The sequence below is a fragment of the Microbacterium sp. bgisy203 genome, assembly GCF_057706945.1.
Genome location: NZ_JBYIPF010000007.1, coordinates 1 through 57,162, shown reverse-complemented (window position 1 = coordinate 57,162; position 57,162 = coordinate 1). Strand labels below are relative to the sequence as shown.

Here is a 57,162-nt window from a genome sequence, read left to right as displayed (position 1 = left end):
CGCCGACGTCGGTAGAATCGAGGGATGCCGGTGCACCCCCGGCGCCCCCGGCATCCGCCTTCTCGCGCTTTCGCGCACACGACCATTTGGAGCCACCTGTGGCCGAGCCCTCCCGCCTCGACAAAGTCATCGCCCTCGCCCGTCACCGCGGGTTCGTGTTCCAGGCCGGTGAGATCTACGGCGGCTCGCGTTCCGCCTGGGACTACGGTCCCCTCGGCACCGAGCTCAAGGAGAACATCCGTCGGCAGTGGTGGCAGACCTTCGTCCGTGGTCGCGGCGACATGGTGGGCCTCGACTCGTCGGTGATCCTCCCGAAGCGCGTGTGGGAGGCATCCGGCCATGTCGCGACCTTCACCGACCCGCTCGTGGAGTGTCTGCACTGCCACAAGCGCTTCCGCGCCGACAACCTCATCGAGGACTTCGAGGCGCGCAAGGGTCGCGCCGCCGAGAACGGCCTCGCCGACATTCCCTGCCCGAACTGCGGTACGAAGGGGCAGTACACCGAGCCGAAGGCGTTCTCGGGTCTCGTCAAGACGTATCTGGGCGTCGTCGATGACGAGTCGGGCCTGCACTTCCTGCGCCCCGAGACCGCACAGGGCATCTTCGTGAACTTCTCGAACGTCCTCACCGCGTCGCGCAAGAAGCCGCCGTTCGGCATCGGCCAGGTGGGCAAGGCGTTCCGCAACGAGATCACGCCCGGCAACTTCATCTTCCGCACGCGCGAGTTCGAGCAGATGGAGATCGAGTACTTCACGCCTCCGGAGGAGGCCCAGGAGTGGTTCGAGCACTGGGTGAAAGCCTGCTGGGACTGGTTCATCGAGCTCGGCATCGATCCCGAGAATCTGCGGCAGTTCGACGTCCCCGAGGACGAGCGGGCGCACTACTCGGCGGGCACGATCGACGTCGAGTACCGCTTCGGCTTCGCCGGCAAGGAGTGGGGCGAGCTCATGGGCGTCGCCAATCGCACCGATTACGACCTCTCGTCGCACATCGAGGCGTCGGGGCAGAAGCTGCAGTACTTCGACCAGGCATCCGGCACGACCTACGTGCCGTACGTCATCGAGCCCTCTTTCGGTCTGACGCGCGCGATGATGGCGTTCCTCGTCGACGCGTACCGCGAAGAGGAGGTGCCGAACGCGAAGGGCGGCACCGACACCCGCACCGTCCTGGCCCTTGACCCGCGCCTCGCGCCGGTCAAGGTCGCGGTGCTGCCGCTCTCGCGCAACGAGAAGCTCTCGCCGCTCGCGCGTCAGGTCGCCGATGCGCTGCGTGCGCAGGGCTGGAACGTCGACTTCGATGACGCCGGCGCGATCGGGCGCCGCTATCGCCGCCAGGACGAGATCGGCACCCCGTACTGCGTCACGGTCGATTTCGACTCGCTCGAGGACGAGGCCGTCACCGTCCGCGATCGCGACACGATGGCGCAGCAGCGCGTCGACCTGGCGGATCTCGTCAACTACCTCGCCGAGCGCCTGCGCGGCGCCTGACGCGCGCGGCGCGAGGGCGTGGGGCGGCGGGGTGGATCACCGACGCAGGAGATATCGCGCACACAGGACCGCCGCGCGGGTAAGCATCCTGTCTCGGTGAGATCTCCTGTGGCCGTGAGGAGTGTCGGCGCAAGCGGCGCGAGCCGTCGCGTCAGTCGAGCGCGGAGAGTGACGGATGCCTCGCGAGGCCGTCCGCTCCGCGGGTGGCGAAGACCGACATCACCGCTGCGAGCGGCGCGTGCGGGCCTTGAAGGAGGAGGGGTGCGACGCCGGGGAACTCGCACACCAGGGTGTTCGCGGCGACCTCGGGATACACGGCGGTCATCGCCCCGTAGTCGAAGCTGAGCCAGCCTTCAGCTGTGCGGACGGCGAGCCGGTGGTTGCTGACGAGCACGTGCGCCTGCTGCCAGTCGCGCCACTGCTCGCGGGCCTGCTGCCGCGCAGCCGATCGCGACGCTGCGTTGCCGATGCCAGTGATTGCCATGACGCCCAGTACGAAGGCGGGACTGCCGTACGCGAAGCTCGATGTCGTCGTGTAACGGGCGTCGGTGCCGTAGTAGCGGGCATAAGAGGTCGGCACGGCGGCGAAGAACAGCTCTCCGGCGTAGGGTGCGAGATCCCATTGATCGATCGAGGCCGGTACCTCGCGGCGGAGCAGCGTGGCGCGCAGCGCGCGGGCGTTGTCCCACGCGTGCTGATGGGCGGCGCGCTCTCCGGCCAGACGCAGTTCGCCCTTGCTGAAGTGCCCGCGCCGCCGTCGCGCTGCGCGGTAGGTCTTCACGCCCTGGACGATGGCGACGACGACGAGCACGAGCGGGCCGACGAACGCGACGGCGAGAAGCCCGAGTGCTCCGAGTGTCTCGTTGGGCGTCGGCGAGCGGTCGGGCCCCGCGAGAGCGGTGACACCCCACATCGCGAGGAGATAGACGGCCGCCGCGAGGAGGGCGGGGACGATCCATCGCAGATGCCGACGCATGCCCTTCACGGTAGCGGCGCTCACGGCGCGGGAGGTGGCGGGGTGTGGATAACCCGTCGATGTCCGGCGTGCGGCCTCGCGGGGGCGGGGGCGCGGGGTGGATCACCGACGCAGGAGATATCGCGCACACAGGACCGCCGCGCGGGTAGGCATCCTGTCTCGGTGAGATCTCCTGCCTTGGTGAGGTGAGGTGAGGTGAGGTGGCCGCGGGCCTCAGCCCTTGGCGGCGGCCTTCGCGGCGCGCTTGTACTCCCGCACCTTGGTCAGGCTCTCGGGCGAGGTGATGTCGGCGACGGAGCGGTACGACCCCTCGTCGCCATAGGGGGCGGATGCCTCGCGCCACCCCGACCCCGTGAAGCCGTACTGCTTGCCGAGCAGCGCGAGGAAGATCTTGGCCTTCTGCTCGCCGAAGCCGGGGAGCGCCTTCAGGCGCTTCAGGACTGTCGCCCCGTCGGGCTCACCCGACGTCCAGAGCGCGGCGGCATCCCCACCCCAATCGTCGACGAGCGCCTGGCTGAGCGCCTGCACGCGCCCGGCCATCGACCCCGGGAACCGGTGGACGGCGGGCGTCTCCTTGAAGACCTCGACGAAGGCGTCCGGGTCGTACGCCGCGAGGGATGCCGCGTCGAGCGACCCGGTGCGCTGCTCGATCTTCAACGGGCCGGTGAAGGCCGTCTCCATCGCGATCTGCTGGTCGAGGAGCATGCCGATCAGAAGCGCGAGCGGGTTCTGCGTGAGCAGCGCGTCGGCGGCGTCGTCGTCGGTGATGTGCAGGGCCATGGCATCCATCGTCCCACGCGCGGCCGCTCAGGTCCCGGCGCGTCCCCGGCCGGCGGTGGGAGGATGGATGCCATGGCCGCGCCCGACGACCCTGACCTCGACCACCCGCGTCCCGACCCGCAGGACCCGGACCTCCTGGCCCGCGCACGCCGCACGCACGTCGCCGTCGTCGGCGGGGGTGTCGCGGGACTCGTCGCGGCGCTGGAATGGGCGAAGATCGGCGCGCACGTGACCGTGCTGGAGAGCGCGGAACGTTTCGGGGGTGCTGTCGAGACGGTGGAACTCGACGGGCTGCCGGTCGATCTCGTCGCCGACGCGTTCCCCCCGGCATCCCCTGCCCTGCACGCGCTGCTCGACGAGTTGCGCCTGCTGCCCGAGGTGGAGGATGCCGCCGCGCACCCGGCTTGGATCGCGGGGCTTCCCGGTGGTGCGAAGGCCGGCGGTGCGAAGGCCGGTGGTGCGAAGGCGGGCGGTGCGAACGCGGGTGGGGCGGCGCCGCTGCCGACACGGACGGTCCTCGGCATCCCGGCGAACCCGTGGGCCGACGACGTGCGCAGGGTCATCGGATGGCGAGGCACGTGGCGCGCCTACCTCGACCGCCTGCGCCCGCCGCTGACGATCGGGCACGAGCGCAGTCTCGGCCGCCTCGTGCGTACGCGCATGGGCGACCTCGTCGCCGACCGCCTCGTCGCGCCGGTCACGCGCGGGCTGTACAGCACCGACCCGGACAACATCGACGTCGAGGTCGCGGCGCCGGGCCTCAGCACCGCGCTCACCCGCACCGGATCGCTCGCGGGGGCGGCCCTCGACCTCCTGCCCGACGACGAGCCCCGCCGCACGACGCTCCGCGGAGGTTACGGCCGGCTGCCCGACGCTCTCGTCCAGCGCCTCCGCGACCTCGGCGCGCACCTCCGCACCGGTGTCCGCCCGGTGACGCTCACGCGCGAGGATGCCTGGACGATCGCGCTCGACGACGCCTCGACCTCCGACGGCGTCGGCGTTCTCGTCGCCGATGTCGTGATCCTGGCGTCTCCGTCCGTCGCCGCATCCGCGCTGCTGGCGACGGCGGGGATTCGGACCGAGCCGATCTCCACCACCCTGCGCGATGTCGTGACCCTCGTCGTCGATGCCCCCGCGCTCGATGCCGCGCCGCGCGGCCGGGCGGTGTATCCCCTCGATCCCGGCCCGACCGACGCGGTCGCCCTCACCCTTCCGACCGTCGATTGGCCGTGGCTCGCCGCCGCGGCCGGTCCCGGGCGCCACGTCGTCCGCGTGACGCTGCCCGCCGATCCGACGCGCGACGCGGACAACGCCGCGACGGATGCCGCGCGCGCCGCGGGGGGGCTCCTCGGGGTCGCGATGGGCACCCCGCGGGCGAGCGCGCTGCGCCGGGTCGACGCGGCACCGCCGGCATCCGCCCTCGGCCATGCCGAGCGGGTCGCCGCCGTCCGTGCCGCGGTGAACGAGCACCCGGGTCTCGCGGTCGTCGGCGCGAGTCTCGCGGGGAGCGGCGTCGCGCAGGTGGTCGCCGACACGGTCGCCGAGGTCGATCGCCTGCGCACCAGCGTCCTGTGGGGAGCCGACCGCTCCGCGTGACGCGGCGATACCAGCCTGGGGCGCCTCTGGCAAGAGCGGATGCCCGCCGCGGCATACGGCGTTACCCTGGGACCTACATCACACCGTTTCGACCGTGAGGAGCACCATGAGAGGCAAGTTCGGGATCGTCGTGGGGTTCGCCGCGGGGTACGTCTTCGGCACGCGCGCCGGGCGCGAGCGGTACGAGCAGATCAAGGCGGGCGTGGGCAAGCTCTGGCACACCGAGCCCGTCCAGAAGCAGGTGCGAAAGGCGAAGGAACTCACGAAGTCCGCCGCCTTCGCCCTTCCGTCGGCCCTCTGGGACGGCGCGGTGAAGGTCACGAAGGCCGCCTCGAAGGGCACGACGCCCGGCCAGAAGCTCGACGCGGCGCTCATCGCCGCCGACGACTCGGCCGACGAGGTCGCACTCGGAGCCCGCATCTCGGCGAACGAAGCGAAGCGCTCCGCCGACAAGGCCGTCGCAGACATCAAGGACGGCATCGAGAAGAAGGCCGCGGACGACTGAGATGAGCACTCCCCGCGGATTCCGAGACCGCGCCGACGACAGCCTCTTCACCCTGATCGGGGAGGTGCCCGAGCTTTTCCGCAACCTCATCGTCGCCGAGATCGACTCGGCGAAGTCATGGGCGAAGAAGACGGGAAAGCAGGCGGGCCTCGGCGGCGTCTGGTTGGTCGTGGCCCTCTTCTTCCTGTTCTGGTCGATCCCCGCCCTCGGGGCCTTCGCGATCATCGGGCTGTCTTCGTGGATGGAGCCCTGGGTCGCGTCGCTCATCGTGCTGGTGGTCGGTCTGCTGCTGGCCGTCATCGCGGCGATCCTCGGGCTCCTGAGATTCAAGAAGCTCCGCTCGACCGAGACCCCCGCCCAGGCGATCGCCGTCGACGCCCGCATCGTGAAGGACGTGACCGATGAGTACTGAACCGACCTCCCGCAGCGGCTCGCCCGCGAAGAGCACGAAGGCCTCGGCGCCTGCGCGCACCGACTCGACCCCGGTTCCGCGGACGGCTGTCGCCCTCGGCATCACCGACCCGGTCGAGAAGGCACGCGCCGAGCTCAAGGCGACCCTCGCCGCCATCGAGGAGAAGACGAACGTCCCCAAGCGGGTTGCGCGGTCGACCGACCGCGTCGTCGCCGACGCGCGCGGATTCGCCCGCAGCAATCCGAACGGAGCGATCGCGGCGGCCGTCGGTATCGCTGCGGCGGTGGGCTTCGCGGTGTGGGGGATCGTGCGTCTGTACACGCGGTGACGATGGTGCGCTCCGACCGCGCTGGCACCCCGCACCGGGCTCAGGGGTATGCTCGTGTACCAGGCAGTGGCGACGATGCATAGGCTGCCGGCCCAGCCGACCCGAGGCACACAGCAGCTGGACGCCCGGGTCCGACGAGGTCGGATGTGCGATCACGTGTGTCCGACGGAGCATCACGAGAGTCGAGCATGAACACAGATCCGCACGCCGCGGCCGCCAAGCCCCTCAAGGGCTGGCGCGTGCTGGTGCCGCGTGGCGGTCCGTGGGGCGACTCGGTCGCGGCGACGCTTCGCAGCCAGGGCGCGGTCCCGGTGATCGCACCGCTCATCAACTTCGCGCCCTCCACCGACCAGGAGACGCTCGAGCAGGCGCTGGCCGACCTCGCCGCCGGTGCGTTCGACTGGGTGACCCTGACGAGCGCGACTACCGTCGACGTGCTCTACGCGTATCGCGCCGAGATCCCCTCCACGACCCGCGTCGCGGCCGTCGGCGAGACGACCGCGGCGGCGCTCGCGGCGGTCGGCTACAAGGTCGACCTCGTGCCCGACGAGGACAACTCCGCCGCCGGTATGGCCGCCCAGTTGCTCGAGCTCGAGCCGGAGCCGCGCCGCATCCTGACCCTGCGCAGCGAGATCGCGAAGCCGGTGCTCACCAAGCGTCTGACCGAGGCAGGGCATGACGTCCGGAGCGTCGTCGCCTATCGCACGGTGGGCGTGCCCGTGACCGAACGCATCGCGCACGACGTCGAGAGCGGGCGAATCAACGCGATCCTCGTCACGAGCGGCTCGGTCGCCGAGCAGGTGCACCTGCAGTTCCCCGACATCCCGGCATCCACCGTCATCGCCGCCATCGGTCCGCGCACGGCGAAGGATGCCCGGAAGGCCGGCCTCGGGGTGAATGTCGTCGCGCGCGAGCAGACGGTCGGCGGCCTGATCGCCGCCGTGCAGAAGTTCCCGCTGCCGCACGCGACCGACGAATTCGCCGTCTGACCCTCGCGCCGGGCTGCCCCGCGCCTCGCTCGCCTCGCGTCTCGCCCGCTCGCGTTCGCGCGCATGCGGCTCGCGAATCACCCGGCATTTCTCGAATCACCGGCGGTTTCGCGCGAGACGGCCGGTGATTCGCGAAACCGGCGGTGATTCGCGAGCCAGAGTCGGGGCGAGAGGGGCGCGCGGGAAGAGACACGATCGTTGCCCCGGTGGCGCGCCGCGCGGCGCGGACGCTGGCAGACTGAAGTCATGGTGACTCTGCTGCTCGATTCGACGCAGTTGGAAGTCGTGCTCTCGGGCACCGAACGCGCCCTCTCGCGGCGGTCGACGTCGGTGCGGATCGAGCGCGACCTCATCCAGAAGGTGCAGCTCACCGACGACCCGTGGAACTGGCTGCGCGGTGTGCCGAGCCTCGGAACGCTCGTCCGCGGCGTCGTGGCGATGGGGACGTGGGCCTCGGCCGGGGGCAGCGACTTCGTCGTCGTGCGCCGTCGCCGCGCGGGCGTCATCATCGACCTCGACGAGAGCGCAGAGTTCTCGCGCCTGCTGCTCACGACACGGCACGGCCTCGAGCTCGTTCGGGCGCTGCGACTGGAGGGCGAGGATGCCGCCGCGCCCGTGACTGAGATCGTCGCCGCGGCCGACGATCCGGAAGCCCCGGCATCCGCGCGTGCGCCACGCCCGCGGCGCACGCCGCGCCCCGCCATCGCGTGACGGATGCCGACCGGCTCCTCGCCGGCGGAGCCGGCGCGCTGACGGTCAGCTCACGTCGCGGCGCCAGCTGAAGAGCCAGCCGAGCAGCAGGAAGACCACGGCGTACCCGAGCAGCAAAAGCCCGCCGACCCACCAGTCGAGGCCGCCGCCGGAGGCATCCGTGCCGCCGAGTGAGGTGTAGATGCTCGCGCCGACGAGAGCGTCGGAGGCCGCACCGGAGAGGTACTTCGCGACGTCGGAGAGTCCCTCGATGAACGCGCTGATCGTGCGGAGAATCGGCTCGATGAACTGCGTGAACGCGAGCACGCTGACCACGGCCGCCACCTGGTTGCGGATGAGCGTGCCGGCGCCGACGCCGATGAGCGTCCACAGGACGAGCGCGATCACCATCCGACCGATCATCGCCCATGTCTCGCTCCGGTCGAGGAGCGTGTCCAGGCCCAGGGCGGCGAGGGCGGCGGCGCCGATCCCGACCGCCGCGACGATCCCGACCGCCGCGTACAGGAGCCCCATGACGATGCCCGCGCCGACCTTGCCACCGAGCGCGACGCCGCGCCGCGGGGTCGCGAGGAACGTCGGGGTGAGCGTCTGGTGTCGGAACTCGTTCGTGACCATCAGTGTGCCGATGAGCAGCGGGAAGACATACCCGACCGACGTCGCGATGCTGTAGACGACCGGCGGGACGGCATCGACGGGGAGGGCCGGGCCGTTGACCGCGTCGGGGCCGAGAGTGCCGTTCGCGACGGCGCCCAGGGTGCCGCCGAGGCCGCCGGCGGTCACGCCGACGTACAGGAACATCACGAGCGCGAGAATCCACCACATCGATGTGGTGAACTGCTTCGTCAGCTCGGAGCGGGTGGCGCGCGCGAGGCTCATCGCTCCTCCTCGGAGTCGGATGGCTCATCGGCGGATGCCTCGACGGGGGATGCCTCGGTGGATGCCTCGACGGAGGATGCCTCGGTGGGTCCCTCGACGGGGGCAATCTCGCCTGTCGGCTCCGGGTCGACGGTGGCGTCGTATCGGGCGAAGAACGCGTCGGCTTCGTCGTCGGCATCGGTGCGCGCCTGACCCTCGTCCCAGTGCGCGGGCGCATCGACCGGGACGGGCGGTTCCTCCTGATCGACGTCCGCGTGTTCGGGTTCGGGATCGACGTCCGGGTCGAGGGCCTGTTCGGGTTCGGGTTCGGGTTCGGGTTCGATGGGAGGCTCCGCATGAGGTTCCTCGGCAGCGTCCGAATCCAGCGAGGCCGCCGGATCGGCCGCCGTCGACTCTGCCACCCCCGCCGACTCGGCTGCAGGCGCCGAATCGGCCATACCAACCGGCGCCGCCGCCCCCGACTCGGCCACCACAGGCGCCGGCTCGGCCACCACAGGCGCGGCATCCGCCGCCTGCACGCGCGTCCCGTCGACGAGACCGAGGAACACTTCCTCGAGGGCCGGGCCCTTGCGCTGCAGGTTCGACAGCGCGACGCCGGCGCCGGCCGCGATCGCCCCGAGCGCGGCCGGGTCGGAGGACTGCACGGTGAACCCTGTGCGCAGCGGCTCGTAGCCGATGCCCGCGGCATCCAGCGCTGCGCCCAGAGCGGCGCGGTCGGGAGAGTCGATGACGGTCGTATAGTCCTCGGGCTGCGTGAGCCCGGCGAGATCGCCCTGGTAGACGAGGCGGCCGCGCGAGATGATCAGCAGCGCCGAGACCGTCTGCTGGACCTCGGCGAGCATGTGCGACGAGATGAGCACCGTGCGGCCCTCGTCGGCGAGTCGCCGCAAGAACCCGCGGAGCCACTTGATGCCTTCGGGGTCGAGCCCGTTCGCCGGTTCGTCGAGCACGAGCACGCCCGGGTCGCCGAGCAGCGTGTACGCGAGTCCGAGCCGCTGCCGCATGCCGAGCGAGTATCCGCCGACCTTGCGCCCTGCGGCATCCGTCAGCCCGACGAGGCCGAGCACCTCGTCCACGCGCCGATCGGGCAGCCCCGCCGCGCGCGCATAGACCTTGAGGTGGTTCGCGCCGGTGCGACCGGGGTGGAAGCTGGATGCCTCGAGCGCCGCGCCGACGGTCTGCAGGGGCCGGGGGAGGTCGGCGTAGCGGCGCCCTCCGATCGTCGCCGTGCCGGAGGTCGCGCGGACGAGTCCGAGGAGGATGCGGAGCGTCGTGGTCTTCCCCGCGCCGTTGGGCCCGAGAAAGCCCGTCACCGTGCCCGGTTCGACGCGGGCGGTGAGCCCGTCGACGGCGGAGACGCCGCCGAAGCGCTTGGTCACATCGGTGAACTCGAGCACCAGTCCTTCGGGCATCGCGGGCCTCTCGTCGGTGGGGGCGTCACGTCCATCCTGGCGGAGATGCCCACGGTGCGTGGGGTGCCGCGCCGCGGCGACCATGCACGCCGGGGCGGCCGGTGCGCCGCACGCGGGTAACGTTGGCCGGGTGAGCGAGCACTCGACCAGCCCCCGACCCGACGAGGACGCGACCGTTCTCGTTCGCTCCGACAGCGGCGTCGGACACCTGACCCTGAACCGGCCGCGCGCGATCAACGCGCTCGACATCGGCATGATCGAGCGGCTCGCCGCCGCCCTCGACGACTGGGAGGGCGACGCCGACGTCCAGCTCGTCCTGATCGAAGGGGCGGGCGAGCGCGGCCTGTGCGCCGGCGGCGATGTGCGGGGGCTCCGCCAGATGATCGTCGACGGCGAGCCCGAGCGGACCGCCGAATTCTTCGTGCCGGAGTACACCCTCAATGCGCGGATCTTCGAGTATCCCAAGCCGATCGTCGCGATCGCCGACGGCGTCACGATGGGCGGCGGCATCGGCCTCGCCGGGCACGCGTCCGTGCGGGTCGTCACCGAGCGCTCGCGCCTCGCGATGCCCGAGACGCGCATCGGGTTCACGCCCGACGTCGGCGGGTCGTGGCTTCTTGCGCAGGCCCCCGGCCGCGTCGGCGAGTACCTCGCCCTGACGGGCGCGTCGATGGATGCCGCCGACGCCATCTACGCCGGGTTCGCCGACGCGATGGTCCCGAGCGAGCGGCTGGACGACCTGCGCGACGCGCTCCTCACCCGCGCCGACCCCGGCACGCCCGCCGAGATCGTGCTGCTCTTCGACGAGACCCCCGAGCCGTCCGCGCTCGCCGCCGCGCGGGAGTGGATCGACGACGCGTTCGCCGCCGACACCGTCACCGAGATCATCGACCGCCTGCGCGCCCGGCCGGAGGCTGAGGCATCCGCCGCCGCCGACACGCTCGAGGAGCTCTCGCCGACCGCACTCGCCGTCTCGCTCGCGGCCGTCCGCTCGGCGCGCGCGCTGCCCGACCTGCGCGCCGCGCTCGCGCAGGAGTACGGCCTCGTGCTGTGGTTCGCGCACACCCAGCCCGACCTCGTCGAAGGGATCCGCGCGCAGGTCGTCGACAAGGACCGGACGCCAGCCTGGTCGCCCGCCTCCCTCGCCGACGTCGCCGACGGGCCCGACGGCATCGCCGCGGAGGCGCTCGCGTGGGCACCGCCCACGCCCCTGTGGGGCTGACGAGGCGACCGTGTTCGACTCTCCCCTGTCGGCATCCGCGTACGAGGTCCTCGCTGTCGCGTGGGATGCCTCGGACGACGACCTCCGGCGCGCCTACCGCCTGCGGCTGCGCCAGACGCACCCCGACACGGGAGGCGACGCCGCGCTGTTCGTGCAGGTGCAGCGCGCGTGGGAGCTCGTCGGCACCGCCGAGGCGCGCGCGGCGTACGACCGCGGCCACGGGTTCGGGGGCACGGAGGCGCCGCGGTTCGGGCCGGGCGGGTCCGGTCCCGGCTCCGGCTCCGCTTCTGGTGGCGGTGGCGCGGGTGGCTGGAGGCCGCCGGGGCGCGGGGCCGACACGCGACCCCGTGCGCGGTCGTTCGGCCAGCCCGGTGGGTGGCGGCGCGAGCGGTACCTGACGCTCATGCGCGAGTGGGTGGGGCGCGGGGCGGACCTCCCCGACCCGTACGACCCGGCGCTCGTCCGGTCGGCACCGCGGGAGCTCAAGCGCCTTCTCGCCGACGCGCTCGCCGAGGAGGAGACCGCGCGCATCGTCGGCGACCTCGGCATGGGGTACACCGTGTGGCACGACGTCGCCGCCGACCCGCGCGACCCCGAGCTGAAGCTCGACCACATCGTCCTCGGGCCGAGCGGGTTGTACGCGGTGCTCAGCGAGGACTTCGGCGGTCCTGTGCGCCTGCGCCGCGGGGAGCTCATCGGCGACGGGGTTGAGGGCGCGCCGATCGGCGACCTCGTCGCGGCATCCCGCGCCCTCGCGCGGAGCGCCCGCGTGAAGTTCGGCGGCGCGATCGTCGTGTTGCCCGATGACGACGTACCCACCGCGATCGAGGAGATCGGCAAGGTCCGCGGCACCCCCGTCGGCGTCGTCGCCCGCTCGGCGCTGTCGACGGTCCTCCGCCGCGGCCTTACCGGCGCGCGCGACATCGGCGGCAACGAGCTGTTCGATGTCCGCACCCGCCTGCAGGCCGCCGTGCGCTTCGTCTGACGCCGCCCGCCGTGCACGTGGCACCGCTCGCGAATCACCGGTGCTTTCGCGAATCACCGGGCGATGCGCGCAAATCCGGCGGTGACTCGCGCAACCGGCGGTGATTCGCGAGCCAGGGGGAGGGGCCAGGGGAGGGAGGAGGGGTCAGGGGGTGAGCAGGCGGTCGAGGAGCGCGAGTGCGGCCTCGTGGTCGACGTCGGCATCGAGCAGCCACTGGGTCTGCAGGCCGTCGGATGCCGCGATCACGAGCGCCGCGACGAGCGCCGGATCGACGTCGGCGCGCAGCGAGCCGGATGCCTGCAGCGCACGCACCCGGTCGGACAGCTCGGCGCGCAAGCGCGCGAAACGGGTCGTCGCGAACTCGTGCGCCGCCGGGTGCGCGCCGTCGAGCGCCGAGGCGACAAGGGTCGAGTACAGCTCGACGAGGCCCGGGATCTCGCGGTTCGCCGCCGCGGAGACCCGCATCGCCTCGGCGGGGCTCTGCAGCGGCGCCGGCGAGCGGACGGTGTCGACGCCCGCGGCGGCGTCGAGACCGTCCGCTCTGTCGGCGCCGGCGGAGGTGTCGGCGCAGGCCGGAGACATGGGCGCGTCGGCATCCCCTTCGCCGCGCTCCTCCGACTCGCGGTACACCGCCACGAGCAGCTCGTCGAGCGACCCGAAGTAGTGCGTGAGTGCCGCGTGCGTGACGCCGACCTCCTGCGCGATCGCGCGGAGGCTCGTCCGCTGCGCGCCGCGGCGGGCGAAGACCTCGATCGCCCGGTCGAGGATCTCCTGCCGCCGCGCCACCCCCTTCGCGTAGCTGCCGCGCGGGCGGGGGGTCTCGGCGGCGGTCATGCCGCGATCTTCTCACGCCCCGGCGTGCCGTATTCAGTCTCGGCGGGCGCGCGCCGCGGCTCCCGAGACGAGACGCCGCGGAATCTCGCGGGTCTTCACCGGCGCCCCGGCCGAGACTGCCCCGCCGAGACTGCATGCCACACGAGCTGCCGCGAAGCCCTCGGCCGCCGACCGCCTAGGCTCGAAGGATGGCCATCGGCGCAGTGATGCACACCTTCGACGTTCAGCTCGCGGACGTCGACCGCGGCGTGTATGAGGACCTCACGGTGCGGCTCGCGCAGCACCCGTCCGAGACCCCGGAGTACCTCCTCACGCGCCTCCTCGCCTACTGCCTCGAATACACGGAGGGCATCGCGCTCAGCGAGGGTGTCTCGGCGACGAACGAGCCCGCCGTGCTCGTGCGCGATGCGACCGGCCGCCAGACCGCGTGGATCGAGGTCGGCGCCCCCGATGCCGAACGGCTCCACCACGGCAGCAAGCTCACGGGGCGCGTCGCCGTCTACACGCACCGCGATCCGGCGCGCCTCGTGCCGACCTGGGCGGGCAAGAAGATTCACGAGCAGGACCGCATCGTCGTGACGAGCTTCGATCCCGGGTTCATCGCGCAGGCGGCGGATGCCGTGGAGCGCCGCAACACCGTGACCGTGTCGGTGACCGAGGGCCAGCTCTACCTCGACGTCAACGGCGCGAGCTTCTCGTCGGCGCTGCACCGGCAGGGCGTCGACGGCTCACCCCGGTAGTCGTCCGTCTCTGCCGGTCGCGCCCGGCGCCGCGCGGCTCGATGCGCCGTGGTTTCGATGCGCTGCCCGAACGCGACGCGGCGGGCGACCCGTGAGGGTCACCCGCCGCGTCGTCAGTGAGTCGGATCAGGCGTCCTTCTTCTCGTGCTTCGCCTTGAGCTCCGCGATGCGCTCCTCGCGCGATGCCTTGCGCTCGGCCTTCTTCTCTTCCTTCAGGGCCTTGCGGGCGGCCTTCGAGGCCTCCTCGGCGGCATCCTGCTGCGCCTCGAGCGTGTCGAGCACCTCGTCGAGCGGCCAGCGGACGATCGCGCCGCCGCGCTGCGCGACGGCACCGTCGAGGAGCGAGAAGTCCTCTTCGACCGTCTCGGCGATGATCGCGTTGGTCCCCGGCGGGACCGTCTCGGCGAACTGCGACAGCACGTCGTCCCCCTTGTCCATGCGCGAGGCGTCGACCATGGCGCCCCCGAGCGTTCCGAACGAGAGGCCCAGGAGCATGCCGACGGGGCCGCCGAACACGCCGACGAGCATGCCGATGAGCGAACCTCCGATCGTGGCGGTGCCGCCGATCTCGTCGCCGCCGTCGGTCACGGTCACAGCGCCGTTGACGTCGCGCTCGATCAGGGCTGCCGACTGCAGGCCGTAATCGCCCGACGAGTTGCGGAACGCGGTGAGCGCCTCGTAGGTGGCATCCCGGGTGGGGAAGGTGATGACAACGACGTTCTCGGAGATTTTTTCTTCGATTTCTTCGGTGGTTCATCAAGGCGGTCACGGTCAGCCCCCGCGCCGCCACCACTAGCATTTCGCCACCCGCGCACCCCCGCGCAAGCCCCTTCCCTGTGAACTTCCGATATCTGTACGCTGTGTCCACTCTCCGCCGGCAGATTCGCCCTCACGGCGGCGGTGGGGGCGCCGCGGATGCCGCTAGCCTGCACCGCAACCCGACAGCGCCCGGAGGTTTCCGACATGACCGACTTCGGCTCCACCACACCCGTACACATCGACCGCTCCGACGGAAAGGGCCTCGCCGCGGGCACCCTCGGCCTGTGGGGCTCGACCGTCATCGGCCTCGCCTCGACCGCACCCGTCTACTCGCTCGTCGCGACGCTCGGCTTCGTCGTTCTCGCCGTGGGCGCGCAGGCGCCGATCGCCTTCGTCATCGCGTTCATCCCGATGCTGTTCATCGCGTTCGCCTACCGCGAGCTCAACAACGAGATCCCCGACTGCGGAACGACGTTCACGTGGGCGACGAAGGCCTTCGGCCCGTGGGTCGGCTGGATGGGCGGCTGGGGCGTCGCGGCCGCCGGCATGATCGTCCTCGCGAACCTCGCCCAGATCGCGTCGATCTACTTTTGGAGCATCTTCGGCCTCGAGTTCGCCAACAACGACTGGCGGGTCGTCCTCGTCGCCGTCGCGTTCATCGCGACGATGACGTGGGTCAGCTGGCGAGGCGTCGAGATCGGCGAGCGCATCCAGAACGTCCTCCTCGCGGCGCAGTACATCGCGCTCGGCATCTTCGTCGTCGCCGCCCTCTGGCACTACTTCGACGGCACCGCGCCCGACCCGACCCCCTTCGACGGGAACTGGCTGAACCCCTTCGCGTTCACCGACTTCCACGGATTCGTGGAAGCTGCCCTCCTCGCGCTCTTCATCTACTGGGGCTGGGACACCTGCCTCGCCCTCACCGAGGAGACGAAGGACCCGAAGCGCACCCCCGGCCGCGCGGCGCTGCTGACCACCGTCATCCTGCTCGTCACCTACGTCTCCGTCACGATCGCCGCGATGATGTACGCCGGTCTCGGCGAGACCGGCACGGGGCTCGGCAACCCCGACAACGCCGACGACTTCTTCCTCGCCATCCGCGACGGCCTCCTCGGCCCGTGGGGCTGGCTGCTCGTGGTCGCCGTGCTCATCTCGGCCGTCTCCTCGACGCAGACGACGATCCTCCCGACCGCGCGCGGGACTCTCGCGATGGGCGTCTACCGTGCTCTTCCGGCGAAGTTCAAGATCGTGCATCCCGTCTACAAGACGCCGTCGTTCTCGACGATCGCTGGCGGCACCATCGCCGTCGCGTACTACGTCGGCATGACCCTCATCAGCGACAACATCCTGCAGGACTCGATCCTCTCGCTCGGCCTCGCGATCGCGTTCTACTACGCCATCACCGGCTACGCGTGCGCCTGGTACTACCGCGGGGTGCTCCGCCGCTCGGCGCGCGACCTGTGGTTCAAGGGGATCTTCCCGGTCCTCGGCGCCGTCATGCTGACCTACGCGTTCATCCAGTCGGCGATCGACATGTACGACGTCGACTACGGATACACCGTGCTCCTCGGCATCGGCGGCACGTTCGTCGTCGGCATCGGCGCACTCCTCGTCGGCGTCGTGCTGATGTTCGTCTGGTACCTCTTCCCGCGCTCGAAGCCGTTCTTCGACGGCCGGAGCCTCAACCGCGACACCCCCGTCATGGTGCCCGAGGAGCCCGGCGACTTCGTCCGGTCGGTCGACGGCGGGGTCTGACGGCATCCGTCGTCCGTCCCGCACCGGTGCGAGGATGGATGCCATGCCGCACCAGGTCATCACCGGATCCGGGTCGGGTATCGGCCGCCTCATCGCCGAGCGCCTGCACGAGCGCGGCGACCGGCTGGTCCTCGTCGCCCGCGACGCCGCGCGGGCAGAAGACCTCGCCGCCGCCTTCCCGGGGAGCGCGACGATCGTCGCCGATCTCGCCCGCCCCGAGACGATCGCCCGTGCCGTCGCCGCCGCAGATCTTCCGGATGCCGTGGACTCGGTCATCCACGCCGCCGGCATCGTGGCGCTCGGCGCGGTCGCCGCCCTCCCGCTCGACGCGTGGACCTCGCAGCTCGCCGTCAACCTCGTCGCCCCGGCGGAGCTCACCCGCGCGCTCCTTCCCCGCGTCCGCGCGGCGCGCGGCCAGGTGCTCTTCGTGAACTCGGGTGCGGGGCTGACCGCGCACCCCGAGTGGGCGGCATACGCGGCATCCAAGCACGGACTCAAGGCGCTCGCCGACGCCCTCCGCGGCGAGGAGGCGGAGCATGGGGTGCGGGTCACGTCCGTCTACCCGGGCCGCACCGCGACTCCCATGCAGGCCGAGGTCCACGCGCAGGAGGGCGCCGACTACGACCCGTCACGCTGGATCGACCCGGCATCCGTCGTCGCCGCGATCCTTACGGCGCTCGACCTGCCGCGCGACGCGGTGATCAGCGACGTCACCGTGCGCCCCGGGCCACGGTGACCGGACCCGCGATGGCCGGACCCGACATGAGCGGACCCGCGATGACCGACGTCGGCGCGATCCTCGATGCCGCGCGGACGCGCCTTGCGGGCTCTCCGCGCGAGCGTCTCGGCGACTGGGCGGCGTCGCGACGCCTCCTCGGGTTCGGGCGTGCGCCGCGGATCGTGCCGGTCGGCGAGGCGTGGCACGTCGGCGTGCTCCTGATCGGGGATGCCGAGGTCTGGGCGACCGGCGAGGTCCTCCGCGCCCGCACCGAGGCCCCCCGTGGGTACACCGCCCAGGCGCAGCGCGAGAGGTCCGAGCGGGCCGCCGCGGCCGCTCGAGGTGGTTTCGCCGAGGGGGAGGTGCTGCACCTCGGCGCCGCGCCGATCGACCTCGACGCCCTCGCGCGCGGCGAGGCATCCGGGCCCCTCTCCCTCGTCCTCGACGTGCCGCACATCCGCTGGAGCGCGACGGGGCAGACCCGCCCCCTCAGCGCCTACCTCGACGACCAGCTCGCCCTGCGCTGACGCGCATACCAAGCCCGGACCCCGCCGTCCAGCCCCAGCACGCGGACACCCGCCGGTAACGTCCAGAGCCTAGGCTGAGGCCACGACCACGGGAGGAAACATGCAGGCTTGGCCCGGATCCGCGTATCCGCTGGGGGCGACCTTCGACGGAGGTGGCACGAACTTCGCGCTCTTCAGCGACGCCGCGGAGAAAGTCGAACTGTGCCTCTTCGACGAGGACGGCACCGAGACACGCATCGAACTCGTCGACGTGGATGCCTTCGTGTGGCACACCTACCTGCCGACCGTGCAGCCGGGGCAGCGCTACGGCTACCGCGTGTACGGCCCGAACGACCCCGAGAACGGGCTGCGATTCAACCCCAACAAGCTCCTCCTCGACCCCTACGCGAAGGCCGTCGACGGCCAGGTCGAATGGGACCAGGCCGTGTTCGGGTACACCTTCGGCGAGCCCGACTCGCGCAACGACGACGACTCCGCCGCGTACGCGATGAAGGGCGTCGTCATCAACCCGTACTTCGACTGGGCGGGCGACCGGCTGCCGAAGACGCCGTACGCCGACTCGGTCATCTACGAGGCCCATGTGAAGGGGCTCACGGAACGGCATCCCGACATCCCCGAAGAGCTCCGCGGCACCTACAGCGCCATCGCGCACCCGGCGATCATCGATCACCTCAAGCGCATCGGCGTCACCGCCGTCGAGCTCATGCCCGTGCACCAGTTCGTCAACGATTCGACCCTGCAGGAGAAGGGGCTGTCGAACTACTGGGGGTACAACACGATCGCGTTCTTCGCGCCGCAGAACACGTACGCGTCCGCGGGCGACGGCGGGCAGCAGGTGCAGGAGTTCAAGTCGATGGTGCGCGCCCTGCACTCGGCGGGCATCGAGGTCATCCTCGACGTGGTCTACAACCACACCGCCGAAGGCAACCACCTGGGTCCGACGTTGTCGATGCGCGGCATCGACAACGAGGCGTACTACAAGCTGCAACAGGACGACAAGCGGTACTACACCGACTACACCGGCACCGGCAACAGCATGAACATGGGGCACCCGCATACGCTGCAGCTCATCATGGACTCGCTGCGCTACTGGGTGCTCGAGATGCACGTCGACGGCTTCCGCTTCGACCTCGCCGCGACCCTCGCCCGAGAGTTCTACGAAGTCGACCGACTGTCGTCCTTCTTCGAGCTCGTGCAGCAGGATCCGGTGATCTCGCAGGTCAAGCTCATCGCCGAGCCGTGGGACCTCGGGCCCGGCGGGTACCAGGTCGGCAACTTCCCCCCGCAGTGGACGGAGTGGAACGGGAAATACCGCGACACCGTGCGCGACTTCTGGCGCGGCGAACCCTCGACTCTGGGCGAGTTCGCCTCGAGACTGACCGGTTCGGCCGACCTCTACGAACACGACGGACGTCGACCCGTCGCCTCGATCAACTTCGTCACGGCGCACGACGGCTTCACCCTCCGCGACCTCGTCTCGTACAACGAGAAGCACAATGAGGCCAACGGAGAGGGCAACAACGACGGCGAATCACACAACCGCTCGTGGAACTGCGGAGTCGAAGGCCCCACCGACGACCCCGACGTGCTGCGGCTGCGCGCGCGCCAGCAGCGCAACTTCCTCGCGACCCTCATGCTCAGCCAGGGCGTGCCGATGATCGCCCACGGCGACGAGCTGGGGCGCACGCAGGGCGGCAACAACAACGGGTACGCGCAGGACAACGAGGTGACCTGGATCGACTGGGAGCACGCCGACCAGCCGCTCATCGAGTTCACCGGGGCCCTCACCCGCCTGCGCCGCGAGCATCCGACCTTCCGCCGCTCGCGCTTCTTCGACGGCCGGCCCGTCGCTCGTGAGGAGGGCGCGCCGATCCCCGACATCGCGTGGCTGCGCCCCGACGGCACCGAGATGCAGCCCGGCGACTGGGACTCGGGCTTCGGGCGTGCGATCGGTGTCTTCCTGAACGGCGACGGCATCCGCGAGCGCGATCGTCGCGGCGCCGACATCCATGACCGCCACTTCTTCGTGTTGTACAACGCCGGCGACGACGTCGTGTCCTTCACCATGCCGAAGGCCGAGTACAGCCCGCGGTGGGAGATCGTCGTCGACACGACCGGAGAGCTCACCGATTCGGGCCTCCACGACGGCGGCGCGGTCCTCGACGTCGCAGGAAAGTCGGTCGTCGTGCTCCGCGCGTTCGAGGAGGAGACCGTCGGCACCGACCACTCGGTCGCCGCGTCGCTCGCCGCGCATACGGCACCGATCGACATGGTGCGCTCCCCTGCCCCGCAGCCCGAGCTGCCGCACTGAGGCCGGGGAGCGCGGCGATGGGCGACAAGCCGGTCTCGACGTACCGCCTGCAGGTGCGGGCGGAGTTCGATCTGGATGCCGCGGCATCCGTCACCGACTACCTCCGCGACCTCGGCGTCGACTGGGCGTACCTCGCCCCGATCCTGCAGGCGTCCGAGGGATCCGCGCACGGCTACGGCGTCGTCGACCCGACGAAGGTCGACGAGGCGCGCGGCGGGGCCGCGGGCCTCGCGCGATTCTCGGCTGCGGCGCGGGACGCGGGTCTCGGCATCCTCGTCGACATCGTGCCGAACCACCAGGGCGTCGTCGCGCCCGAGCAGAATCCGTGGTGGTGGGACGTGCTCGCCCGCGGCGAGGCGTCGGTGCACGCGGCATCCTTCGACATCGACTGGGCCTACGGGGGCGGGCGTGTGCGGCTGCCCATTCTCGGGGGCGAACCCGACGACGTGATCGCCGCGGGCGAGATCAGCGTCGCCCCGCCGGCCCGCTCGAACGAAGGCGGCGGCGACGAGTTCGGCACCGCCCGGTATTACGACCTGACGCTCCCGCTCGCGCCCGGCACCGCGCCGCTGCACGAGACGACGGATGCCGCGGCCGTCCGCGACGTCCTCGCCCGTCAGCACTGGGAGCTCGGGTTCTGGCGGCGCTCACCGGAGCTGCTCAACTACCGGCGCTTCTTCACCGTCACCTCGCTCGCGGGTGTGCGCGTCGAGCTCCCCGACGTCTTCGACGCGTCGCACGTCGAGGTCATCCGCTGGTTCCGGGAGGGCCTCGTCGACGGTCTGCGCATCGACCACCCCGACGGCCTCGCCGACCCGGGAGGGTACCTCGACCGGCTGGGAGACGCGCTCGTCGCGGCGCAGGCCTCCGGAGCTGCGGGCGCGGCGGGGGCCGCGCGCCCCTACGTCGTCGTCGAGAAGATCCTCGAGCCGGGCGAACAGCTCCCCGGCTGGTGGGCGACCGAGGGGACGACCGGGTACGACGCCCTCGGCGGCATCGATCGCGTGCTCGTCGACCCGGCCGGCGAGCCTGGGCTCACCGACCTCGACACGGAGCTCCGAGGCGAACGCGCGGACTGGCACGCGATGACCGCCGGCACGAAGCGTGACATCGCCGACACGTCGCAGGCCGCGGAGGTCGGCCGCATCGTCCGGAACCTCCCGGCGTCGGCCCAGGGGGCGCTCACGGCGGATGCCGCCCGCGACGCGATCGCGGAACTGCTCGCCGCCTTCGCGGTGTACCGCGCGTATCTGCCCGCCGGGGCGGAGCACGTCACCGCCGCCGCCCAGGCCGCCCGCGCACGCCGCCCCGACCTCGCCGACGCGATCGCCGTGCTCACCCCGCTGCTCCTCGAGGGTTCCGGCTCCGACGGATCGGGCGAGTTCACCCGCCGCTTCATGCAGACGACCGGCCCCGTCATGGCCAAGGGCGTCGAGGACCGCGCGTTCTACCGGTACAGCCGGCTCACATCCCTCAACGAGGTCGGCGCCGATCCGGGCCAGTTCGCGCTGTCGGTGGCGGGCCTGCACGACGCGCTCGCGCGCCGCGCGGCATCCTGGCCCCACGCCCTCACGGCGCTCACGACGCACGACACGAAGCGCTCCGAAGACACGCGGGCGCGCCTGGCGGTGCTCGCCGAGATGCCCGCACGCTGGACGGCGGTGCTCGCCCAGCTGCGCGAGATCGCCTCGACCGGAGACGGACCGCTCGACAATCTGCTCTGGCAGGCGATCATCGGCGCATGGGCGCCGGACGACGCCGGTCTCGAGGAGCGCCTGCAGGGCTACGCCGAAAAGGCGGCGCGCGAGGGCGGCGTCGGAACCACGTGGGAGGACCCCGACGAAGCGTTCGAGGGCCGCGTGCACGCGCTCGTGTCGTCGGCGTTCGGCGCCGCCCGCGGGATCGTCGATGACATCGTCCGAGAGATCGCGGATGCCGGATGGTCGAACGGTCTCGCTGCGAAGCTCCTCCAGATCACCGGCCCGGGCGTCCCCGACGTCTACCAGGGCACGGAGCTCTGGGACCTCTCCCTCGTCGACCCCGACAACCGGCGACCCGTCGACTACGCCGCACGACGCACGCTCCTGGCGCGCATCGACGACGGATGGCAGCCGCCCGTCGACGCCTCGGGCGCGGCGAAGCTCCTGCTCGTCTCACGTGCCTTGCGGCTGCGCCGCGACCGGCCGGATCTCTTCACCCGGTACACGCCGCTCGAGACGGCAGGCTCGGCGTCCGAGCACGCGATCGCGTTCGACCGCGGAGGCGCGGTCGCGATCGCGACGCGCCTGCCGCTCGGGCTCGTGGGGCGCGGAAACTGGGGCGACACCGTCGTGATGCTCCCCGCGGGGACGTGGCGCGACGAACTCACCGGGCGCGAGGTCGCCGGCGGCGCCGCGCGCCTCGCCGAGGTGCTCGCCGACTACCCGGTCGCGCTCCTGGTCCGCTCGGCGCCCTGACGCCTTGGCCTTCTCGGCATCCAGCCAGGACATCGGGCGCGAGCCTGCCGGCCGTGCCCGCTACGGAGATGTCGGCGCAGATCGCTGTGTCCGCCGCGGGTGACGACGATTCGCGCCGACGATCTCGCGGGTGACGACGATTCGCGCCGACGATCTCGCCGGGACCGCACCCCCTGCGCGCTCGCACCGTGCCGACGCGTGCCGGCGGTGAGCGCGGGATGCGTGACCGTTCGTCGGATCGGTGGTGCGTGTGTCACCCCCTGTGGCGCCGGAGTCATCACCTACCCCACCGATCCGACGGATGGGACGCCGCCGCCTGCGCCCGCAGGCCGGTACAGCCCGCGCCGGCCGCCGAGTACCTACGAGGCCCGGCCGCAAGGGGGTGCGCCGCCTCGGCGCGAGCGGGCATCATGGGGCCATGACGACAGACGCGACCCCGAGCTCGGGTGCATCCGAGGCCGCCGCGACCATCGACGTGTGGGCTCCGCGCGCTGATCGCGTGCGCCTGCGCCGACCCGGGCATGACGACCTCGAGCTCGCGATGGTCGAGGCGGCGGAGGCCGGCTGGTGGCGCGCCGACGTCGCCCTGGCGAACGGTGACGAGTACGGCTTCGTGCTGGGGGATGCCGAGAGTGCCCGCCCCGACCCCCGCTCGCGGCGACAGCCCCGCGGCGTGCACGACCTGTCGGCGTGGGACGACGGGGCATCCTTTCCCTGGACCGACCAGGACTGGAGAGGGCGCGATCTCTCGGGCGCGACGCTCATCTACGAGCTCCACATCGGCACCTTCACGCCGGAAGGGACGCTCGACGCCGCGATCGCGAAGCTCCCCTACCTCGTCGACCTCGGCGCCACGCACGTCGAGCTCCTGCCGGTGAACGGCTTCAACGGGACCCACAACTGGGGCTACGACGGCGTGCTCTGGTACACCGTCCAAGAGGACTACGGCGGGCCGGGCGCCTACCGCCGGTTCGTCGACGCGGCCCACGACGCGGGTCTCGCCGTCATCCAGGACGTCGTCTACAACCACCTCGGACCGAGCGGCAACTACCTGCCCGAGTACGGTCCCTACCTGCGCGACGGGCAGAACACGACGTGGGGTGCGAGCGTCAACCTCGACGAGCGCGCCGTCCGCGACTACATCATCGACAACGCCGTGATGTGGCTGCGCGACTACCACGTGGACGGGCTGAGGCTGGATGCCGTGCACGCGCTCCACGAATCGGGGGCGTTCCCGACGCACATCCTCCAGGAGATCGCCGAACGCACCGACGCGCTCTCCGCCCAGGTCAGCCGCCCCCTCATCCTCATCGCCGAGAGCGATCTGAACGACCCGGTCATGATCCTGCCGCGCGACGAGGGCGGCTACGGTCTCACGGCGCAGTGGGTCGACGACTGGCACCACGCCGTCCATGTCGCCCTGTCGGGTGAGACGGCGGGGTACTACGCCGATTTCGCCGACCCGAAGGCCCTGCCGAAGACCTGGGCGGGCGGCTTCTACCACGACGGCACCTACTCATCGTTCCGCGAGATGACCTGGGGAAAGCCCGTCCCGGAAGGCATCCCCTCGCACCGGTTCGTCGAGTTCGCGCAGGATCACGACCAGATCGGCAATCGTGCGGCCGGTGACCGCCTGAGCCAGAACCTGTCCTTCGCGCGGCTGCAGATCGAGGCTGTCCTCACGATGATGGCGCCCGGCACGCCGATGATCTTCATGGGGGAGGAGTGGGGGGCATCCACACCCTGGCAGTTCTTCACGTCGCACCCCGAGCCCGAGCTCGCGGCGGCCACCGCTAAGGGGCGTCGCGAGGAGTTCGCGAAGATGGGCTGGGACGAGTCGCTCGTACCCGACCCGAACGACCCCGAGACCTTCGAGCGGTCGAAGCTCGACTGGAACGAGCCCACGCACGGCGAGCACAAGCGCCTGCTCGAGGGGTATCGGCTGCTCGCGCGGATGCGGCGCCAGCACCCGGAGCTGACCGACCCGGACCGATCGGGGCATGGCGGCGAGAGCGTCGGCGAGGGGCGCTGGATCCTCCACCGGGCCGGCGCGACGATCTACCTCAACCTCTCCGCCGAGCCCTGGCGGATCGATCTCGACGGGCGCGAGGTGTGGGTGGGGACGACGACGGCATGGGGTCCGGGAGACGCGGGTGCGCGGTCGTTGACCCTGTCGCCCGACTCGATCGTCGTCCTCGGGCCCCAGGGGAGCGCGCCGCTGCCGATGGCACGCAACCACGCCGAGTACGTCGCCGTCGAGAGCTGACGCCACCCGCGTCCGCGCGGTCAGGCGAAGGTGTCGGCGAAGGCGCGGAGGATCCGCGGGGGTTCGCTGAGGGATGCCGCGAGCACCCGCGCCGAGATCACGTCGTAGTCGCCGGCGGCGAAGTAGCCGTCGTCGCGGTACACGGCCATCCGCTCGGTGAAAGCCCGCCCGGTCGGCTCGGGGTGGAACTGCGTCGCCCAGAGGTGATCGCCGACCCGGTATGCCTGCACGGGGCATCCCTCGTTCTGCGCGAGGAGGACGGCGTCCTCCGGCATCCGCGCGGTGCCCTCCTTGTGCGCGGTGAGCGCCGTGAATGTCTCGGCGAGGCCGCCGAAGAGCGCGTCGTGGCGGCCCTCCGGAGTGAGCGTGACGCTCGTCGGCCCGGTGTCTTCGGGGTAGGCGCGGGTCACCTCGCCGCCGAGGGTGCGCGTCGCGACGCCGATGCCGTAGCAGGTGAAAAGGGCCGCGATCGATCCCGCCGCGGCCTCTTCGGCGAGGTGGGCGAGGGATGCCTCGAGCCTCCGCTGCGCGTCGGTCTTGGTCGACTCGGGGTCGGTGACGTTGAACGGGCTGCCGCCGACGACGGCTCCGTGCCAGCGTGCCGCCGCGTCGACCGGTAACGGTTCGCGAACGAGGTCCCAGCGCTCCAGCTCGTCTTCGCCCCGTCGCATCGCGGTGCGGAACGACTCGTACTCGGCGGCGGCTGCGCCCTCCTGCGGGCGGGCGCAGAGGTAGACGAGCGAGGCCATGCGGCGAGTCTAGAACGGTCTCGATGAAAACCATCGGCGGATGTATCAGGGCGACACCTGGCCTCCTCCTGCATGTATGGCCACAATGGGCGCTATGAGCGAAGCCGTGTCGCCGCCGCCACTGGAGAGCCCCGAGGGCGACGGCGGCGGTGCGCTGCCCGCGCACTCGGACCACGGCGAGGGGATCTGGGCCCGCGCCTCCGACGCGTTCGCGCGGTGGCGGGCGGGCGAGACGCGCGCGATGGACGACCTCGTCCGCACCATGACGCCCGTGCTGTGGCAGGTCGTACGCGCGTACGGCGTGGATCGGATGCTCGCCGAGGACGTCGTGCAGGCCACCTGGTTCACGCTGGTACGGCGGCACGAATCCATCCATGACGATCGCGCCGTCGCGGGGTGGCTGACGACCTGTGCGCGCCGCGAGGCGTGGCGCGTCGGTCGCGCGCAGCAGCGCGACCGGCCGACCGAAGACATCCTCCTCGAGCCGCTCCTGCCCGACGACGAGTCGGCCGAGGAGCGCGCCCTCACGAGCGACCGAGACCGCCGACTCTGGCATGCCGTGGGCGCCCTCGACGAGCGATGCCGGCGTCTGCTGCGCATCGTCGCATTCGAGGAGCGGCCCGACTACGCACGGATCGCCGGCGACCTCGGCATGCCGATCGGCTCGATCGGTCCCACCCGAGGCCGCTGCCTCGGAAAGCTCCGCACCGCCCTCGCCCACGAGGGAATGGGCGGAGATCCCCATGCGGATTCCAGAGATGAGGCCCCCCGTGACTCCTGAACCCACCGACCTCGACCTCGCCGACGACGCAGCGCTGTTCGCGGCGCTCCGGCGCACCTGGGAGGGCGTCGATCCTGCGCCCGTCGGCCTCGTCGACGACATGGTCGCCGCCGTCGCGTCGGCCGACCTCGGGCGCGAGTATGCGCTGCTGACCCTCGTCGAGGCCGACTCGACCGCCGCCGTGCGCGGCGACGCCGACATGCTCACGCTGCAGTTCAGCGACGGCCACACCAACGTGCTCGTTCACGTCACCCCGCGCGAGGGCGGCGCGCACCGCCTCGACGGGTGGGCGGATGGCGAGGTCGCCGAAGTGCACCTCATCCAACAGGATGCCGAGACCCGCACGACCTCCGACGGCGGGCGCTTCGCGTTCGACGACGTCGAGGGCGGGGTCTCGCGACTGCGCATCCTGCTCACCGCAGCACCCTCGCCCGACGCGGGCCTCGAGCTGCTGACGCCCCGCTTCGAGATCTGACGTCCCGGCATCCCGCCGCGACCCTGCCAGCCCCGCGTGACCTGAGGAGAGAGCATGCCCACCGACGACGGCGACACCGACGACACTTCGCCCACCGGGCAGCCGAAGGGCTGGTCGTGGCGCGACCGCGCGCGGGGCTCGGTCATCAGAGCGACGGTGCTCGACCCGGGGACCGAGCCTCTCGACGGCATCGAGGCCTTCCCGACGGCGTACGTGCCCGATCGGCTCCTCGTCTCGGACGGCGGCGACCCGGGGCGCGCCGAACGGAGCGTCGACATCGTCCGCGAGGCGGCGGCGGTCTTCGGGTGGGGTGTCGAGCGCGAACGGCTCGACGGGTCCGCGATGCAGGAGGGCGAGCGCATCGAGGCGCGACTGCGCGGAGCGCCCGTCGTCACGCGTGTGCGCCTCACCACGCCGGAGCGGGCGGACGGCGTCTCGCCGGCGCTCCCCGACGCGTGGCGCGTGCTGCAGGAGGTGCGCCGGCGCGCGCTGGCCGGTGACGTCGTGCGCAGACGCAACGGCGAGGCGGATGCCGGGCAGTCGCTGCGCCGAGCGAGGCTCGACCGCATCGGACTCGACCACATCCTCACGATCGACCCGGTCGGCCTCAACCCGTTCTCTCGGTCCAACCCGTTCACGCGGACCAATCCCTTCTCGAGGTCGAATCCGTTCTCGAGATCGAACCCGTTCTCGAGGTCGAACCCCGTCGACGAGTACGGGGACTGCGGCAGCGGCGGGCGCCAGCCCGTCGCGTGGGTCGGGCCCGAGCCGGGCCGCACCGACGTGCCCGACGGTCGACGGCGCCCCGTGGTGGCCGTCCTCGACACCGGCATCGGCGCCCACGGCTGGCTGCCCGACACGCTCGTCGACCGTGACGTCCGCCTCGACGGCGTGCCGGTAGGCCTGCACGACGAGAGGAACCCCGAGGTCTATCCCGACCTGTACGGCCCGCTCGACGGCGAGCTCGACCCGGTCGCCGGGCACGGCACGTTCATCGCCGGGATCATCCGGCAGAAGGCGCCGGATGCCGAGCTGCTCGCGATCCGCGTCGCCGACGCGCTCGGGATCGTCGAGGAGTCGAACCTCCTGCGCGTGATCGAAGACCTCGGCATCCTCGTGCAGCGCCACCGAGACGGGCGCGCGGACGGGCGGCCGATCGACGTGCTGAATCTGTCGCTCGGGTACTACCACGAGACGCCGGAGGACGGGCTCTACACCCGCGACCTGTTCGATCTGCTCTCGGTCTTGCGCGGACTCGGGACGACGGTCGTCGTCTCGTCGGGGAACGATGCGACCGACCGCCCGACCTTCCCCGCGTCGCTCTGGCCGTGGCCGGGCTCGGACAACGGGATCGCGCCCGACGACCTCGCCCCGCACATCTCGGTCGGGGCGCTCAACCCCGACCGGCGCACGACGGCGCTCTTCTCGAACGTCGGGCCGTGGGTGAAGACCTACGCGGTCGGCGCCGCCGTCGTGAGCACGCTTCCCGATTTCACGGGCGGGCTGCAGGCTTCCGCCCGCGACGACCAATACCGTCGGCGCCGCCTGACGATCGGGCCCGAGGACTATCGCGGCGGCTTCGCCGTATGGAGCGGTACCTCGTTCGCGGCTCCGCTCGTCGCGGGACTCGTCGCCGCCGCGCTCGGAATGCCGCCCGCCGCGGAGAAGGCGGAGCCTGCCGTGGGCGCCGCGCGGGATTCGGTCGAGAGGGTGCTCGGCGCGCTCGCGTGACCTGCCGCCGAACGCGGCATCCCCCCTCTGTTCTGGTCTCGAATGCGTGCGAATCGCGCGCACACGCGCGGGACACGGCATGCTGGGGGTGTGCACGCCGACCCCGCCGAACTCTATGCGCAGGGCCGCGCCTTGACCGGTGACCGGCGCTATCGCGAGGCGGATGCCGCGCTGACCGATGCCGCGCTCGCCGCAACGGACCCGGATCTGTGCGCCCGCATCGCCGGTACCCGCGCGTACGTCCTCGATCAGCTCGGTCGCCCCGACGAGGGGGAACAGCTGTGCCGTGACGCTCTGTCGGACCCGCGCCTCACGGCGCATACGCGCGGCGTCGTGGAGGGGCAGCTCGGAACGATCCTCATGCACCGGGGCCGCCTCGACGAGGCATCCGACCTTCTCGCAGCGGCCATCGCGTCGATCCCGGACGACCCGCTCGCCGTCGCCAACCTGCGCCTCAACCGCAGCCTCGTCTCGATGCAGCGCCGGGACATCGACGCCGCGACCGCGGATCTCGAGGCGGCGGTCGCGGCGTACGAGACGGCGGGCGACGAGATGGGCCTCGCCGAGACGCGGCACAACCTCGGCTACACCGCCCTTCTCGCCGGTGACCTCGTACGGGCGATCCGCGAGATGGGCGCGGCGCGCCCGATCGTCGCCGAGGCCTCCGCCGCGAACGCGGCGATCGCCGACGTCGACATGGCCGAGGCGCTGCGCGACGCGGGGCTCGTCACCGAGGCGGAGCGCCTGCTGCGTGCCGCCGCGCAGGCGTTCCGCGCGAACGGGATGCCGCAGGCCCGCGCCGAAGCCGAGCTCCATCTCGCCCGGTCGCTCCTGCGTCACGATCCGCGCGAGGCCGCCCGCGTCGCGGCATCCGCTGCTCGGCACTTCGACGCGCTCGGGGCGAGATCGTGGGCCGACCGGGCACGGGGGGTGCGCCTGCGCGCCCTGCTGTCCGGCGGCGCGATCGACCGTGCGGGGCGTGTCGTGGCGGCGGCGCAGGTCGACGATGCGGAGGTCGACGCCGTCGCGACGCGGCTCGCGCGCGAGGGCCTCGCCGCCGAGGCGGCGGCCCTGCGCCTCAGCCGCGAGCTCTCCCGCGCCCGGCGCGGCGCGCCGGCGGGCCGGATGCCGGGCGTCGACGCGCGCGCTCCGCTCGAGGTGCGCATGCTCGCGCACGAGGTGCGCACAGAACGCGCCGCCCGCGCAGGCGACGACGCGAAGGCCCGACGGCTCGCCGCGGTCGGCCTCGACGAGCTCACCGGATGGCGTGCGTCGTTCGGCAGCCTCGACCTGCAGACGTCGTTCGCGATGCACGGCACGACGCTCATGGTCGCGGGTCTCGCCGCCGCCCTCCGCTCCGCCGACCCCGCAACGGTGTTCGACTGGTCGGAGCGGGCGCGTCATCTGAGCCTCCAGGTCGTCCCGCTGCGCCCGCCGCCAGATCCCGAGCAGGCCGCCGAGCTGAGCGAGTTGCGGATGCTCCGTGCCGACGCCGCGGGCGGCGAGTGGATGAGCGACCCCCGCGCCATCGAACTCGGCGAGAGCCTGCGGCGGCGGCAGTGGACGACGACGGGTGCGGGCGACCTCGAGCGCCGCGTCGACCTCGCCGAAGCGGCGGCGGCTCTCGACGGCGAGACCGCGATCGCCTCGTACGTATTCAGCGGCGAGGGGCTCGCGTGCGTCGTCGTGGCCCGCGACGGCGCACGGGTGATCGCTCTTCCGGGGTGGTCGGAGGCGCGCAAGGACCTTCCCGCGCTCCGCTCCGACCTCGACATGGCGGCAGCGGTGCGCTCGGGTCCGATGACGTCCGTCGTCGCACGCTCCCTCGACGGGCACCTCGAACGTCTCTCGGCCCGGCTCGTCGATCGGGTCGTGGCGGACCTCCCCGGCCGCCGTCTCGTGCTCACCGCACCCGGGGTGCTCGCGGGGCTCCCGTGGGGCATGCTTCCGGGGCTTCGCGGGCGCATCCTCACCGTCGCCGCGTCGGCGTCGCGCTGGGTGCACGCTCGCGCGTCCGCGGCCGCACCGGAGCGCTCCGCGGTGTTCGCCGTCGGCCCGCGCGTCGCGCGCGGCGAGGAGGAGGCCCGCACGGGCGCCGCGCACTGGCCCGGCGCTGCGGTGCTCGTCGGCGAGGACGCGACAGTGGATGCCGTGTCGGCCGCCGCCTCGCGCGGCGACGTCCTCCACATCGCCGCCCACGGGCGGCACGCCCTCGACAATCCGCTCTTCTCGGGTCTGCAGTTGGCCGACGGTGCCCTCTTCGGCTACGACGTCGACCGGTTGCCGCACGTTCCGCGCACCGTCCTGCTCTCGGCCTGCGAAGCTGGCCGCACGTCGGTGCGGTGGGGTGAGGAGGCCGTCGGAATGACGCGTGCGTGGCTCCACAGCGGCGCGGATGCCGTGATCGCCGCTCCCGTCGTCGTCGCCGACGACGATGCGTGCGAGGTGCTCGGCGCCGTGCACGCGGACCTCGCCGCGGGGCTCGCTCCGGCGGAGGCGCTCGCGCGCGCGACGGAGCGCACCGGCATCCGTACGCCGTTCCTCACGCACGGCAACGGATTCTGAGATTCCTCCGGCGCCGATGTATCAGGAGCCGGCGGTGACGCTCATGATCCGTGAGACGACCGGTGCGCGGCCGCCGACAGGCGCTCGCACGTGGGGACGACGGCCATCTGGGGTGGACGTCAGGTCGCTCGCATGGACGGTGGTTCGGGGGGATTTTGACCCGTCCGGGGGCCGGTGGGTGGGGAACCCGCCGGCCCCTTCGCCGCGTCTGTCCGCAACGCTCGGCGTGAGGAGTGCAACGCTCAGCGCGAGGAGTTCGCGGTGCGCCCGCGCACGATGCCGATGAACGCGTCGACGAGTGCGGGCGTCTCCGCGTCGCGCGCGGGCCACGCGAGCGCCACGGTCGAGTGCGGGCCGTCCGCGAGGGGCCGGTAGTCGACGTCCTTCCGGTGGTGCAGGCGCGCGAGCGACATCGGCACGACGACGATGCCCACACCGGAGGCCGCGATCGCGATGGCCTCCTCGACCGAGGCGGGCGGCGCGAAGCGGGGCGCGTCGGCGCCGGGGATCTCGACCTCGAGCGGGGGAGCGACGGGGGTGATCAGCACCTCGCCCGCGAGGTCGTCGGCGGTCAGCTCATCGGCCGCGGTGAGGTGCGCGTCCGCGGCGCACACGACGACGGGCAGCTCGTCATACAGCGGGATGACGTGGAGCCCCTCACGATCGATCGGCAGGCGCACGAGCGCCGCGTCGACGGATGCCGGGGAGGTGTCGCCGCCGAGCGCGGCGCGCTGGTCGGCGATGCCGAGCGCGACCAGATCGAGCGGGATGCCCGGCATCCGCTCGCGCCAGACGTCGATCCACTTGCCGGGCGTGGCCCCCTCGATCGCGCCGAGGCGGAAGGGGCCGGGGGGCAGAGCGGGTGAAGCGACGGGAACGGGCTTCTTCGCCGTGTGCTTCTTCGCCGTGTCCTTCGTGGCGGAAGTCTTCTTGGTCGAGGGCGCCTTCTTGGCCGTGGCGGGCCTCTTGCCGGCGGGGCGCTTGCCCTGGCCTCCGCGCCCGCCTCGTCCTGCCGCCATGCTGCCAGCGTAGCCGGGGTGTCGCGGCGGTCAGGCGGCGAGGCGCAGTCCGCGGCGGTCGGTGGCGACCTGCTCGCCCTCGCCGATCTGCTCGTCGTCGCCGATGAGCGAACCACCCGCGATGCGCGCGTGCGCGCCGACGACCGTGCGGACGCCGATCTTCGCCTGCGATCCGATCGCTGCGCCCGATCCGATGTGGGCGTGCGGCGCGATCTCGGCGCCCTGGCCGATGACGGCGTCGGGTTCGACCCACGCGCCGCGCCCGATGTGCGCGCCCGCGGCGATCTGGGCGCCCGGTTCGACGTACGCTCCCGCTTCGACGAGCGCGCTGGCGTGCACCTTGGCACCGTTCGCGATGAGGCCTCGCCCGTTCACGTGCTTGCGGTAACGGAGCGTCCGGCCCTGATCGTCTTCGATGTCGACGTAGTTCTTGCCCACAGAGTTCCTCCTGAGATCAGATGCAACGGCATCCGTGCGCGATTCATTCCCGCGCACGGATCGGCCGGTCGCCCGCCGCAGGGCGCGGCGCGGTGCACGGCATCCTTCTTGGGATGATGGATGCCGTGACTGCCGCGCCCGAGCCCGACCCGACGACCGCGCCCTCCCTCGTCTTCGACGACAAGGCGCAGGCACACTCGGTCGCCGAGGACATCCTCGGCATCCTCACCGGCACCTTCCTGGTCTCGCTCGGGCTGCACCTCCTCCACGCGGCGCACGCCGTCACCGGCGGCACCGCGGGCCTGTCGCTGCTTCTCGGCTACGCGACGGGGTGGCCCTTCTGGCTGCTGTTCGCCCTCATCAACGTGCCCTTCGCCCTCCTCGCGGTCTGGCGGCGCGGATGGGACTTCACGATCCGCACGGTCGTCTCGATCGCGCTCGTGTCGGCCTGGGCGCTCGTGCATGATGCCCTGTTCCCGATCGACTGGATCGAACCCTGGTACGGGACGATGGCCGGGAACCTGCTCGCCGGCGTCGGCATCCTGATCCTCTTCCGGCACCGATCGAGCGTCGGCGGCGTCAACATCATCGGCCTCGAAGTGCAGGACAGAACAGGATTCCGTGCCGGCTGGACGATGATGATCTTCGACGTGCTGATCATCCTGTCCGCGCTGCTCGTCGTGCCGTGGCAGAACGTGCTGATGAGCGCCGTCGGGGCAGTCCTGCTGAATCTCGTGCTCGCACTCAATCACCGTCCGGGGCGGTACCTCGGACGGTGATGGAGCGGGCGGTGATGGAGACGGCGGTGGTGGAGCCGGCGGTGGTGGTTTCGTGGCCGGCGCCGCAGGCTCAGGTCTGGCAGACGGGGCACCAGAACACGATGCGCTCGCTCGTCGGGTTCGCTCCGAGATCGGTGCGGCGGATGAGGGTGCCGCACCGGCGGCACGGCTTGTTCTCTCGGCGATAGACCCAGTCCTGCTGGCCGGGGCGCGTGTCGCCGGTGAAGGTGCGGCCCGCCCTGTCGCGGTTCGCGCGAATCATCCGCGCCGCGGTGTCGACCAGGCCCGCGGCGTCGACGTCGGTCGCGGGGCGCGTCGGCAGGATGCCGCGAACGAACAGCAGCTCGTTCGCGTACTCGTTGCCGAGGCCGGCGAGGTTCCGCTGATCGAGGATCGCGACGTGCACGGGGCGGGGGTCGGATGCCACCCGGCGTGCTGCCTCCGCGGCATCCCAGTCGGGCCCGAGGAGGTCGGGTCCGAGGTGCCCGACGAGCTCGCTCTCGCTGTCGGTCGGGACGAGGTCGACCATCGCGATCTCGAACCCGACGGCGACGGCACGGGCCGTACCCAGGATCGCGCGCGCCTGATACGCGGGGGAGCGCCAGCGTTCGCCCGGACGGAAGACGAGCCACCGCCCCTCCATCTTGAGGTGGGAGTGCAGCGTCTGATCGCCGATGCGCATCAGCAGGTGCTTCCCGCGGGGGACCACCTCGTGCACGGTCTCGCCGGTGAGGTCGGCGGTCGCGTAGCGCGGAACGCGCAGATCGAACCGCGTGACCTCCTGCCCCGCGAGGGCGTCGTTCAGTCGCCGCGCCGCGCGGAAGACGGTGTCGCCCTCAGGCATCCGCGCCCCTCACTCCAGGCATCCTGCCACCGCCGCCGCGCCAGGCACCGCCGCGGTCACCGCTGCCGCCGGAGCGTCAGGCCGCGGCTCGACTCGACGAAGCCCGCGGCGAGGAGCGCCTTTCCGACGGGTGTGCCGTAGACGAACGCGCCCGACACCTGTTCGACGGTCAGGGTGTCGAGTCGGCGCGCGCGGGCCGTGTCGACGAGGCTCCGCGCGGCGGCGGCGAGGATGTCCTCATCGTCGGTGAACGCCAGCGCCGATCGACCGCCTCGCTCGAGGTAGAGGACGAGCGCGCCGTCGACGAGCGTCACGAGGCCGCCGGCCTTCCGTCCGGGCCGGTGGCCGACGCCCTCGAGCGCGGGCCACGCGAGCGCCGCGCCGTACGGGTTCGCGGGGTCGGTCGCGGCGAGGGTCAGCGCGTCGAGCGGTGCCGGGTCGGGGACGGCGGCGAACGTCCGTAGCCGGTCGACGGTCGCCGACGACGCGAACTGCGCCGCCCCGAGCTTCTCGATGAAGTACCCGCGCCGTGTGTGCCCGGCATCCTCGAATCCGGCGAGCGTCCGGTAGACCTGCGCGAAACCGCCCGGCACGCCCTCGGTCTGCACGCTTCCGCGCGTCACGACGCCGTAGCGCTCGAGCAGGACGCTCGCCGCGGCCGTGGCGCGCAGCGCGGCATCGGCGCTCGGTTCGGGAAGAAGCGACCAACGCCCGCCGATCAGCGGGGGGCGCTGCGGAGCGCGGTGCGGGGCGGCGGATGCCTGAGGGCGCGCGGCGGCGAGCGGCGTGCCCCGGAACATGCGCGCCCGGGGGGTGCGCCGGGCGGTGCGATGCGCCTGCGAGCCCCCCGCCAGAAGCGCGCGCACCGGCGCGAAAGTGTCGTTCGTGACCCGTCCGGTCCAGGTGAGGTTCCACAGCGCCTCGACGACCGACTGCTCGCTCTCCGCGCCCGTCGCCGCCACGAGCTGGGCGGCGAAGTACGCGCCGCCGGTCTCCATCGCCGACAGCAGCTGCTGCTCGAGGACGCTCGGCGGCTCGGCGTCATCGGGGAGCGCGAGGGTCAGGGCGACGGTGTCTGCCGGATGCAGGGCGATCCAGCCGTCGCGACCGGGGAGGGAGCCGTGCCCCGACCAGAGGACCTCACCGGTGGCCGTCAGTTCGTCGAGCATCGTCGGGCTGTAGTCGGACACCCGCCCCGGCAGGATCAGCGACTCCCACGCGCTCGCCGGGAGCGGCACCCCGGCGAGCTGCTCGATCACGGCGAGCACGCCGTCGACGCCCTCGAGCGCGCGGCCGGCGGTTCCCCGCTCGGCGCGGGCGCCGCCCGGGAGCGGAGCGGCGACGTGCTGCCACGCCGGGAGGAAACGCGCGAAGGCGTCGGGCGAGACCGGCTCCACCGTGCCGCGGATCGCGGCGAGCGATCGCAGTCGCAGGCGGCGCAGGACCTCGGCGTCGCACCATTCGGCGTCGTTGTCGGCGCCGGCGGACGAGTCGCCTCCGCCCGGTCCGGGCAGGAAGAACCCGCTTGCCAGGCGTCCCTGCGATTCGAGACGCTGCAGGGTCTGTCGCGCGACCGCCGCACCGATTCCGAGGCGCGCGGCGACGTCCGACGTGCGGAACGGGCCGTGGGTCCGCGCGAACCGGGCGACCAGATCGGCGAGGGGATCGACGACCGGCTCCAGGAATGCGACCGGGATGCCCACGGGAAGCGCCACGCCGAGCGCGTCGCGGAGGCGTCCGGCATCCTCGATCTGCGCGACGCGCGGCGCGCCCGCGATCGTCACCGAGATCGCGCGCCGCGCGGTCACGAGCTCGTCGAGATGGGCGGAGGCGGTCTCGAGCGTGCCGTCCTCGAGACGCGTCGCGACCTCCGTCGCATCGAGGGGTCCGAGCAGACGCAGCAGATCGGCGACGCCCTCGACGCCGCGCACGCGCCGGTCGGGTTCGAGGCGCTGCGCTTCGGCCTCGAACTGCGCGATGACGTCGGGGTCGAGCAGCTCGCGCATCTCGACCTTGCCGAGCAGCTCCGACAGGAGCGCCGGATCGACCGACAGCGCCGCCGCGCGCCGCTCGGCCAGCGGCGAGTCGCCCTCGTACATGAACGCGCCGACGTATCCGAAGAGGAGGTCGCGGGCGAACGGGGAGGGCTGCGTCGTCGTCGTTTCGACGAGACGGATACGGCGATCGCCGATCGCGCGGGTGATGCGCAGCAGGGCGGGGAGGTCGTAGACGTCCTGCAGCACCTCGCGGAGCGTCTCGAGGATGATCGGGAACGTCGGATGGTTCTTCGCCACCTCGAGCAACTGCGCCGACTTCTGCCGCTGCTGCCAGAGCGGTGAGCGCCGCGCGGGATTGAGACGCGGCAGGAGCAGAGCCCGGGCCGCGCACTCGCGGAACCGCGACGCGAAGAGGGCCGAGCCGCCGACCTCGTCGGTGACGATCTGTTCGAGCTCGTCGGCCTCGAAGACGAAGAGCTCCGCCCCGGGCGGCTCGCTCTCGGCATCCGGCACCCGCACGATGATGCCGTCGTCGCTCGCCACCGCCGATCCCTCGACCCCGAGCCGCTCCCGCACGCGCGCATTCACCGCCAGCGCCCAGGGTGAGTGCACGTGCATGCCGTACGGGGAATGAAGGATGATGCGCCAGTCGCCGACCTCGTCGCGGGACCGCTCCACGGTGAGCGTCTTGTCGGTGGGAAGGCTCCCCGTCGCTTCCTTCTGCTCACCGAGGTAGGCGAGGAGATTGCCGATTGCGTTGTCGTCGAGCCCCGACTCCCGAAGCCGTTCGGAGGCCTTCTCCGGCGAGGCGGCGACCACCTCGCGCGAGAAGGCGCCGAGGGCCTCGCCGAGCTCCGCGGGGCGGCCGAGACCGTCACCGTGCCAGAACGGGAGCTTTCCCGGTTGCCCGAAGGCCGGGAGCACGTTGACCCGATCGTGCGTGATCTCCACGATCCGCCAGCTCGTGGTGCCGAGCGTGAAGACGTCGTTCACGCGAGACTCGTAGACCATCTCCTCGTCGAGCTCGCCGACGCGGGCGTTGCGCGTCTCGCCCGCGACGAAGACGCCGAACAGGCCGCGGTCGGGGATCGTGCCGCCGCTCGTCACCGCGACGCGCTGCGCGCCGGGCCGCCCGGTGAGGGTGCCGTGGTCGCGATCCCACACGAGGCGCGGGCGCAGCTCGGCGAACTCGTCGGAGGGGTACTTGCCGGCCAGCAGGTCGAGCGTGGCCTCATACGCCGACCTCGGCAGCGTGCGAAACGGCGCGGACCGCTTCACGGTCTCGAACCACTCCTCGACGTCGATCGCCCCCGTCGCGCACGCGGCGATCGTCTGCTGCGCCAGGATGTCGAGCGGGTTCGCGGGAACGGTGATCGCCTCGATCTTGCCCGCGAGCATCCGCTCCGTGACGACCGCCGTGTGCAGGACGTCGCCCCGGTGCTTCGGGAAGAGCGCCGCCCGGCTGATCTCGCCGACCTGGTGCCCCGCGCGCCCGACGCGCTGCAACCCCGAGGCCGCCGACGGCGGGGCTTCGACCTGGATGACGAGGTCGACCGCGCCCATGTCGATGCCGAGTTCGAGCGAGCTCGTCGCGACGACGCAGCGCAGGATGCCGGATTTGAGCTCATCCTCCACCTGCGCGCGCTGCTCCTTCGACACCGAGCCGTGGTGGGCCTTCGCGAGCACGGGCGCGACACCAGCCGAGGTGCCGGCCTGCGCCATCATCGCGGCGGGGACGGTCGGGTCGGGGGTCTCGAGGCCGAGGCGCTCGGCGTAGATCTCGTTGAGCCGACCGGTGAGGCGCTCGGCGAGGCGGCGAGAGTTCGCGAAGACGATCGTCGAGCGGTGCGCGAGCACGCGGTCGACGATCGCCTCCTCGACGTGGGGCCACACCGAACCGGTGACCTCGGACGGCTGCGACGGCGCGGAGAACCAGTCGCCGTCGCCCTCGTCGGGGTCCGCGTCGTCGGCATCCGGCGCCACGTCTTCGGCGGCGCGCGGGGGCGGAGGCGGATTCAGCATGTCGTCCATGGGAACGACCACCTGCAGGTCGAATGTCTTCGACGCGCGCGGTGCGACGATCTCGACGGGCGCCGACCCGCCCAGGAAGCGCGCCACCTCGTCGATCGGGCGCACCGTCGCCGACAGCCCGATGCGCTGGGCCGGGGATTCGAGCAGCGCGTCGAGGCGCTCGAGGCTCACCGCGAGGTGCGCTCCGCGCTTGGTCGCCGCGACCGCGTGCACCTCGTCGACGATCACGGTGTGCACGCCCCGCAAGGTCTCGGATGCCTGCGACGTGAGCATCAGGTAGAGCGATTCGGGGGTCGTGATGAGGATGTCGGGAGGGTCGGCGACGAGCTTTCGCCGATCGGCGGACGTCGTGTCCCCCGAGCGCACGCCGACGGTGACATCGGGCACGGCGATCCCGAGGCGACGCGCCGACTGGCCGATGCCGACCAGCGGCGAGCGGAGGTTCCGTTCGACGTCGACGCCGAGAGCCTTGAGGGGTGAGACGTAGAGGACGCGCGTCTGCGCGGCATCCTTCGCCTTCGCGGACTTCTTCTTCGCGCGGCCTTTTCCGGGGGTCGCGTCGTCGACGGGCGCGGGCGGTGCGACGGGCTTCTCGCGGAAGATCCGGTCGATGGCCCACAGGAACGCCGACAGCGTCTTGCCCGACCCGGTCGGCGCGACGACGAGCGCGTGCTTGCCGTGCGAGATCGCCTCCCACGCGCCCGCCTGGGCCGAGGTGGGCTCGGCGAACGCGCCGCGGAACCAGTCCTGCGTCGCAGGACCGAACCGCGCCAGCACCTCCGGGGAGGAGTCCCCGGGGCGCGTCGCGCTCGTCGTCGTGTCGGTCACCCTCCCATCTTCGCCCCGACCTCCGACATCAGGTCGGGTGCTCGCGACGGGCGAACGCGGTGTGTACCGTATTCCGTTCCACCGCGCGATCCGCGACCGCCGCCCCGCGACTTTCCGGGGCGTGCGGCCTGCGCGGCTCGCGCGAAGACTGAACACGGCACGCGCGCCCAGCTACACCCCGTCGGACTCCACGCCGTCGATCGCCGCTTCATGCAGCTCACCGTCCCGCAGCTCCAGCACGAGATCCGGCGCCACGCGGCGGAGGAACGCGTCGTCGTGGCTCACGACGACGATCCCGCCGCGGAACGCGCCGAGCGCCGAGACCACCTGGTCGACCGTGTCGAGGTCGAGGTTGTTGGTCGGTTCGTCGAGGACGAGCAGCTGCGGCGGAGGATCGGCCATCAGCAGGCAGGCGAGCGCCAGGCGGAACCGCTCGCCGCCCGACAGCGCCGACACCGGGCGCAGCACCGTGTCGCCGCGCAGCAGGAACCGCGCGAGCCGGTTGCGCAGCTCGACGTCGCCGATGCCCGGCGCCGCGCGGCGCAGGTTCTCGAGCGGCGAGACGGTCTCGTCGAGACCATCCACGCGCTGCGAAAGGTATCCGATCCGATCGGTGCGCGCCTCGGCGTGCGCGTCTCGCAGGAGATCTGCGCCCGCAGAGTCCGAAACCGCCCCTTCCGGGCCCGTCGACGCGAAATCTCCTGCGACATGACCGCGACCGGTCGTCGCCGACCCCACCAGGCGCCGCAACAGCGTCGTCTTTCCGGCGCCGTTCGGCCCGACGAGCGCGAACCGCTCCGGGCCCTGCAGCACCCACGACCGGCCTGCGCCGGTGAAGGTCGCCATTCGGCGCCCCGCGCCCACGCCGGGGTCGGGCAGATCGATGCGTACGCTGTCGTCGTCGCGCACCCGGCGTTCGGCCGCGTCGAGCGCGGCCCGGGCCTCCGCCTCTTTGCCCGCCGCTTCGCCGCGGAGGCGCCCGGCCGACTCCTGCGCCGCGCGCTTGCGGGCGTTCATGATGATCTTCGGCTGGCGTTTCTCGACCGAAGCCTTGCGTCCCATCGCCGCGCGCGTCGAGAGCACCTGCTCCTGGTGGATGCGGTCGCGCTTCTCGCGCCGCACGACCTGTCGCGCGGCGGTCTCGGCCTGGCGCGCCGCCGCTTGCTCGGCATCCAGCGCCTCGCGCCACGCGGAATAGCCGCCACCGAACGTCGTCAGCGCGCTGCCGTACAGCTCGGCGGTGTCGTCCATGAGGTCGAGGAGCGTCGTGTCGTGGCTCACGACGACGAGCGCGCCGCGCCAGCGGCGCACGAGGTCGTACACCCGCGCCCGCGCGTCGCGGTCGAGATTATTGGTCGGTTCGTCGAGCAGCGCGATCGGCGCGCCCTGCAGCCGCACGCCGGTGAGCGCGACGAGCACCGCCTCGCCGCCGGAGAGCTCTCCGACGCGGCGGCCCAAGGCATCCGGCGGGAGCCCCGCCTCGACGAGCGCGGCCGTGGCGCGCGCCTCGACGTCCCAGTCGTCGCCGACCGTGTCGAAGTGCGCCGGATCGACGTCGCCCGCCGCGATGGCGCGCACGGCGTCGACGGCGGCTCCCACGCCGAGCAGATCGGCGACGCGGCGGTCGGTGTCGAGGGTCAGCAGCTGCGGCAGGAGGTCGACGTCGCCGGTCGTCGCTATGGTGCCGGATGCCGGACGGTGCTGCCCCGCGATGAGACCGAGGAGCGTCGACTTGCCGGCGCCGTTCCGGCCGACGAGGCCCGTGCGGCCGGCGCCGAACGCGCCGGAGACCTCGTGCAGCGCGGGTGTGCCGTCGGGCCAGGTGAAGGTGACGCGGTCGAGGACGACCGCGGGGTGGGAGTGGATCGTGGTGGGCATGGGGTCCTCCGATGTCGTGCCGGAGCACGGGCGTTCAGAGCGCAGACGCCGCACACACCGGATGCCTCGGACGCACGGACCCGCGAAGCTGCGGGACTCCGGTGGGAGAGGCGGAAGGTCGACGGCCTGCGCGGGGTGGGGCGCGGCGCGTCGACGAACGAACAGCCGGGGGCGCTGCCTCGATGAAGCATCGGGCGAGGCGGGAGTCCGGGAGGTCGAGGATCCGAAACGGAAGGGTCGACGGGTCAGCGCAGGATCACAGCGCGGCGTCGATTGCCTTCAACGGTCTTCCTCACACTCGGGACCAGGACACTCACCAGTCTAGCGGGCCTCGGCGGGAGGGCGGAGGGGCGTCTCGACTCCGCCCGAGGGACTCGATCAACGACCGGAGCGGGTGACGGGCGTGGCGGGGTCAGGGCCCGGGGTCAGCGGGGAGCGCGGCGAGCTGCTTGTCGAGGAACGCGCGGACATCGGCGAGTTCGTCCTCCGACACGCTGTGCGAGAGGCCCGGGTAGACGCGGCCGCTCAGCTCGACGAACCTCGGCAGCCACTCGATCGTGTGCGCGACGCGGGCGGGCGGGATCACGTCGTCGCGCGCACCGCGCCCCCAGAAGACGGGCGGGCGGATGCCGGCGAGCACCTCATCGGTCGGGAGCGACCCGTCGGCGACGAACCCCGCGAGGTTCACGACGAACGCGAAGCGCTCGGGGCGCAGACGCAGCGCCTGCAGGGCGATCACGGCGCCCTGGGAGAATCCGAGGAGCCCGACCGACGCCGCGGCATCCACCGCCCGATCGAGCCACGCGAGGAGCGCTTCCGCCGCGGCGGTCACGGCCCCGGCATCCTGCGTCTGCAGCCCTTCGATCGGGAACCACGACCAGCCCGGCGTGGGGAACGGCGGCGTGAGGGGTGCGCGCACCGCGGCCACCACGAACTCGTCGGGAAGGTAGGGCACGAGGCCGAAGAGATCGCCCTCTTCCGAACCGTATCCGTGGAGCAGCACGAGCACCGGCCGCTCCGCGCGCTCCGTCGGGTCGAGGGCGGGCGGGGCCGACCACAGTACGGCCGCGTCGTCCAATTCGGGGGTCTCGTCCACGCGGCCATCCTTGCAGGGGGTGCGGACACGGCGCATCCCGGCCCGGCGGCGCGAGGGGGTATACATGGAGCATGGCCGTGCGCACCCCCGACCCCGACCCCAACGAGCGCGACGACGACTCCACGCCGCGCGATCCCCTCGGCGGCCTCGGCGGGGGCGGCATCGGCGGCGGCATCGGCGGCGGAGGCCGCTCCGGACATCCCCTCGGCGACGGCAGCTTCGGCCACCCCGCCCCGGGAAACGCCGCGAACCCGGGTTGGCTGACCGACGTCGAGCTCGCCGAGGCGCGCCGCCGCCTGCCGATCCTCTACGTCGAGGCGGTGCCGGTCCGCACCGACGGGATGGGGCAGGTCACGCAGGTCGGCGTGCTCCTCCGGGCGACGCCGTTGGGCGAGATCACCCGCTCGATCGTGTCGGGTCGGGTCCGCTACGGCGAGACCGTCCGCGACGCGCTCTTCCGTCACCTCGAGAACGACCTGGGCCCGATGGCGTTCCCGCTCCTCCCGCCGCAGCCCGTGCCGTTCACGGTCGCCGAGTACTTCCCGATCCCCGGGGTGAGCGCGTTCCACGACGACCGCCAGCACGCGGTCTCGCTCGCCTTCGTGGTACCCGTCACCGGCACGTGCGAGCCCCGCCAGGACGCGCTCGAGGTCACGTGGATGGGCCCCGACGAAGCGGCCTCCGACTCTCTCGCCGCCGAGATGGAGGGCGGCCGCTCGACGCTCCTCCGCCAGGCGCTCGCCTCGGTCGGCGCTCTGCGCTGAACACGCCCTCCGCACCCGGCGTGACGTGCGCGAGGCGGCCCCGTCGGTGGCGCCGCGTAGGCTCGGAGGATGGATGTCCCGACGATGACCGCACCCGAGCCGCTCACCTTCCCCGCCGACACGGACGGCTGGCTGGCCTTCGTCACCGAGCGCCCGCAGGGCGCGGTCGCCGCCGTGGCAGAGCTCGACGCGCGACTCGCGCGAGCGGATGCCGACGGCCTCGACGCCGTCGCCCGCCTCGCTCTCTGGAACGACGCCGAGCTCGCCCTCGGGCAGGCGACGAGCGAGGTGTACCTCCTCAGCGAATCGCACCCCGACGCCGCCGTCCGCGGTGCGGCGGAGGAGAACGTGCAGCGCCTCGAAGCGCTCGCCGCCGGGCGCCTGCTCGACCGCGCGCTGTTCGCGGCCCTCGCGGCGATCACGCCCGACGAGGCATCCGCCCGCCTCGACCACGACCAGCAACGCCTGCTCACCCAGGTGCTCCGCGACTTCCGCCGCGGCGGGGTCGACCTGCCCGACGCGCAGCGCGAGCGGGTGCGCGAGCTGACCGACCGCGACACCGAGTTGAGCCTCGAGTTCTCCCGCAACATCCGCGACGGTCGGCGCGAGATCCGCGTCGCCCCCGAGGCGCTCGCCGGGCTCCCGCAGGACTTCATCGACGAGCACCCGCCGGGTGACGACGGACGCGTCGTGCTCACCACGGATTACCCCGACCTCATGCCGGTGCGGGAATATGCGACCGACCGCGCGACCCGCGCCGCGCTCGTCGCCGCCTACAACGACCTCGCCTGGCCCGAGAACGACGCGATCCTGCGCGAACTCCTCGACGTACGCGCCGAGCGCGCGGCGCTTCTCGGCTACGGCTCCTGGGCCGACTTCGAGACCGAGACGCGCATGATCGGGCACACCGATCCCGGGCACGGCGGGCGCGCGATCGCCGCTTTCCTCGACCGGCTCGACGCGGCTTCCGTCGTCGCCGCCGCGGCGGAATACCCGGTGCTCCTCGACCGGCTGCAGCAGGACGACCCCTCGGCGACCGAGGTCACGGTCGCCGACCTCTTCTACCTGCTGAGCACGTTGCGCAACGAGCGCCACGAGGTCGACGCACAGCTCGTCCGCTCTTACTTCACCTTCGATCGCGTGCTGCCGGGCCTGCTCGAGACGACCGGGCGGCTGCTCGACGTGGAATACGTCGAGGTCGACGTCGCGACCTGGCACGACGACGTCCACTCGTACGACGTCGTGCGCGGTGGCGAGCGGCTCGGCCGCATCCATCTCGACCTGCACCCGCGCGCCGGCAAGTACACCCACGCCGCGTGCTTCGGCCTCGCCCCGGGCGTCACCGGGCGGGTGCTTCCCGAGTCGGTGCTCCTCTGCAACTTCGCGCGCGGATTCATGACGCACGACGAGGTCGTCACGTTCTTCCACGAGTTCGGACACCTCGTCCACGCGATCCTCGGCGGCGACCAGCGCGTCGCCCGTTTCACCGGCGTCGCGACCGAGTGGGACTTCGTCGAGGCGCCCAGCCAGCTGCTGGAGGAGTGGGCGTGGGATGCCGACGTCCTCGCGACCTTCACGGCGAACGGCGCCGGTGAGCCGATCCCTGCCGACCTCGTCGCGAAGATGAAGGTCGCCGACGCGTTCGGCCGTGCCCTCGAGGTGCGCCGCCAGCTCGGTCACGCCCAGGTGTCCTACCACCTGCACGTCGACCGGCCCGAAGACCTGCAGGCCGCGACCGAGCACTGGTATCGCGTGACCTCGCCGGTGCAGCCGCTCGCCGGTGCGCACTCGTACGCCGGCTTCGGTCACCTCACCGGCTACGGGTCGTGCTACTACACCTATCAGTGGAGCCTCGTCATCGCCCGCGACCTGCTCTCGGCGTTCGCGGGTGACCTCGCCGACGCCGAGGTCGCGACCCGCTACCGCCGCGAGATCCTCGAGCCCGGCGGCAGCCGCGACGCCGCGGATCTGGTGGAGGCGTTCCTGGGGCGTCCGTTCTCGTTCGAGGCGTACCGGGAGTGGCTCGCGGGCGCCTGATCGGGCGCCGCAACCACACGTCTTCCGCACGCCATTTCGCGCGTGGGGACAAGGCCCCGGTCGGGTACGATTCGAGTGTCGGCCGACCCGGGCCGCGTTCCCCCCTCGGCGGCGTTCCCTGCCGCCTGCTCGAAGCGGAGACCCCTGTGTCCGACCAGTCCCCCCGTGATGATGTTCCCGGATCCTCGCCGTTCGACGAGCTGATGGCGGGGGCGCAGAGTTCGGCATCCGGCGCCTCGTCCTCTTCTGGATCGTCGCACGGCGGCGAGTTCACGACGACGTTCCGCGGCTACGACAAGGCCGAGGTCGACGCGGCCATCGCGGCCCTCACCGCCCAGCGCGGCGCGAGCTCCGACGAGCTCGCCCAGCTGAAGGACACGCACCACCGCGCGACGGTCGAGCTCAAGGGGCACAAGGCGAAGATCGACGAGCTCGAGCGGAAGCTCTCGAACCTCCAGTCCGACCTCGCCGTCGAGTCCGCGCGTGCGGCGAACGCCGAGGACAAGGTGCAGACCCTCAGCGACGAGCTGGTGAACGCCGCCGACGAGTCGTCGAAGGGCCGCGAGCGGTTCGAGGAGGTCCTCCGCGTCGCGGAGGAGCAGGCATCCGTCATCATCAAGAACGCGAGCGTCCAGGCCGACCGGCTGCTCGAGGCCGCGCGCGACGAGATCGCCTCGCAGCGCGCCGCCGCTCAGGCCGACGCCGACGCCCTGAAGCAGCAGGCGGAGACGGATGCCGCGCAGGCGCGCCTGCGCATCGAGACCGAGCTCACCGCCCACACCGCGCAGCTCGACCGCGAAGCTGCGCACGCCGCCGAGAAGGTCGCGCAAGCCGATCAGGAGGCCGCCGCGATCCGCACTGAGGCCGAGAAGGGCGCGGCCGCGCTCCGCTCCCTCGTCGCCCGCGAAGCCGAGCAGGCGCGTGCCGAGGCCGACGAGGCCCTGCGCGAGCAGCGCATGCGTACGCTCGAGTTCGAAGAGGCGCTCACCCGTCGCCAGGATGACGCGCAGCAGGAGTTCCTCATGCTCCACAACCAGGCGGTCGCCCACGCGGAGCGCATCACGCAGGACGCGAACGAGCAGGTCGCAGCCTCGGTCGAGCACGCGCAGCGCATCACGGCGAAGGCCGATGACTTCGACAAGCTCATGCGGGCGCAGTCGCAGCAGGTCGAAGCCGACGCGAAGCTCCGCGCTCGCGAGATCCTCGACCGTGCGAGCGTCAAGGCGCAGAAGATCATCGACACCGTCACGCAGCACTCGCAGGCGGTGCTCCGCGACGCGGAGGACCGCACGCGCGCTCTGCGCTGGCAGCAGCAGCAGCTGACGAGCTTCATGTCCGAGGTCAAGGAGCTCATGCGCTCCGAGGGAGCCGGCGGGCAGGAGGCGGGCGGGTCGGAGGCCGACGACGCCTCGGCATCCGGTTCCGCCACGGGCAAGAGCGCGAGGCCCGTCGCCGACGCCGGCCGGGACGAGACCGCCGAAGGCTGAGGGGTTTCGGCATGGGTCGTATGGCCGATCGGCTCTGACCGGCCTCACTCTCCTCAGTAGGGCACTCCAGCACCATCGGCCATACGACTCAGCCGTCGGGTCGCGTCAGGTGAGGCGCGCGAGCTCCGCGACGAACGCGTCGACGTCCTGCTCGGTCGTGTCGAACGAGCACATCCAGCGGACCTCGTTCCTCGCCGCATCCCAGTCGTAGAACCGGAACGAGCGCCGCAGCTCGTCGGCGACGCCGTCGGGCAATGTCGCGAAGACGCCGTTCGACTGCGTCGGCTGGCTGAACGCGACGCCCGAGATCGAACCGTCCGCGATCCCCGCCTCGACGCCCGCCCGCAGGCGCGCCGCCATCGCGTTGGCGTGCCGCGCGTTCCGGAGGTAGAGGTCGCCCTCGAGGAGCGCGATGAGCTGCGCCGAGACGAACCGCATCTTCGACGCGAGCTGCATGTTGAGCTTCCGCAGGTACACGAGGCCCTCGGATGCCGCGGCATCCAGCATCACGACGGCCTCGCCCCCGAGCGCCCCGTTCTTCGTGCCGCCGAAGCTCAGCACGTCGACGCCGGCATCGGTCGTGAAGGCGCGCAGCGGCAGATCGAGCGCCGCCGCCGCGTTCGAGATGCGGGCACCGTCGAGGTGCAGGCGCATGCCGCGGGCGTGGGCATGGTCGGCGAGTGCGCGGATCTCGTCGGGTGTGTACAGCGTGCCGAGCTCGGTCGACTGCGTGATCGAGACGACGAGCGGCTGCGCGCGGTGCTCGTCGCCCCAGCCCCACGCCTCCCGGTCGACGAGGTCGGGGGTGAGCTTGCCGTCATCCGTCGGCACGTTCAGGATCTTGATGCCCGCGACCCGCTCGGGGGCGCCCCCCTCGTCGACGTTGATGTGGGCGGTGGATGCCGCGATCACCGCGCCCCAGCGCGGCAGCATCGACTGCAGGCCCGTGACGTTCGCCCCCGTGCCGTTGAAGACCGGAAAGGCCTGGACACCGTCGCCGAAGTGCGCGGCGAAGACCTCCTGGAGGCGTGCGGTGTAGGCATCCTCGCCATACGCGATCTGGTGTCCGTCGTTCGCCGCGGCGATCGCCGCGAGGATCTCGGGGTGGACGCCGGAGTAGTTGTCGCTGGCGAAGCCGCGGATATCACGATCGTGGAGCGTTGTCACCGCTCCAGCCTAGATTCTCCCTGCGCTCTAGGCTTTCGCCATGGCCACCTCACGTGCGAACGACATCCTTCGTCAGATCGCGGTCATCAGCGCGTTCTGCTTCATGATCATCGGCGACATGGTCGGGATCGGGGCCTTCGGCGGCACGCCGATCCAGGACGCCGTCGGCGGCGCCTTCGACCCGGATGCCTCGTACCTCACTCCCGCGACGGAGGCGTTCAGCATCTGGTCGGCGATCTACCTGGGCCTCCTCGGCTACACGATCTGGCAGGCGCTGCCAGCCCAGCGCGAGCGGTTACGTCAGCGCGCTCTCGGATGGTGGATCGCCCTCACGATGGTGCTGAACGGGCTGTGGCTTGTGACGGTGCAGTTCGCGGGCATCTGGGCGACGGTGGTCGTCCTGGTCGCACTCCTCGTGGCCCTGTGCATCACGTACGTGAAGGTCATCCGCACGCGCGAGCCCGGTGCCGGATTCTGGGATGGCCTGCTGATCGACGCGACGACGGGCCTTCACCTCGGGTGGGCAACGCTCGCGACGGTCGCGAACCTCGGCGCGGCGCTCACCGTCACCGTGCCGGCGTCGTGGGAGTCGGCGGCCGATGTCCTGGGCGTCATCGTCGTCGCCGCGGTCGCGGTGATCGGTGTGGCGCTCGCCGCCTGGTCGCACTGGCGCATCGCGCCGGGCCTCGCGATCGGGTGGGGCCTCAGCTGGCTCGCGGTCGCGCGTCTGACGGGAGACCTGCAGAGCACCCCGATCGCGGTGGCGGCGATCATCGCCACGGTGATCGTCGTGTCGGTGCCGGTGATCGCGCGCGTCCTCGACCGGGTGCGCGGGGACGACGCGCCGCAGAGCGCCTGAGGGCGCGCGGGTCTGAGCGCCTGAGCGCCGGAGGCGCGTCGGCGGGGCGCCCGTTCCTCGGCATCCTCGTCTTCGCCCCCGTGGCGTTCACGACGAAGTCGTACCGCATCCTCTCGGCCGAGTTCGCCGTCGCGCCAGACGCCTCCCCGGCCGACGAGGTCGACGAAGCGAACGGGACGTCGCATCGGCCGGAGGCCGGGCCTCCGGTCGGTCCGGCGTCGGCGGCGCAGGCCCGCGGCGGCGTGGCCGAGCAGGAATGATCGGTCACCCGGCGGCGAGCTCGATCACGGTGTCGTTGATCGCGGCGGCGTCGGCATCCCACAGCCCGACGAACGCGTCCGCGAGCGCGTCTTCGAGACCCGTGAGCGCACGCACGCGGAAGATGACGGAAGCCGCGGCGAGCGGTGTCGCGGCATCGCGCGCGGCCCTCGCGAAGGCCTGCGCCATCGCGCGCGCCCAGGCCTCCTCGGCGGCTTTCACCGCGGCGTAGTTCGCGCCGCCCGCGAGCGGGCGGGCGACCGCCGTCGACGACACGATCGCCGTCCGCGCGGCGGGGGAGTCGATGAGGTCGTCCCACAGCGCGCGACTCACGTGGCGGAGGGAAGTGAGCCCGCCTTCGAGGGCGCGATAGTCGGCATCCGTCTGGCCGGGCAGCCCGCCGCCCCCGCGCCAGCCGCCGACGAGATGCAGGATGCCGTCGACCCGTACCCCTTCGGAATGCAGCGCGGTGACGAGAGCGTCGACCGCGGCCTTGTCGGCGAGGTCGCAGATTTCGGTCCGTGCGCCGAGGTCTGCGAGCGTCGCGAGCCGGGCGCCATCCCGCCCGACCGCGACCACCTGCCCTCGGGCGTGCAGCAGAGCACGCGTCGCCGCGAGTCCGCTCGCGCTCGTCGCCCCCGCGAGGAGCACGGTGCGCTCATGCATCGCGGCCGGTGATCCCCTCGGTCGAGGCGATGACATCGCGCATCTTCTTCTCCAGGGCCTCGAAGAACATCGACAGCGGGAACTCGTCGTCGAGCACCGCGTCGGTGTAGGCCTTCGGCGGTCCCGCGAGCACCTCGTCGGGCAGCCCCCGCGCCCACTGCGAGGCGGGGTGCGGCGTCAGCACCGAGCGGACGAGGTCGTACGCGGCGAGCCAATGCGCGACCTTCGGGCGGTCGATCGATTCCCAGTACAGCCGGTCGATGGCATCGGCCAGCTCGACGACGGCACCCGGCACCTCGGCCCAGTCGAACGCGAGCTGCGTGTCGGTCCAGTGCAGCACGCCGCGCTGGTGCAGCCACGCGAACAGCAGCTGCCCGCCGAGGCCGTCGTAGTTCCGCACCCGCGACCCGGTGATCGCGAACCGGAAGATCCGGTCGAAGATCACCGCATACTGCACGAGCCGCGCGTGCGCTCCGATGTCGTCGCCCCGTGCGCCGAGCGCGACGCACTCGCGGAACGCCGTCAGGTCGCAGCGCAGCTCTTCGAGGGAGTAGAGGAAGAACGGCATCCGCTGCTTGATCATGAACGGGTCGAACGGCAGGTCGCCCCGCATGTGCGTGCGGTCGTGGATCAGATCCCACATGACAAACGTCTCTTCGGCCAGCGCCTGGTCATCGAGCAGCTCCGCCGCATCGGCGGGCAGGTCGAGCTTCGTGATGTCGGATGCCGCGGCCAGCACGCGCCGGAACCGCGCGGCCTCGCGATCTTGGAAGATCGCGCCCCACGTGAACGCGGGGATCTCGCGCATGGCGACGGTCTCGGGGAAGAGGACTGCCGAGTTCGTGTCGTACCCCGGCGTGAAGTCGAGCAGGCGCAGGCTCACGAACAGGCGGTTCGTGTACGTCTCCTCGACCTCGGCGATGAACTCCGGCCAGATCACCTCGCACAGCACCGCCTCGAGGTGGCGGTTCCGCGACCCGTTCTGGGTGTACATCGGGAAGACGACGAGGTGCGCGAGCCCGTCGACGCGGTGCTCCTGCGGCTGGAACGCGACGAGCGAGTCCAGGAAGTCGGGCACGCCGAATCCTTCGTCCTCCCAGCGGCGGAGGTCGGCGACGGATGCCTCGAGGTACGCGGCGTCGTGCGGGAACAGCGGCGCGAGGGTTTCGATCGACGCGATGACGGTTTCGACAAGGCGTGACGCGTCGGGGTGGTCGGCGGAGTCGGGGATCGACCCGTCCTGTGCCTGCAAGGGCTGCACCGCGGTCGCGGCATCCTTCAACGCCAGCCATGCGGGCTGCTCCGCGAGCGGGCGCCCGTCGTCGATGACGGTGTTCACGGCGGTGGGGTGAGCGTCGAGAAGGGACATGTGAGCGCCTCCGATCGGGAAGAGGCCCGCCGAAGACGCGACGGGCAGGAAATATTACGGCGCTGATCGCCATCAACAGGTAGTCTTCCAGACATGGAAGATGCTGTCGACCGGCGGATCGTCGCCAAGGTGTCCCGCGACGGTCGAGCGACGCTGGCCGATCTCTCTGCCGCGACCGGTCTGTCGGTGTCAGCGGTGCAGGCGCGGCTCAAGCGCCTCGAAGCGCGCGGAGTGATCACGGGGTATCGCGCACTCGTCGACGCGGAGGCGGTGGGACGCCCGCTCGCCGCGTTCATCGAGATCACGCCGCTCGATCCTGCCCAGCCCGACACGGCGCCCGAGCTGCTCGAGCACCTCGACGCGATCGAGGCGTGCCACTCCATCGCCGGCGACGCGGCCTACATGCTGTTCGCGCGCGTCGCATCGCCGCGCGCGCTCGAGGATCTCGTCCGCGAGATCCGCCACGCGGCGAACGTGTCGACTCGCACGACCGTCGTGCTGCAGACCTTCTTCGAGCACCGCCCGACGGTCACCGGCCCGGCAGACGCGACCCCTCTACCGCCGACCCCTCTGCCGCGACCCCCTCTGCCGCCGGGGTGATCATCGGGGCATAATCGCCCCATGGAGAGCGTCGGCCTCACCTTCCTCTATTCGCCCCGTCCGCGAGCTCGGGCCCACGGTCGCGTTCTACCGAGACGTGCTCGACTGGGTGGAGGCGTGGAGCGAGGGCGACGAGACGGTGGCCTTCCAGGTTCCCGGATCCTCCATCCAGGTCATGGTCTCGATCGACCACTACTCCGAACGCCCCGGACCGATGTACCGCGTGCCCGACCTCGACGCCTTCCTCGCCGCCCGCCCGGAACTCGTCGTCATCATGCCTCCCCGCGGCATCCCCGGCGGACGCGTCGTGAGCGTCTCCGACGGCGGCGGCAACAGCCTCTACTTCTTCGAGTACGACGAGAGCGCGGGCTGAGCGCCGACAAGCCCCGCCCGCGCGGGGCCTGCCGGATACATCCGCAGAAGGATGCCGGGGCCGCACCCGTCGCGTAGCGTCGAAGCGTGTTCCGACCGATGACCCGCACCCAGCTCGTCGTCGACGTGACGGCGGCGGCGCTGTTCTTCGTGGGTGCCGTGCTCCTGAGCTTCGTCGGCACGGCGGGCATCAGTCTCACCCGCGTGCAGTTCGTCGCGACGGTCGCGCTGTTCGCGGTCTTCTCGGCGGGGCTCGCGATCCGTCGCTGGTCGCCGACGCTGGCGCTCGCCGTCGCCTGGTTCGGCGCGCTCGTGCAGATGGCGTTCGCGTTGCCCCCGCTCCCGGCGAACCTCGCGATCTTCGCCATCCTGTACGCGGCGGCGGTGTACGGCACGCGCCTCGCGTACTGGCTGAGCTTCGCGTCGTCGATCGTCGGCGCGCTCGTGATCACGCTGTATCTGGTCGTGCCGCCCGTGCTGGCCGGAGGCTGGACGCTGGCGACGGCCGCCTCGACGTATGCCTTCCTCGCGGCGACGGTCTTCGTGTCGGCGGCCCTCGCACTGCTCCTGTCGTGGACGGCAGGCGCCCTCGTGCGCACCGGCGTCCGTGCGCGCGAGAACCGGCGCGCTCAGGAGATCGCCGAGGCGCAGGCGGCCGCCGAGGCGGAGCGCACCCGCATCGCCCGCGACATGCACGACGTCGTCGCGCACTCGCTCGCCGTGGTCATCGCGCAGGCCGACGGCGCGCGCTACGCCGCGGCCGCCGAACCGCAGGCGGCGACGGCGGCGCTCGGCACGATATCGACGGCGGCGCGCGCGGCGCTCTCCGACGTCCGCATGCTCCTCACCCAGCTCCGCCACACCCAGTCGGAGGGACCCCAGCCGACCCTCGCCGACCTCGAAACGCTGTACGCGCAGGTGCGTGCGGCGGGAGTCGCCCTCGAGGTCGACGTCGACCCCGCCCCGCGCGCCGAGGTCCCCGCCGCGACGCAGCTCGCGGTCTACCGCATCCTGCAGGAGGCGCTCACCAACGCGCTCCGGCACGGGGCTCCGGGCGCCGTCGCGGTCGGGCTCGCGTGGCACGATGACCGGGTGGAGCTCTCGGTGACGAATCCGACGGCCGATGCCGACGGCGACGCGCCGAGCCGCGGGCACGGACTCATCGGCATGCGCGAGCGCGCGCAACTCGCCGGCGGGTCGCTCGACGCCGCCGCCGAGGGCGGGCGGTTCGTCGTCCGGGCGCGCCTGCCGATCGGGGAGGCGGCGTGAGCGGCGCGGCGATCCGGGTGGTCCTCGTCGACGATCAGGCGCTCTTCCGCGCCGGCATCCGCATGGTGATCGACTCGCAGTCCGACCTCGAGGTCGTCGGCGAGGCGGGCGACGGCGAGGACGGCGTCCGGGTCGTCCGCGAGGTGCGGCCCGACGTCGTGCTGATGGACATCCGGATGCCGGTGCGCGACGGCCTCGCGGCCACCGCAGACCTGCTCGCCGACCCGGCGTTCGCGGGCGATCCGCCGAAGATCGTGATGCTGACGACGTTCGACCTCGACGAGGCGGCGGCCCGCGCGATCCGCCAGGGGGCGAGCGGGTTCCTTCTGAAGGATGCCGACCCCGAGTTCCTCCTCGCCGCGATCCGCACCGTGCACGCGGGGTCGTCGGTCATCGCGGCATCCGCGACCCGCGACCTGTTCGCGCACTTCGCCGACTCGACCGCCGCGCCCGTCCCCGCAGCGTACGGCGACCTCACCGAGCGGGAGCGGGAGATCTTCGCCCTCGCCGCGCGCGGGCTGTCGAACGCCGAGATCGCGCAGCGCGAGTTCCTCTCCGAGGCGACCGTCAAGACGCACATCAGCCGGATTCTCGGCAAGCTCGCCCTGCGCGACCGCGTGCAGCTCGTCGTGTTCGCGTTCGAGCACGGCCTCGCCTGATCGGCCGACCGGCGGGTGCCTCGTTGGACGGGCGCCGACCTCGCCATCGCCCGCACGTTCTGCACCGAAAGCAGGCTCAACCGGCCAACGGGGGCCGCCCCAGCCTCCGCGAGTGCGATCGAGCCTGCTTTCGCGACGGAACGCGGATCATCCTCCCGATGTACGCGCCAGCGACCGCCGACCGACGCGCGGGCGCACCCGCCGTCCGTAGCGTCGAAGGCATGGAGATCACGACGACAGACCTGGGCCTCGCGGCCCGCGTGCAGAACCTCGGCAAGAGCTACGGAGCCGGCGACACGGCCGTCCGCGCGCTCGACGGCGTGACCGTCGGCATCCGTCGCGGCGAGTTCACGGCGATCATGGGCCCCTCGGGCTCCGGCAAGTCGACCCTGATGCACATCATGGCCGGGCTCGACGCGCCGACGAGCGGCCGCGCGTGGATCGGCGACACCGAGATCACGGGGCTCTCCGACCTCGAGCTGACGATCCTGCGCCGCCGCCGCGTCGGGTTCGTCTTCCAGGCGTTCAACCTCGTGCCGACCCTCGACGCCCTCGGCAACATCCTCCTTCCGTTCGACCTCGACGGGCGCACCCCGTCCGCACTCGAACGCGCCCGCATCGAGGGCCTTATCGACTCGCTCGGCCTGCGCGCTCGCTTGCGCCACCGCCCGCACGAGCTCTCCGGCGGGCAACAGCAGCGCGTCGCGATCGCCCGCGCCCTCGCGACCGCCCCCGACCTCGTCTTCGCCGACGAGCCGACCGGAAATCTCGACTCCCGCTCGAGCCGCGAGGTGCTCGCCCTTCTCGCGGCGGCGACCCGCGAGCACGGCCAGTCGATCGCGATGGTGACGCACGACCCCGTCGCCGCCTCGCACGCCGACCGGGTGCTCTTCCTCGGCGACGGACGGGTCGTCGCCGACAAGCCGCGCCAGAGCGCCGAGCAGGTCTCGGCGTTCATGCTCGCCGCGGAGGTGGCGGCGTGACCGCCGTCGCGGCGCCAACCCGCGGCACAGGGGCGGATGCCTGGGCGACCCGCGGCCGAGGCGACAGTTTCTCCTGGCTCCGCGAGCGGGGGATGGGCGCGACGATCCTCGTCGCGGGTATCTCGACGGCCTTCGGTGTCCTGCTCCTGAGAGCGACGGGCTACATCGGCGCATGGTTGCGGAGCGACCCGTACCTCGGCGGAGGCGAGACCGTCACGATCGTCGTCGGCATCCTGAGCGTTCTGCTCGTCGGCGTCGCGGTGTACGTCGCGTCGATCGTGACGGCGAACACCTTCGCGACGATCGTTGCGGGGCGCACGCGTGACATCGCGCTCCTCCGGCTCATCGGAGCGTCCGCGCGCTCGCAGCGCCGGGCCGTCGCCCGCCAGGGGATCGTCGTCGGCGCGATCGGCGCTGTGGTAGGCCTCGTCGCGGGAACGGCCGGCGCCGGGGTGCTGACGGCGTGGGCGGATGCCGCGCTGGGACTGTCGACCGGGTACCAGGTGCTGCAGCCCGTGCTCCTCGTGCCCGCCGTCGTCGTAGCGCTCACCACGTGGGCGGGCGCATGGTCGGGGTCGCGTCGCGTGCTCACGGTCACGCCGCTGCAGGCGGTCTCGGGCGCCGCGCCCCGCACGCACGACGAGGTCGCCTCGTCCCGCGGCCGACGCGCCGCGGCGATCGTGCTGTTCGCCGTCGGCGCCGCGCTCCTCGGCCTCGGGGTGCTCGCGGGGCTCGTGAGCCCGCTCGGCGTCGTGGTCGCCTTCGGGGGAGGCATCCTCTCGTTCACCGGTCTCGCGCTGGGCGCCGTCGTCGTCATGCCGCCGCTTCTGCGGCTGACGGGGCGGCTGTTCGGGCGATCGGCGACGGCGCATCTCGCCGCCGAGAACGCGCTCCGCTACCCCGAGCGGTCCAGCCGCATGGCGATCGGTGTCGTCATGGGGGTGACGCTCGTCGTGATGTTCGCTGTCGCGAACGCGTCGGTCAAGGCCGTGCTCACGGCGTCCGCCGGCGGGGAGCCGCCTGCCGAGATGTCGCAGATCATGGACACGTTCGCCGCGATCATGATGGGGCTCGTCGCCGTCTCAGCGGTCATCGCGGGCGTCGGGCTCGTCAACCTCCTCACGATCGGCGTCGTGCAGCGCCGGCGTGAACTCGGCCTCCTGCGGGCGCTCGGGCTGACCGCCCCCCAGGTGCGCCGCGTCGTCCTCCTCGAGGCCGTGCACGTCACGATCACCGCCCTCGTTCTCGGCCTCGCGCTGGGGATCGTCTACGGGTGGGTCGCGGCGCAGTCGCTCCTCGGCTCGATCAGCGCGCCGCCGTCGTGGTCGTCGCCGACGCTCGTCGCGCCCGGCATCCCGTGGGGCACGATGCTGCTCGTGGTCGCCCTGACTGCCGCCCTCACCCTCGTCGCCGCGGTGGTGCCGACGCGGCTCGCGACGCGGGTGACCGCGGTCGAGGCGCTCGCCGAGTAGCCCGACCGCGCGGGTGCGGCGCGCGTCAGACCTCGGGTTCGCCCGGATCGTCGCCGGCGAGCTCGGGGTCGTGCGCCCACGTCGGCGCGAGCTGCTTCAGGCGCGCGCCGCGCCACTGCCACGCCGCCCACAGCGCCGGCCACAGCAGGGGAGCTGCCGCGCCGCCGATCACGAGCCGGTCGCGCCACAGCGTCTTCGTCGCGTCGCCGGGCGCGGGCGAGACGGCCATCTGGTGGTCCCAGACGTCGAGCGCCGCAAGCGGGCCGGTCAGCGGGATGCCGCTGTCGCGGAAGACCCGCACCGGACCGTTCGCGTCCTTCGTGTACCGCTCGCTCACGTGGATCAGCTGATCGCCGAGCGCGAGCCCTCCGCTCGGGATGCCGAGCTGCATCCGCACCGGGACGTCAGCCCCCGGCTCGAGCGTCGTCGGCATGCCGGCGGCCTCCATGGGGGCGAGGTCGAGGAGCGGACCGTAAAGGTCGGCGACGGCGCGCGGCGAGTGGAGCGCCCGCCAGGCCGCGTCGGCGTCGCAGTCGAGGACGAGCTTCAGCATGATCCGCATGCGCACAGTCTCCCATCCGCACCCGCACCCGCACCCGCACCGGCGCCCGCACCCGCGCCCGCCTAGGCTGGAAGGATGCCCTCGCCGTTCGACCAGTCCCGCTACCAGGTGCGCTTCGAGTGGGGAACACGGGGACTCGCCCGCCTCGCGCCCGCCGATGTCGTCGTGGTCGTCGACGTGCTGCGCTTCAGCTCGACGGTGACCTCGCGCGTCGACGCGGGGGAGACCGTGCCGCTGGATGCCGCCGCCCACGCCGTCTCGCTGAACGGCGCCGCTGTCGCGCGCGCCGCCGCTGCCACGCGCACCGCCGCGCAAGCTGCCGCTCTCGCGCCCCCCACAGCCGCACAGTCCTCGGTCGCGTCCGGCCCGCGGCCCCTCGTGCTGCTCGGTGCCCTGCGTAACGCCTCTGCCGTCGCCGACGCGATCGTCGCCGAGCAGCATCGCCACGGCGATCGCACGAGCGTCGCCGTCATCGCCGCGGGCGAACTGACCGCGCGCACGCCCGACGCCGACCTCCGGGTCGCCGTGGAGGACCTGCTCGGCGCGGGCGCCGTCATCGATGCGTTGAGCACCCGCGGCATCGACCACACGTCGCCCGAGTCCGCCGCGGCGCGCGAGTCGTTCCGCGGTCTGCGCGGGGCGGTGCGTCACCTCCTCACCGCGAGCGGTTCGGGTCAGGAGCTCCTCGAGCGCGGCGCGCGCGACGAGGTGCTCGCCGCCGCCGACGTGGATGCCTCGGCATCCGTCCCCGCCCTCCGCGACGGGGTCTTCGTCGCCTACTG

The 57,162-nt window shown here is 72.2% G+C and carries 50 protein-coding genes; 33 read left to right on the top strand and 17 right to left on the bottom strand.

The genetic code is table 11. The features are described from left to right. Positions 1-98 precede the first annotated feature (98 nt). The gene (locus AC3ENQ_RS11195) at positions 99-1,487 is read left to right on the top strand and encodes a glycine--tRNA ligase (RefSeq protein WP_431804608.1); all 1,389 of its coding nucleotides are present in this window, start codon (positions 99-101) and stop codon (positions 1,485-1,487) included. A 151-nt stretch (positions 1,488-1,638) separates the two neighbouring features. Here the strand turns inward: AC3ENQ_RS11195 and AC3ENQ_RS11190 are convergent, their stop codons facing one another. Both AC3ENQ_RS11190 and AC3ENQ_RS11185 read right to left on the bottom strand, forming a co-directional pair. Next, positions 1,639-2,463, bottom strand: coding sequence for a hypothetical protein (locus tag AC3ENQ_RS11190; protein WP_431804606.1), 825 nt, complete (start codon positions 2,461-2,463; stop codon positions 1,639-1,641). Between the two features lie 213 nt (positions 2,464-2,676). After that, entirely contained in the window at positions 2,677-3,243 is a 567-nt protein-coding gene (locus AC3ENQ_RS11185) for an HhH-GPD-type base excision DNA repair protein (protein WP_431804604.1), read from the bottom strand. A gap of 72 nt (positions 3,244-3,315) precedes the next feature. Here AC3ENQ_RS11185 and AC3ENQ_RS11180 point away from each other — a divergent pair, with 72 nt between their 5' ends. The 6 genes from AC3ENQ_RS11180 to AC3ENQ_RS11155 all read left to right on the top strand — a co-directional run bounded on the left by AC3ENQ_RS11180 (position 3,316) and on the right by AC3ENQ_RS11155 (position 7,784). After that, positions 3,316-4,839, top strand: coding sequence for a protoporphyrinogen/coproporphyrinogen oxidase (locus tag AC3ENQ_RS11180; protein ID WP_431804602.1), 1,524 nt, complete (start codon positions 3,316-3,318; stop codon positions 4,837-4,839). Between the two features lie 106 nt (positions 4,840-4,945). Then, on the top strand, positions 4,946-5,344 hold the full coding sequence (locus AC3ENQ_RS11175) for a hypothetical protein (RefSeq protein WP_431804601.1): 399 nt from the start codon (positions 4,946-4,948) through the stop codon (positions 5,342-5,344). Position 5,345: 1 nt separating this feature from the next. Next, positions 5,346-5,756 carry a phage holin family protein gene (locus AC3ENQ_RS11170; protein ID WP_431804599.1) on the top strand — a complete coding sequence of 137 codons (411 nt, stop codon included), beginning with the start codon at positions 5,346-5,348 and terminating at the stop codon, positions 5,754-5,756. Then, positions 5,746-6,084: a hypothetical protein gene (locus AC3ENQ_RS11165; RefSeq protein ID WP_431804597.1), complete on the top strand. Its 339-nt coding sequence runs from the start codon at positions 5,746-5,748 to the stop codon at positions 6,082-6,084. The genes AC3ENQ_RS11170 and AC3ENQ_RS11165 overlap by 11 nt, the downstream gene beginning before the upstream one ends. 188 nt (positions 6,085-6,272) lie before the next feature. After that, complete coding sequence (locus AC3ENQ_RS11160; RefSeq protein WP_431804595.1) at positions 6,273-7,073, top strand: uroporphyrinogen-III synthase; 801 nt, start codon at positions 6,273-6,275, stop codon at positions 7,071-7,073. Positions 7,074-7,319: 246 nt separating this feature from the next. Continuing rightward, positions 7,320-7,784, top strand: a complete 465-nt coding sequence (locus AC3ENQ_RS11155; RefSeq protein WP_431804593.1) for a hypothetical protein — start codon at positions 7,320-7,322, stop codon at positions 7,782-7,784. A gap of 45 nt (positions 7,785-7,829) precedes the next feature. Here the strand turns inward: AC3ENQ_RS11155 and AC3ENQ_RS11150 are convergent, their stop codons facing one another. Both AC3ENQ_RS11150 and AC3ENQ_RS11145 read right to left on the bottom strand, forming a co-directional pair. After that, on the bottom strand, positions 7,830-8,660 hold the full coding sequence (locus AC3ENQ_RS11150; protein WP_431804591.1) for an ABC transporter permease: 831 nt from the start codon (positions 8,658-8,660) through the stop codon (positions 7,830-7,832). Further along, a complete protein-coding gene (locus tag AC3ENQ_RS11145; RefSeq protein WP_431804589.1) occupies positions 8,657-10,072 on the bottom strand; it encodes an ABC transporter ATP-binding protein in 1,416 nt (471 codons plus the stop codon). Before AC3ENQ_RS11145 ends, AC3ENQ_RS11150 begins: the two co-directional genes overlap by 4 nt. 130 nt (positions 10,073-10,202) lie before the next feature. Here AC3ENQ_RS11145 and AC3ENQ_RS11140 point away from each other — a divergent pair, with 130 nt between their 5' ends. Both AC3ENQ_RS11140 and AC3ENQ_RS11135 read left to right on the top strand, forming a co-directional pair. Continuing rightward, positions 10,203-11,294 carry an enoyl-CoA hydratase/isomerase family protein gene (locus AC3ENQ_RS11140; protein WP_431804588.1) on the top strand — a complete coding sequence of 364 codons (1,092 nt, stop codon included), beginning with the start codon at positions 10,203-10,205 and terminating at the stop codon, positions 11,292-11,294. 10 nt (positions 11,295-11,304) lie between these two features. After that, positions 11,305-12,279 carry a DnaJ domain-containing protein gene (locus tag AC3ENQ_RS11135; RefSeq protein ID WP_431804586.1) on the top strand — a complete coding sequence of 325 codons (975 nt, stop codon included), beginning with the start codon at positions 11,305-11,307 and terminating at the stop codon, positions 12,277-12,279. 144 nt (positions 12,280-12,423) lie between these two features. Here AC3ENQ_RS11135 and AC3ENQ_RS11130 read toward each other — a convergent pair whose 3' ends face one another. Further along, positions 12,424-13,113, bottom strand: a complete 690-nt coding sequence (locus AC3ENQ_RS11130) for a TetR/AcrR family transcriptional regulator (protein ID WP_431804584.1) — start codon at positions 13,111-13,113, stop codon at positions 12,424-12,426. 188 nt (positions 13,114-13,301) lie between these two features. On the opposite strand from AC3ENQ_RS11130, the gene AC3ENQ_RS11125 reads away from it, so the two are divergent. Beyond that, positions 13,302-13,853: a YaeQ family protein gene (locus AC3ENQ_RS11125; protein ID WP_431804582.1), complete on the top strand. Its 552-nt coding sequence runs from the start codon at positions 13,302-13,304 to the stop codon at positions 13,851-13,853. Positions 13,854-13,979: 126 nt separating this feature from the next. Here the strand turns inward: AC3ENQ_RS11125 and AC3ENQ_RS11120 are convergent, their stop codons facing one another. After that, entirely contained in the window at positions 13,980-14,447 is a 468-nt protein-coding gene (locus AC3ENQ_RS11120; RefSeq protein WP_431804580.1) for a DUF1269 domain-containing protein, read from the bottom strand. Between the two features lie 369 nt (positions 14,448-14,816). On the opposite strand from AC3ENQ_RS11120, the gene AC3ENQ_RS11115 reads away from it, so the two are divergent. From AC3ENQ_RS11115 to treZ, 6 genes are all read left to right on the top strand, one after another. Further along, positions 14,817-16,367 (top strand): APC family permease, encoded by a 1,551-nt coding sequence (locus AC3ENQ_RS11115; RefSeq protein ID WP_431804578.1) that lies wholly within the window; start codon positions 14,817-14,819, stop codon positions 16,365-16,367. Positions 16,368-16,410: 43 nt separating this feature from the next. Next, the gene (locus AC3ENQ_RS11110; protein ID WP_431804576.1) at positions 16,411-17,103 is read left to right on the top strand and encodes an SDR family oxidoreductase; all 693 of its coding nucleotides are present in this window, start codon (positions 16,411-16,413) and stop codon (positions 17,101-17,103) included. Positions 17,104-17,114: 11 nt separating this feature from the next. Continuing rightward, positions 17,115-17,612, top strand: coding sequence for a glutaminase (locus AC3ENQ_RS11105; RefSeq protein WP_488185856.1), 498 nt, complete (start codon positions 17,115-17,117; stop codon positions 17,610-17,612). A gap of 100 nt (positions 17,613-17,712) precedes the next feature. After that, positions 17,713-19,923: a glycogen debranching protein GlgX gene (glgX, locus tag AC3ENQ_RS11100; RefSeq protein ID WP_431804572.1), complete on the top strand. Its 2,211-nt coding sequence runs from the start codon at positions 17,713-17,715 to the stop codon at positions 19,921-19,923. Between the two features lie 17 nt (positions 19,924-19,940). After that, complete coding sequence (gene treY / locus AC3ENQ_RS11095) at positions 19,941-22,379, top strand: malto-oligosyltrehalose synthase (RefSeq protein WP_431804570.1); 2,439 nt, start codon at positions 19,941-19,943, stop codon at positions 22,377-22,379. 418 nt (positions 22,380-22,797) lie between these two features. Further along, the gene (treZ, locus tag AC3ENQ_RS11090; RefSeq protein WP_431804569.1) at positions 22,798-24,645 is read left to right on the top strand and encodes a malto-oligosyltrehalose trehalohydrolase; all 1,848 of its coding nucleotides are present in this window, start codon (positions 22,798-22,800) and stop codon (positions 24,643-24,645) included. 20 nt (positions 24,646-24,665) lie between these two features. On the opposite strand, the gene AC3ENQ_RS11085 is transcribed toward treZ, so the two are convergent. After that, on the bottom strand, positions 24,666-25,394 hold the full coding sequence (locus AC3ENQ_RS11085; protein WP_431804567.1) for a glutamine amidotransferase-related protein: 729 nt from the start codon (positions 25,392-25,394) through the stop codon (positions 24,666-24,668). A 94-nt stretch (positions 25,395-25,488) separates the two neighbouring features. On the opposite strand from AC3ENQ_RS11085, the gene AC3ENQ_RS11080 reads away from it, so the two are divergent. The 4 genes from AC3ENQ_RS11080 (at position 25,489) to AC3ENQ_RS11065 (ending at position 30,946) form a co-directional block, all read left to right on the top strand. Beyond that, positions 25,489-26,175: an RNA polymerase sigma factor gene (locus AC3ENQ_RS11080; RefSeq protein ID WP_431804565.1), complete on the top strand. Its 687-nt coding sequence runs from the start codon at positions 25,489-25,491 to the stop codon at positions 26,173-26,175. Continuing rightward, the gene (locus tag AC3ENQ_RS11075; RefSeq protein ID WP_431804563.1) at positions 26,165-26,650 is read left to right on the top strand and encodes a hypothetical protein; all 486 of its coding nucleotides are present in this window, start codon (positions 26,165-26,167) and stop codon (positions 26,648-26,650) included. Before AC3ENQ_RS11080 ends, AC3ENQ_RS11075 begins: the two co-directional genes overlap by 11 nt. Before the next feature lie 54 nt (positions 26,651-26,704). After that, a complete protein-coding gene (locus AC3ENQ_RS11070; protein ID WP_431804561.1) occupies positions 26,705-28,381 on the top strand; it encodes a S8/S53 family peptidase in 1,677 nt (558 codons plus the stop codon). A 90-nt stretch (positions 28,382-28,471) separates the two neighbouring features. Then, complete coding sequence (locus tag AC3ENQ_RS11065; protein ID WP_431804559.1) at positions 28,472-30,946, top strand: CHAT domain-containing protein; 2,475 nt, start codon at positions 28,472-28,474, stop codon at positions 30,944-30,946. Between the two features lie 242 nt (positions 30,947-31,188). On the opposite strand, the gene AC3ENQ_RS11060 is transcribed toward AC3ENQ_RS11065, so the two are convergent. Both AC3ENQ_RS11060 and AC3ENQ_RS11055 read right to left on the bottom strand, forming a co-directional pair. Next, positions 31,189-31,965: a LysR substrate-binding domain-containing protein gene (locus AC3ENQ_RS11060; RefSeq protein WP_431804557.1), complete on the bottom strand. Its 777-nt coding sequence runs from the start codon at positions 31,963-31,965 to the stop codon at positions 31,189-31,191. Positions 31,966-31,995: 30 nt separating this feature from the next. Then, complete coding sequence (locus AC3ENQ_RS11055) at positions 31,996-32,403, bottom strand: transferase (protein WP_431804555.1); 408 nt, start codon at positions 32,401-32,403, stop codon at positions 31,996-31,998. A gap of 116 nt (positions 32,404-32,519) precedes the next feature. On the opposite strand from AC3ENQ_RS11055, the gene AC3ENQ_RS11050 reads away from it, so the two are divergent. Further along, positions 32,520-33,182, top strand: a complete 663-nt coding sequence (locus tag AC3ENQ_RS11050) for a YitT family protein (RefSeq protein WP_431804736.1) — start codon at positions 32,520-32,522, stop codon at positions 33,180-33,182. A 70-nt stretch (positions 33,183-33,252) separates the two neighbouring features. On the opposite strand, the gene AC3ENQ_RS11045 is transcribed toward AC3ENQ_RS11050, so the two are convergent. The 4 genes from AC3ENQ_RS11045 to AC3ENQ_RS11030 all read right to left on the bottom strand — a co-directional run bounded on the left by AC3ENQ_RS11045 (position 33,253) and on the right by AC3ENQ_RS11030 (position 41,892). Next, complete coding sequence (locus AC3ENQ_RS11045; RefSeq protein ID WP_431804553.1) at positions 33,253-34,026, bottom strand: DNA-formamidopyrimidine glycosylase family protein; 774 nt, start codon at positions 34,024-34,026, stop codon at positions 33,253-33,255. Positions 34,027-34,082: 56 nt separating this feature from the next. Further along, positions 34,083-38,882: an ATP-dependent helicase gene (locus tag AC3ENQ_RS11040; RefSeq protein ID WP_431804551.1), complete on the bottom strand. Its 4,800-nt coding sequence runs from the start codon at positions 38,880-38,882 to the stop codon at positions 34,083-34,085. Positions 38,883-39,053: 171 nt separating this feature from the next. Beyond that, positions 39,054-40,760 carry an ABC-F family ATP-binding cassette domain-containing protein gene (locus AC3ENQ_RS11035; RefSeq protein ID WP_431804549.1) on the bottom strand — a complete coding sequence of 569 codons (1,707 nt, stop codon included), beginning with the start codon at positions 40,758-40,760 and terminating at the stop codon, positions 39,054-39,056. A 412-nt stretch (positions 40,761-41,172) separates the two neighbouring features. Further along, positions 41,173-41,892, bottom strand: coding sequence for an alpha/beta hydrolase (locus AC3ENQ_RS11030; RefSeq protein WP_431804734.1), 720 nt, complete (start codon positions 41,890-41,892; stop codon positions 41,173-41,175). A gap of 35 nt (positions 41,893-41,927) precedes the next feature. Here AC3ENQ_RS11030 and AC3ENQ_RS11025 point away from each other — a divergent pair, with 35 nt between their 5' ends. The 3 genes from AC3ENQ_RS11025 (at position 41,928) to AC3ENQ_RS11015 (ending at position 46,144) form a co-directional block, all read left to right on the top strand. After that, a complete protein-coding gene (locus tag AC3ENQ_RS11025) occupies positions 41,928-42,620 on the top strand; it encodes an NUDIX hydrolase family protein (RefSeq protein WP_431804547.1) in 693 nt (230 codons plus the stop codon). Between the two features lie 84 nt (positions 42,621-42,704). Next, positions 42,705-44,657: a M3 family metallopeptidase gene (locus AC3ENQ_RS11020; RefSeq protein WP_431804732.1), complete on the top strand. Its 1,953-nt coding sequence runs from the start codon at positions 42,705-42,707 to the stop codon at positions 44,655-44,657. 146 nt (positions 44,658-44,803) lie between these two features. Further along, positions 44,804-46,144 carry a DivIVA domain-containing protein gene (locus tag AC3ENQ_RS11015; RefSeq protein ID WP_431804545.1) on the top strand — a complete coding sequence of 447 codons (1,341 nt, stop codon included), beginning with the start codon at positions 44,804-44,806 and terminating at the stop codon, positions 46,142-46,144. Between the two features lie 105 nt (positions 46,145-46,249). Here AC3ENQ_RS11015 and AC3ENQ_RS11010 read toward each other — a convergent pair whose 3' ends face one another. Continuing rightward, positions 46,250-47,311: a threonine aldolase family protein gene (locus tag AC3ENQ_RS11010; RefSeq protein WP_431804543.1), complete on the bottom strand. Its 1,062-nt coding sequence runs from the start codon at positions 47,309-47,311 to the stop codon at positions 46,250-46,252. A gap of 40 nt (positions 47,312-47,351) precedes the next feature. Between AC3ENQ_RS11010 and AC3ENQ_RS11005 the strand changes: the two genes are divergently transcribed. Continuing rightward, positions 47,352-48,170: a tryptophan-rich sensory protein gene (locus tag AC3ENQ_RS11005; RefSeq protein WP_431804541.1), complete on the top strand. Its 819-nt coding sequence runs from the start codon at positions 47,352-47,354 to the stop codon at positions 48,168-48,170. An 80-nt stretch (positions 48,171-48,250) separates the two neighbouring features. Then, positions 48,251-48,430, top strand: coding sequence for a hypothetical protein (locus tag AC3ENQ_RS11000; RefSeq protein WP_431804539.1), 180 nt, complete (start codon positions 48,251-48,253; stop codon positions 48,428-48,430). A gap of 4 nt (positions 48,431-48,434) precedes the next feature. On the opposite strand, the gene AC3ENQ_RS10995 is transcribed toward AC3ENQ_RS11000, so the two are convergent. After that, complete coding sequence (locus tag AC3ENQ_RS10995; protein WP_431804537.1) at positions 48,435-49,094, bottom strand: SDR family NAD(P)-dependent oxidoreductase; 660 nt, start codon at positions 49,092-49,094, stop codon at positions 48,435-48,437. Further along, positions 49,087-50,463 carry a DUF6421 family protein gene (locus tag AC3ENQ_RS10990; RefSeq protein ID WP_431804535.1) on the bottom strand — a complete coding sequence of 459 codons (1,377 nt, stop codon included), beginning with the start codon at positions 50,461-50,463 and terminating at the stop codon, positions 49,087-49,089. Before AC3ENQ_RS10990 ends, AC3ENQ_RS10995 begins: the two co-directional genes overlap by 8 nt. Positions 50,464-50,556: 93 nt before the next feature. Here AC3ENQ_RS10990 and AC3ENQ_RS10985 point away from each other — a divergent pair, with 93 nt between their 5' ends. The 6 genes from AC3ENQ_RS10985 to AC3ENQ_RS10960 all read left to right on the top strand — a co-directional run bounded on the left by AC3ENQ_RS10985 (position 50,557) and on the right by AC3ENQ_RS10960 (position 55,818). Further along, positions 50,557-51,063 carry an Lrp/AsnC family transcriptional regulator gene (locus tag AC3ENQ_RS10985; RefSeq protein WP_431804533.1) on the top strand — a complete coding sequence of 169 codons (507 nt, stop codon included), beginning with the start codon at positions 50,557-50,559 and terminating at the stop codon, positions 51,061-51,063. Between the two features lie 97 nt (positions 51,064-51,160). After that, positions 51,161-51,436: a hypothetical protein gene (locus tag AC3ENQ_RS10980; protein WP_431804531.1), complete on the top strand. Its 276-nt coding sequence runs from the start codon at positions 51,161-51,163 to the stop codon at positions 51,434-51,436. An 86-nt stretch (positions 51,437-51,522) separates the two neighbouring features. Beyond that, the gene (locus tag AC3ENQ_RS10975; protein ID WP_431804529.1) at positions 51,523-52,704 is read left to right on the top strand and encodes a sensor histidine kinase; all 1,182 of its coding nucleotides are present in this window, start codon (positions 51,523-51,525) and stop codon (positions 52,702-52,704) included. Next, entirely contained in the window at positions 52,701-53,363 is a 663-nt protein-coding gene (locus AC3ENQ_RS10970) for a response regulator (RefSeq protein ID WP_431804527.1), read from the top strand. Before AC3ENQ_RS10975 ends, AC3ENQ_RS10970 begins: the two co-directional genes overlap by 4 nt. Before the next feature lie 221 nt (positions 53,364-53,584). Beyond that, a complete protein-coding gene (locus tag AC3ENQ_RS10965; RefSeq protein ID WP_431804525.1) occupies positions 53,585-54,346 on the top strand; it encodes an ABC transporter ATP-binding protein in 762 nt (253 codons plus the stop codon). Further along, the gene (locus AC3ENQ_RS10960) at positions 54,343-55,818 is read left to right on the top strand and encodes an ABC transporter permease (protein ID WP_431804523.1); all 1,476 of its coding nucleotides are present in this window, start codon (positions 54,343-54,345) and stop codon (positions 55,816-55,818) included. The genes AC3ENQ_RS10965 and AC3ENQ_RS10960 overlap by 4 nt, the downstream gene beginning before the upstream one ends. 25 nt (positions 55,819-55,843) lie before the next feature. Here AC3ENQ_RS10960 and AC3ENQ_RS10955 read toward each other — a convergent pair whose 3' ends face one another. Beyond that, entirely contained in the window at positions 55,844-56,380 is a 537-nt protein-coding gene (locus AC3ENQ_RS10955) for a hypothetical protein (protein ID WP_431804521.1), read from the bottom strand. Positions 56,381-56,455: 75 nt separating this feature from the next. On the opposite strand from AC3ENQ_RS10955, the gene AC3ENQ_RS10950 reads away from it, so the two are divergent. Further along, positions 56,456-57,162: 2-phosphosulfolactate phosphatase (locus tag AC3ENQ_RS10950; RefSeq protein ID WP_431804519.1), on the top strand; the 707-nt coding region annotated here is incomplete at its 3' end.

Coding starts and splice junctions, on each gene's coding strand:
- AC3ENQ_RS11125 (WP_431804582.1), top strand. CDS start 13,302: ATGGCCATCGGCGCAGTGATGCACACCTTCGACGTTCAGCTCGCGGAC.
- AC3ENQ_RS11165 (WP_431804597.1), top strand. CDS start 5,746: ATGAGTACTGAACCGACCTCCCGCAGCGGCTCGCCCGCGAAGAGCACG.
- AC3ENQ_RS11080 (WP_431804565.1), top strand. CDS start 25,489: ATGAGCGAAGCCGTGTCGCCGCCGCCACTGGAGAGCCCCGAGGGCGAC.
- AC3ENQ_RS11185 (WP_431804604.1), bottom strand. CDS start 3,243: ATGGCCCTGCACATCACCGACGACGACGCCGCCGACGCGCTGCTCACG.
- treY (WP_431804570.1), top strand. CDS start 19,941: ATGGGCGACAAGCCGGTCTCGACGTACCGCCTGCAGGTGCGGGCGGAG.
- AC3ENQ_RS11145 (WP_431804589.1), bottom strand. CDS start 10,072: ATGCCCGAAGGACTGGTGCTCGAGTTCACCGATGTGACCAAGCGCTTC.
- AC3ENQ_RS11070 (WP_431804561.1), top strand. CDS start 26,705: ATGCCCACCGACGACGGCGACACCGACGACACTTCGCCCACCGGGCAG.
- AC3ENQ_RS11035 (WP_431804549.1), bottom strand. CDS start 40,760: ATGCCCACCACGATCCACTCCCACCCCGCGGTCGTCCTCGACCGCGTC.
- AC3ENQ_RS11050 (WP_431804736.1), top strand. CDS start 32,520: ATGGATGCCGTGACTGCCGCGCCCGAGCCCGACCCGACGACCGCGCCC.
- AC3ENQ_RS11190 (WP_431804606.1), bottom strand. CDS start 2,463: ATGCGTCGGCATCTGCGATGGATCGTCCCCGCCCTCCTCGCGGCGGCC.
- AC3ENQ_RS11020 (WP_431804732.1), top strand. CDS start 42,705: ATGACCGCACCCGAGCCGCTCACCTTCCCCGCCGACACGGACGGCTGG.
- AC3ENQ_RS10965 (WP_431804525.1), top strand. CDS start 53,585: ATGGAGATCACGACGACAGACCTGGGCCTCGCGGCCCGCGTGCAGAAC.
- AC3ENQ_RS11025 (WP_431804547.1), top strand. CDS start 41,928: ATGGCCGTGCGCACCCCCGACCCCGACCCCAACGAGCGCGACGACGAC.
- AC3ENQ_RS11155 (WP_431804593.1), top strand. CDS start 7,320: ATGGTGACTCTGCTGCTCGATTCGACGCAGTTGGAAGTCGTGCTCTCG.
- AC3ENQ_RS11170 (WP_431804599.1), top strand. CDS start 5,346: ATGAGCACTCCCCGCGGATTCCGAGACCGCGCCGACGACAGCCTCTTC.
- AC3ENQ_RS11030 (WP_431804734.1), bottom strand. CDS start 41,892: ATGCGCCGTGTCCGCACCCCCTGCAAGGATGGCCGCGTGGACGAGACC.
- AC3ENQ_RS11180 (WP_431804602.1), top strand. CDS start 3,316: ATGGCCGCGCCCGACGACCCTGACCTCGACCACCCGCGTCCCGACCCG.
- AC3ENQ_RS10955 (WP_431804521.1), bottom strand. CDS start 56,380: ATGCGGATCATGCTGAAGCTCGTCCTCGACTGCGACGCCGACGCGGCC.
- AC3ENQ_RS11150 (WP_431804591.1), bottom strand. CDS start 8,660: ATGAGCCTCGCGCGCGCCACCCGCTCCGAGCTGACGAAGCAGTTCACC.
- AC3ENQ_RS11105 (WP_488185856.1), top strand. CDS start 17,115: ATGGCCGGACCCGACATGAGCGGACCCGCGATGACCGACGTCGGCGCG.
- AC3ENQ_RS10985 (WP_431804533.1), top strand. CDS start 50,557: ATGGAAGATGCTGTCGACCGGCGGATCGTCGCCAAGGTGTCCCGCGAC.
- glgX (WP_431804572.1), top strand. CDS start 17,713: ATGCAGGCTTGGCCCGGATCCGCGTATCCGCTGGGGGCGACCTTCGAC.
- treZ (WP_431804569.1), top strand. CDS start 22,798: ATGACGACAGACGCGACCCCGAGCTCGGGTGCATCCGAGGCCGCCGCG.
- AC3ENQ_RS11085 (WP_431804567.1), bottom strand. CDS start 25,394: ATGGCCTCGCTCGTCTACCTCTGCGCCCGCCCGCAGGAGGGCGCAGCC.
- AC3ENQ_RS11115 (WP_431804578.1), top strand. CDS start 14,817: ATGACCGACTTCGGCTCCACCACACCCGTACACATCGACCGCTCCGAC.
- AC3ENQ_RS11160 (WP_431804595.1), top strand. CDS start 6,273: ATGAACACAGATCCGCACGCCGCGGCCGCCAAGCCCCTCAAGGGCTGG.
- AC3ENQ_RS11005 (WP_431804541.1), top strand. CDS start 47,352: ATGGCCACCTCACGTGCGAACGACATCCTTCGTCAGATCGCGGTCATC.
- AC3ENQ_RS10990 (WP_431804535.1), bottom strand. CDS start 50,463: ATGTCCCTTCTCGACGCTCACCCCACCGCCGTGAACACCGTCATCGAC.
- AC3ENQ_RS11130 (WP_431804584.1), bottom strand. CDS start 13,113: ATGACCGCCGCCGAGACCCCCCGCCCGCGCGGCAGCTACGCGAAGGGG.
- AC3ENQ_RS11175 (WP_431804601.1), top strand. CDS start 4,946: ATGAGAGGCAAGTTCGGGATCGTCGTGGGGTTCGCCGCGGGGTACGTC.
- AC3ENQ_RS10995 (WP_431804537.1), bottom strand. CDS start 49,094: ATGCATGAGCGCACCGTGCTCCTCGCGGGGGCGACGAGCGCGAGCGGA.
- AC3ENQ_RS11110 (WP_431804576.1), top strand. CDS start 16,411: ATGCCGCACCAGGTCATCACCGGATCCGGGTCGGGTATCGGCCGCCTC.
- AC3ENQ_RS11045 (WP_431804553.1), bottom strand. CDS start 34,026: ATGCCTGAGGGCGACACCGTCTTCCGCGCGGCGCGGCGACTGAACGAC.
- AC3ENQ_RS11060 (WP_431804557.1), bottom strand. CDS start 31,965: ATGGCGGCAGGACGAGGCGGGCGCGGAGGCCAGGGCAAGCGCCCCGCC.